The following is a 57671-nucleotide window of genomic DNA, read 5'->3' as shown; positions in this document are numbered from 1 at the left end:
AAGTACATGTTCATCTTCGTATACTTTTGAGCAAGGGATTTGCCCGTCAATAATTTTACAAAAAATACAATTATCTGCTGTATGATTCATCGATCTCATCCTTTCAAATAGCCTTAGCCGTATTTTACCATAATTACATACGAGAACAAACACGAAAAACAGGAAGCTGACTCAGCTTCCTGTTTTCTGAAGAGGGATTGAAAAAGCATTTTCGTAATTTACGTTTCGCAGACACCTCATTTATTTAAGAAATGCATGGTAAATCGGCTAAAGTTTCTGCCGTAGACACCCCATTTTCAAGTGAAATGAATTGCAATCTTTTTTTAAGGAAATTGTTTATTTTTTAAAACAGTATATGCTCTTTCGGAGACACCCCGTTTCGAAAATGAAACAAATAATCTGGTTATGTGTAAATTTCTTTGTCCAACATGGACACCCCATTTCATGATGGCTTCACTATGTTGTTGTACTCATCAATTGGTGGTTGCTTTTTCAATGTGTTCCTTCCTCACTAATTATGATGTCCGCTTTCGTAAAAATATATGCCAAGAAATTAAAATTTTTTTTGGAGACATCGATACTATGTAGTGCACCATGATTTTTGGTAAGATGAATATAGAATGAATATAAATGAAGAAAGTGGTGTCGTATGAGCGAGTTATTACGTGTAGAAAATGTTACAGGAGGATATACGAAACGACCTGTATTAAAAGATGTTTCGTTCTCTGTTAATAAAGGCGAACTTGTCGGCTTAATCGGTTTAAATGGAGCTGGTAAAAGTACGACGATTAAACATATTATCGGTTTAATGGAACCGAAAAAAGGAACTGTCACAATTAATGGAAAAACAATTCGTGATGATATGACAGCGTACCGTTCTAGCTTCTCATTCATTCCAGAAACACCGGTATTATATGATGAGTTAACGCTAGAAGAGCATTTGAAGTTAACAGCGATGGCGTACGGTGTCGATGAAAAACAATATGAAGAACGTGTGGGACAACTATTACAAGAGTTTCGCATGAAAAATCGTTTGAAATGGTTCCCGTCTCATTTCTCAAAAGGGATGAAACAAAAAGTAATGATTATGAGCGCATTTTTAGTTGAGCCATCTCTTTACATAGTAGACGAACCGTTCGTTGGACTGGATCCGTTAGCGATTCAATCCCTTCTTCAAATGATGGACCAAATGAAAAAGAGCGGTGCAGGCATTTTAATGAGTACACACATTTTAGCGACAGCAGAGCGTTATTGTGATTCGTTCATTATTTTACATCAAGGTGAAGTAAGAGCGAAAGGAACGTTATCTGAACTGCAGTCCGAGTTTAATATGCCTGGTGCGACGCTAGATGACATTTACATTGCGTTAACGAAGGAAGAAGATTATGAATAGCACAGCATTATGGAAAGAACGATTTCGTCACTTTCTAAAAGAAGTTCGTACATATAGTAAATACGTATTTAATGATCATTTGAAATTTATTTTCGTGTTCATCATCGGTGCAGGAGCGTATTATTACCAGCAATGGTTACAAACGTTAACACCTTCGTTTCCAACTGCGCTTGTGATGGCAGTATTAATAGGAATCGTTTTAACAGCCGGATCCATTCAAACGTTATTAAAAGAAGCAGACCTTGTTTACTTGCTGCCAGTTGAAGAAAAGCTAAAGCCTTACTTCACAAAGGCATTTTTCTTCACGTTTATGATTCAGTTATACATAATCGCAATGGTAGCAGCTGCACTTGCTCCGTTATATTTCCAGCAAATGAAGCAAACAGGAGCGGCTTACATATGGATTGTAATCGCGCTTGTCATTGTAAAAGCATGGAATTTATTTGTAACGTGGGAAAAGTCATTTTTAACAGATCGAAATATACAAAGGGCTGATGGGTTTATTCGTTTTATTTTAAACGGTCTATTTGTATATTTCCTTGTAGAACGTACTTCCGTTCTTTTTACCTGTGTAATCGTTCTGCTTATGGTGTTATACCTTGCGATCATGTATCAAATGGTGAAGGGAAAGCCGCTGAACTGGGAGTATTTAATTTCTGAAGAAGGTAAAAAAATGATGCTGCTATATCGCATTGCGAATATGTTTGTTGACGTGCCAGCATTAAAAGAGAAAGTATCCCGTAGAAAATGGCTTGATTTCATCCTTTCGATGATTGGTGAAAAACGTACATATTTATACTTATATACGAGAACGTTCTTAAGATCTGGCAACTATTTCGGCTTATATGTGCGTTTACTCGTTCTTGGGGGAGTCATTCTTTATTTTATCCCATTTGTATATGGACGTTTTATCGTAAGTCTTATTTTCTTATACTTAATCGGTTATCAGCTATTACCCCTATGGAAACATTACCGCATGAAAATTTGGCTTGATTTGTATCCAGTAGAGGAAGACGAGAAGAAGGAAGATTTTCTTGCTTTATTAAATGCGATTCTTATTATCGGTAGCATTGTATTTACAATTTTATTTGCACTTGCGACGAAAGATTTCATAATGACCGGTATTTTATTTGTCGTAAGCATATTATTTAGTATCGGCTTCGTTTATCAATACAGTGCAAAGCGCATTGAGCGTTTAAACTGAAGGGAATGGACCTATGATTACGTATGAAGAAAAGGTTATAAAAGAATTGGAGCAGTGGAAAGCTACATTCATGAAAGATTCTTCTATGATGACACGGTTCTCAAAAAAAATGCAGACGAAAGTACAACAGCTTATTCCGGCGAAAGTACAAAAAGTATTAACAGAAACGATTCGGATGATGGTGCAAACGATTAGCGCCGGATCAAACTTTATAAAGCCGAAATTAAAAGAAACGACTTGGTCACTGCAAAGACGTGACGATGAAGTTCGTAAAAAAATGGACGAATATAAAAAAGTAGCAGCGGCAGAAGGAGCAGGGACAGGAGCTGGTGGGATTCTCCTCGGTCTTGCTGACTTTCCGCTTCTACTCAGCATTAAAATTAAATTTTTATTCGATGCAGCAACATTGTACGGATTTGATACGAGTAACAAAGAAGAACGCCTCTTTATTCTTCACGTTTTCCAGCTCGCTTTTTCCAGTGATGATCACCGAAAAGAAGTATGGAAAGCAATTGAAACGTGGGATACAGAAGAAGAAAATCATATGGACTGGGAAAAGTTCCAAACAGAGTACCGAGACTATATCGATTTAGCGAAGATGCTTCAGCTCGTCCCGATCATCGGTGCCCCGGTCGGAGCATACGCGAACTATCAATTATTGCAACGACTTGGCGAAGTGACGATGAATTGTTATCGTATGAGATTACTGAATAGAAACTGATTTGCGTTACAACAAAAGAAAGCATCCTAAATGTGTAATTTGGGATGCTTTTTTTATATTTATGGCGTACGGAAAGTATGCAAGTATTCATAACTTATGCAGCAACGGATATTTTCCCGTGGGGAATTTATCCGTTTTTTTTTGCTTTGTAACATGAGAAAATAATGATTTTCCCATAGGGTAACAAAATGGAACAAAAATTGCATAGATAAGTTGCAAAGGTGAAGGGGGTTGAAAAGTGAAAGATGACATTCAGTTGAAGCGTTCGTTGACTTTTTTTCCACTTGTATTGCTAGGTCTGGCTTATATGGCACCATTAACGGTATTTACTACGTTTGGCGTAGTGGAATCTTTATCAAAAGGAGTGATACCAACAGCCTATATACTTGCCCTATGTGCGATGTTATTTACAGCATATAGTTATGGACAAATGACAAAAGCGTATCCAATTTCGGGATCAGCTTATACGTATACGCAAAAGTCATTAAGTCCAGGATTAGGTTTCATGGTTGGTTGGGTAATTTTAATGGATTATTTGTTTATCCCCATGATTAACTTCCTCATTATTTCACTCTATTTATCGGAATATCTTCCTTCTATTCCTTCTAGTATATGGATTATTGCGATGATTATAATTGTGACAGTAATTAATGTTGTAGGAACAAAAGTAACGATTACAATGAATATGATTTTTTTAGGATTCCAATATATCGTATTGATGGTTTTTTGCGCTCTATGTATTCATTCACTTCTTAATGGAACAGGAGAGGGAACATTGTTTTCATTAAAACCGTTTATGAATCCAGATTCTTCAATAATTGCAGCATTTTCAGGGGCATCTGTACTTTGTTTATCCTATTTAGGGTTTGATGCTTTAACAACTTTTGCAGAGGAGACAATTCAACCAAAAAAGACCATTCCAAAAGCGATTTTCTTTGTCATTTGCTTTTCCGGTATTTGCTATATTATCGTTTCATATCTAGCACATTTAATACATCCAGATTATTTGGCATATAAAAGTTTAGATACGGCAGCTGCTGAAATCGCTAGAATGATTGGAGGGAATTTATTTAATGCTTTGTTTCTTGCAGGAATGATTGTAACTGCATTTACATCCGCGTTAGCCTCTCATGCTAGTGTTTCGCGTATTTTATATGCAATGGGGAGGGATTCTGTACTACCAAAATCATTTTTCGCCTATATACATCCGCGTTTTCAAACGCCTATCAAAAATATTATTTTAGTGAGTATGTTTGCTTTGATGGCACTATTTACTGATCTTGTTACAATTACATCTTTTATTAACTTCGGTGCATTGATCGCCTTTACATTTGTGAATATTTCCGTCATTGCACATTATTTTATTAAGGGGGGGCAAAGGTCATTAAAATCTGCGATTCTCTATTTATTAATACCGCTAATTGGTGCATGTATAACAATTAAATTGTGGAGTGATTTGGACAAGATGTCTCTCATACTGGGAGGAATATGGACCATTATAGGTATTGTATACCTTCTATATATAACAAAATTATTCCGTGTTCAGCCACCACAGATGAATTTTGATGAATCGCCAAAAGAAGATGGACAAGAAGTATCTATTTAGGGGGAGAATTATGAGAAAAAAAGCGGATATGATTTTAAGTAGTCAGGCTGTATTTACGGGTATAGGAGAAACACCTATCTCGGCATCAATTATTGTTAAGGATGATAAGATTATTGCTCTTGTTCCGAAAGAAGAGATTCATGGCTATGTAGATGCTGACACAATTGTACATGATTTTGGAAATCAGCTTATTATGCCTGGATTTCATGATTTCCATATTCATTTAATGTTAGGAAGTTTAGTAAATGAGGGAGTACAGTTAATTCATGCGCGTTCAGCTAGAGAAGTTGGAAAGCTTGTAAAGGAATTTGCTGAACGAAATACCGAGATAAATTGTGTGATTGGAAGCAGTTGGGAACAGAATTTGTGGGAAATTCATGAAGAGCCACATCGGATGATATTGGATGAGTATGTTGCAGATCGTCCGGTGTTTTTATACCATGCTGAGTTTCATAGTGTTTGGCTAAATAGTAAAGCACTCGAAATGGCAGGGATTAATAAAGAAACTAAGAGTCCACCATACGGAGAAATTGTCAGGGATCAAAATGGTGAGCTAACAGGAGTCTTAAAGGAAAATGCAGTGGGGTTAGCAACTAGTGTATTGCAGTTTAACTCTAAACGAAATAGGATATTGCTTCAGAATTTTTTAATAGAAGCTGCGAAATATGGAGTAACCTCTGTGCATGATTTATTGAGGATACCAGAAATGGGCGTGGAAGAAGCTGAGTTATATGATGAATTTGAAAAAATAGGAAAGTTAACAACGAGAATTCATTTTGTTGCTCCGCTAAATGGAGATTTAAACTTAGCAAGATCCTTAAAGGAAAAATACAAATCTAGTATGGTTCAATTTTGTGGGTTTAAACAATTTATTGATGGAGTAACAACTAGTTATACGGCATATTTACTTGAACCATATAATGAAGAAACGACAAGAGGGCATACTACATATCCACCAGAAATCATAAAAAAATGGACAGTAGCGGCTGATAAGGAGGGCTTTCGCGTAAGGTTTCATGCAATAGGAGATGGAGCTGTACGTTTAGCATTAGATGTTTTTGAAGAAGCTGAAATACAGAATGGAAAAAGAGATGCAAGGCACGCAATTGAGCATGTCGAAATGATTCATCCAAATGATATTGAGCGGTTTCAAAAACTAGGGGTGATGGCGTCTATTCAGCCTGAACATATTAATCTTACAAGTCGAGAAGTATATAGAAGGTTAATTGGATCAGAAAGAATGCAATACAATTACTTGATGAAAACATTAATGGATGCAGGAACAATGCTTGTATTTGGCAGCGATTATCCTGTTGTTACAATAAACCCGTTACCAGAAATTTACCGAGCTGTAACAAGGCTAGATGATGAAGGTGTGAAATGGAATTCGCAAGAGAAAATATCATTAGCGGAAGCGTTACGAGCATACACGTATACTCCTTCGTATGCCTCATTTCGCGAAAAGGAATTAGGCACAATAGAAGAAGGAAAGTTAGCTGACATAGTTGTGCTAGATCGGAATTTGTTTACTGCACCGGTGGAAGAAATTAAAGATGCTAAGGTTATTTTTACAATGGTAAATGGAAATATAGTTTTTCGGAATGAAAAAGAAAGCGTTAAGAATTAAAGAAGTTCTAAACAAATAAAAAGACTCTCAAATTTGAGAGTCTTTTTTTCTATTTCTATTCATATTTTTTTATTATATTACCAATAATATACAGATAAGGCAGATTTGGTTATAAAGCTATTTGAGCTTACTTTACTGTATTTAGGGGTGCAAATATGAAAGTATCAATATTTATCACTTGTGTGGCAGATGTTTTTTATCCAGAAGTAGGAAAAGATGTTGTGGAAATTCTTGAAGATTTAGGGTGTGAAGTTGATTTTCCAAAAACTCAAACTTGCTGCGGACAACCTGCTTATAATAGCGGGTACGTGAAAGAAACAAAAACAGCTGCAAAACATATGATTGAAGCCTTTGCTGGTTCAGAGTATGTTGTGGCACCATCGGGGTCTTGCGCTATGATGGTCCATGAGTTTTCCGGTTTATTTTCTGAAAGTGAAGCGGAGTGGAAGAAAAAAGCGACTGAACTTGCAAATAAAACATATGAATTCACACAATTTCTCGTTGAAGTATTAGGGAAAGAAGATTTAGGTGCGGAGCTTCATAAAAAAGCAACGGTTCATACATCTTGTCATATGAGCCGATTAATGGGGATTAAGGAACCGCCGCAAAAATTATTAAAATGTGTAAAGGGACTGGAAGTTGTTTCACTGCCGCATAATTATGATTGCTGTGGATTTGGAGGGACATTCTCAGTGAAAATGCCGGAAATTTCTGAGCAAATGGTTGAGGAAAAGGTAAAGCATATTATGGAAACCGGTGCGGAAGTGTTAATTGGGATGGATTGTAGCTGCTTAATGAATATAAAAGGACGTTTAACACGTAATGGTTATCCGATTGATGTAAAACATATTGCTCAAGTATTAAATGAAGATCGAAAATAGGAGGGGGATATAGAGATGGGAATGAAAATTGGGAACGATCCCTTTCATAAGCGTACTGAAACAGGCATTGGGGATCAATTTATGCGAAAGGCTGTCAGGAAAGCGCAAGATGGTCTGAGAGTCAAGAAATTAAAAGCTACTGAGAGTCTTGGGAATTGGGAAGAATGGCGAGCTTTAGGAGAAGAAATTCGAAAGCATACATTAGAAAACCTTGATTATTATTTATATGAGCTGAGTGAAAATATTGAGAAAAACGGTGGTTTTGTTTATTTTGCAAAGACTGCCGAAGATGCAAGGGAATATGTAAAAGGGATTGTAAAAAAGAAAAATGCGAAAAAAATTGTGAAATCCAAATCGATGGTAACGGAAGAGATTAGTTTAAATGAAGCGATTGAAGAAGCCGGAGCGGAAGTGTTAGAAACAGATCTTGCGGAATTTATTCTACAAGTGAACGACCATGATCCTCCGTCACATATTGTTGTTCCGTGTCTTCACAAAGATAAAGAACACATTTGTGAAATATTTAAAACAAAGTTAAATTACACTGGAACATCTGATCCTACGGAAATGGCGAGGTTTGTAAGAGCATATTTACGTGATGATTTTTTTGCAGCAGATATAGGGGTGACTGGATGTAACTTTGCTGTTGCAGAGTCTGGTTCCATTTCTATCGTAGCAAACGAAGGAAATGCAAGACTTACGACGACACTTCCGAAAACGTTAATTACAGTTATGGGGATGGAACGTATCGTTCCGACATGGGAAGAGCTTGATGTTTTAGTAACACTTTTATGCCGAAGTTCTGTAGGACAAAAGTTAACAAGTTATATTACAGGGTTAACTGAGCCAGGCGGGACGGATGGACCTGAGGAATTTCATTTAGTCATTGTTGATAATGGCCGTTCTGATATTGTAGGAACAGAATTCCAAAGTGTCCTTCAGTGCATTCGTTGCGCGGCATGCATTAACGTGTGCCCTGTATACAGGCATATTGGTGGACATGCATATGGCTCTATTTATCCAGGACCAATTGGAGCTGTGTTGACACCGCTTTTAGGGGGATATGATGAATATAAGGATTTACCTTATGCATCTAGCCTTTGTGGTGCTTGTACAGAAGCGTGTCCAGTGAAAATCCCGTTACATGACTTATTAATTAAGCATCGTAGCCGCATTGTACAAGAAAAATACTCACCCGTAGCTTGGAACGTAGCTATGAAAGGCTTTGAAAAAGTAGTGAATAGTTCTAAATTATTTTCTTTCGCAGCGAAGAGTGCTCCGTATGCATTAAAGCCTCTTGCAAAAGGAGATAAGATCGAGCGCGGCATTGGGCCGTTAAAAGATTGGACGGATGCGAGAGATTTTCCAGTTCCGAAAAAACAACCGTTTCGAGAGTGGTTTAAAAAACACGAAAAGGAGAATAATGATGGCCATCCAAAATCGTGAGGAATTTTTATTCCAATTATCAGAAAAGCTTGGCAGGAAACGTCCAGAAGCAGTGGAAAAACCGAAATGGTCTGTTTCCCCGCAGTGGAATGTGTTTGACGGACTTTCGCAAGACGAACTTGTATTACAGTTAATAGAGCACTGCGAAGTGATTCATACAGAAGTAAAGCGAACAACGAAGGAAAATCTTGTTGAAACATTGGGGTCTTTTATAACAGATTGGAATATCAAATCTGCGATGTATGCGAATGATGAGCGCTTTAATGAGTATGGTCTTACTCCGCTTTTCAAAAATGAAGGTACAACACATTTTCGGGCATGGGGATTAGATCATAAAGATGAGGACATAGCGTTTGCGAAAGCTGCTGACCTTGGCATTACATTCAGTGATATGACTTTGGCAGAATCGGGAACCGTTGTGCTATTTAATGATGGGTTAAAAGGAAGACATGTTAGCCTTCTTCCGGAGTCATATATTGCAATTGTTCCTAAAAGTACGATCGTACCAAGATTAACCCAAGCTACAAAACTTATTCATAATCAAAATGAAGCGGGAGAAAACCTGCCGGCTTGTGTGAATTTCGTTTCTGGTCCGTCAAATAGCGCGGATATTGAAATGAACCTTGTCGTAGGTGTACATGGGCCAATTAGAACAGCGTATATTATTGTGGATGATCAATAATGAAATACAGATGAAACACACATTATGTATAAGAATACTGAAAATAGAAAGCGCTGGTTGTTATATAACTAGAGCTTTCTATTTTGTGTGTCCGGCTAAGTTGGGAACTACTTGAATGTGTCTGTTCCTAGAAGCCAAGTCCGCTATAACTAGCTCCAACTATAATCAATACGATAAAGAGTACAATGATGAATGGAAATCCGCTCTTACCAGCTTGTCCATCTTCACCGCCACCAGTGCCGCCGCTACCACCTTTACCACTAAATCCCATATAAATGTCCCCCTTATTGTTATACGTTGTTTTTACTTTATACTTTTCTAAATTCATCAAGAATCTCCTGTTAAAAATTTGATTCACTTGCAAATCATTCCGTTTCATTTTACAATTTATTTACCGACCGGTAAGTAAAAAAGAGTGAGGTACAGTATGACAAAGAATTTACAAACATCGCACCACATTGTAGAAGCTTCATTTAAACTAATGGCAGAGCATGGCATTGAGAAGATGAGTCTTTCCATGATTGCGAAAGAAGTTGGAATATCAAAGCCAGCTATTTATTATCATTTTTCATCTAAAGAAGCTCTAGTAGATTTTTTATTTGAAGAGATTTTTTCTGGGTATCATTTCATGAGTTATTTTGATAAAGAACAATATACGAAAGAAAACTTTGCAGAAAAGTTAATCGCAGATGGTTTACATATGTTATCGGAGTATGAAGGGCAAGAAGGAATACTGCGCGTTATAAATGAATTTATCGTAACTGCGGCGCGAAATGAAAAGTATCAGAAACGTTTATTTGAAATACAAGAAAATTTCTTAAATGGTTTCCACGATTTATTGAAGAAAGGTGTGGAACTTGGCGTTGTGTCACAACATGCAACAGAAGAAAATGCCCACACGTTAGCGCTCGTTATTGATAATATGAGCAACTATATGCTGATGGGATTCCAGTTAAAGTATAAAGAAATTTGGATTCAAAATGTGAAAAACGTCATGAAGGAGGAGTAAACGTGAAAATGCAAAAAAACTGGTGGCTCGGGTTTCTTGGATTCGTTGGGATTTATAAAATTCCAGGAATGGTTGAAGCTTTTCAGGCGGATGGAAGTTGGCTGAAGTTAATCGGTCTTGTTTGGCTACTTTGGTTCGGATATTTTATTCCTGAGAAGAGGGATAAAGAAGAATGAATATGAATTTTCTGTAAAGTTATGTAAAATATAACTTGAGAGAATTCATATATTAGATTACTAGATTTGGAGTGGTTACATGGATCCATTGAAAAATGAAATTCACCCTGACATGGTCAAGGTATGGAAAGTTCGGGCTGTTATTGAAGAAGGGATCGGTATTCTCGTCATTTTAGCTTACCTTTTCTTCATGATAAAGTTTGATTGGTGGGCGTGGATTTTGTATGTGATGATTGGGCTAACAGTTGCGTTCGCACCATTTTCGTACTTCTTATTCCCGAAACTACGTCAGCGTTATTACAGCTACCAACTAAATGAAGAAGAGCTTGAAATTCAACACGGTCTTTTCGTCGTAAAACGTGTATTAGTACCGATGATTCGTGTACAGCACGTAACGATTGAACAAGGGCCAATTATGAGAAAGTATGGATTAGCAGAACTGCACATTTCAACAGCAGCAACTTCTCATAGTATTCCAGGGTTAACGATGTATGAAGCAGAAATGTTAAAAACGAGAATCGCAGAATTAGCGAAAGTGAGTGATGAGGATGTATAAGAGGCAGCATCCCATCACGATGTTATTAGAATTAAAAATAACAGATTTTGTGCCATTAATTATTTTCATGTTTAGCTTGAATGGGAAATTCCCGTTTTGGTATTTAATTCCCGCAGGATTTGGCTTACTCACTATCTTTTCAGCATTTGAAAAATGGTATTACACAACATACTGGGTTGAAAATAACGTATTACATGTGAAACAAGGGCTCTTTGTGAAAAAGGAGAGCTACTTAAATAAAGAACGTGTCCAAACGATTCATACAAGTTCTAACGTGTTATATCAAATGCTCGGTTTAAAGAAAATTCAAATCGAAACAGCTGGCGGAGGCGATGATGCAGAAGTTAGCCTAGCTGGTATTACGGAAAGTGAAGCGAAGGAGCTTATTTCCTTACTAAATGAGCCGACTCCAGAAGTGAAAGCAGAAGAAGCGTTAGACGAAGTAGCAGAACATGCAGTAGAAAAAGAAATTATTACAGAGGAAAAACAAGCGACAGAATACAAGTTAACTTGGAAAGAAATTTTATTAGCGTCTATTACATCTGGTCAATTTGGATTATTATTCTCTTTAATCTTTTTCGTTTATAACCAAGTGGACGAGTACATTCCGAAAGGGATCAAAAATAGAGTAGAGGCTTATGTAATGGACCATGATATATATGGCTGGATTTACATGGTAGCTATTTTACTAGTCGTTTCTTGGATTATATCGACAATTGGATATGCGTTAAAACATGGGGATTTTACAGTCAATCGAAAAAATGATGAAGTCCGCATTTCGCAAGGGTTACTTGAGAAAAAAGAACTCGTACTAAAGTTACACCGTATTCAAGGTATTACGATAAAAGAAAGTATTTTACGCCAACCGTTCGGTTATTGTGCTGTGCAAGTAGAAGTCATTCAAAGTAAGGGAATGGGCGAAGAGAAAGACAAAGTTACACTGCATCCGATTATTCGTAAAGATCGTGTGCAACAGTTACTCGCTCATTTACAATTACCATATGAACTAAATACAAACATTACCGCATTACCAAAAGCAGCCTTGCGCCGTTATTTAATTGATAGTTTCATCTTCTTCGCCATGCTAGCAATTCCGCTTACGGGAATAAGCATATACTTTGAAAAGTATTTCATCATGTGGGCATTACTACCGCTCGCGATCCTCATCTTTACACTTGGATACGCAACATTTAAAACAAATGGTTACAGTGTAAATGGAGAGCAAATTACACTTGTACATCGTAGCGTCGGAAAATATACAGGACTTGTCAGAAGAAGACACGTCCAATCAATTGAAAAAACACAATCATATTTCCAGCGCCGTGCAAATTTATGTACCTATAAGTTTTCTAGTGCGTCATCGGAGTATAAATTAGAGCATACGAGAGTAGAAGATGCGGAGAGAATGCAGGATTGGTATAAGAAGAGGATAAGTGAGAATTAGATAGAATGGCTCGTTTTTTGCGGAAGACGAGCTTTTTTTCATGTGCAAATAATGAATAATATAGGTAAAGAAAAAAGTGAGGTGAATGAGAGTGAGCAAATTTTTAATTCCGTATTCATTTTCTATATTAAGTTTCTTTATTTCAGCAACGGCACTTGATTTATATGATAGGATGGGAAAAAATGATGAGATGACTTCGCCGAACATACTGGGAAAGGTAATTCAATCTACTTCGCAAATGGGAGTCCTTACATTGTATTTCGGAGTACCTATTATTTTAGGTGGGTGTCTTCTGGGGGAGTTATTATTTAGATTTATCATTTTACGATTTAAATTGAGCTATATTATATCTTTGCTATTATATCTTTTTTTAGCTTTTAGTATTGTTTTTATCTTTTTGTCTGTAATGGTAGGAGTTCCAGCTGCATATGAAGAAATTCGTACTCTTGAAATGATATATTTCATAGGGATAACTATGATTTGCGCTGTTACATTCTTTGTGGGCCGGAATATATGGGAGGAAAAATAAGTTGGTAATGGAGTGACAAAATGAAACACACTTGTCCATGCTGCGGATATAAAGTGAAACTTTAGAAGAAGAACCACCAGGTACCTATGAGATTTGTAGCATATGTTTTTGGGAAGATGATCAGGTTCAGCTTAACGATCCTGATTTTGAAGGCGGGGCAAATGAAGTTTCTCTAAGACAAGCGCAGAAAAATTTCATTACGTTCGGTGCTTGCGAGGAATGTTGTGTTGGCTTAGTTAGAAAACCGACTAGCGAAGATATAAAAGATACTAGTTGGAAGCAAATTTGTTAAGTAGTTTATAAATAAAAATGTTATTACTCAATTCAACAGGAGTAATAACATTTTTTTATGTAGTGATGAAAGAATTAACGCCGTCTTATATAGAGCAAACAAAGCAATCGCTTTTTGGGGTGATTTGTAAGTAACCTCTAAAAGCCTGAATAAAGTATTACTTTAATAGCTAAAATTTTTTCAGATGTATTTTAAATATGGCCTTTACACTCTAAAAAACAATTTGAGGGAATAATGCTGATAAGTATCCAATATATTTAAGTGCTATACTGCATAAAAATATACAATTGAAGTTACTTACAAGAGAAATAGTTGTAAAAAGCAAGTACAAGGAGTATATGTGACTGTATAAGTAATTGAATAATAAATTCATAAAAAAATATATATGGATATAGAAAATGTGTAATGGAAATGGCATAATATAGTAGTTAATTAGACATGGGGAGGGGAATTGTTTATGAAAAAAGTAATTATAGGAAGTTTATTATTATTAGCCCTTACTGGTTGTGGGAAGGATCAAGTTCAAGAAGATTTATTAACGTATATGAATAAAGACATAAAACCTCTTGCTTCTTTGGAGGGAAAAGCGATAAAGGATTATGAAAGTGTAACTGGAAGTAATTACAAGGACGACGAAACTCTACATGAGGAACTTCAAGATGTAATTATTCCAGAGTATAAGGAATTTGTAGAGAAGCTAGAGGCTATAAAAGTGGATAATAGTGAGATTTCAAAGATTCATGAAGGATATATTAAGGCAGCTAACGAACAGCAATCAGGGTTTGTTACTATACTAGATGCTATAGAGAAACAAGATACAGGACTCATTGCTCAAGCTAATGATAAATTAGCAAAAGGAAGAGAAGGTATGCGGAAATATCAGCAGGATCTTAACAACTTGGCTAAGGAGCATAATGTAAAGATCGGTGAATAAAGTGAAACTTTAATCAGTGGAATTTTAACAGCAACAAAACAGAGATAATGAAAGTAAAAAGGTATCCTTCTTATTTGAGGATGCCTTTTTTAGTATAAAAAAAAGGCATCTAGCAAAAGTACTAGATGCAAATAAAAACACAAGGGAAGACAAAATTCTTCCCGTTTCCCGTAAGTAATTATATCAAAAAAATTATAAAAAACTAGCTTTATTTTTTATATAATTGATGTGTGAAGCTATGAAAGTATAAGATTACACTGTTTTCGTAGTGTTTTATTGGAAAAGGAGTTATATAAATGATTAATTTTAAACCAGAAAATTTCAACCAACTATTAAAAGTGACGCTCATAAGTGCGAATAAGTCATATGATGCAATTAAAGATTATGAGTTTACGGGAGAAGAGGTAGCATTCCGTGTAGACTTTGAGCATATTGATGTTGCTCTTATGATTGTAGATATGTTAGGAAGGTCGGCAGCAAGATTTACTATTTTACCATTTGCTGATCCGGATACGAATGAGATAGATTACATTCAGTTTCAAGTGTATTCCATTCATGAAGGGAATTTCAAAGAAGTTCTCGATACAATGTAGAAAACTATAAAGTGAAACTTTAATCAGCCCTCACCAATCGGGCGTTAACGGGCAGCCCGACTCCCACCTAACTTCTTTGCTCCAGCTGAATTTTGAGGTGGGAGTTTTACTGCCCGCAAATAGCGGGATAATTTTACAAAACTGTATAAACCAACTAATATGTAATTAATAAATTCATATAATTGGAGTGATGAGATGCAGCCGTTAGAAAGGGAGATTCATGCTAATATGCTGAAAGTGTGGAGGATTCATGCTTTAATTGGGGCGGCGGTTATAGTAGTAGTCGTAATTGCGTATTTCTTTTTTATGATTAACTTTAACTGGTGGGGCTGGTTGTTCGGATTGTTAGTAACAGGCGCTATTACATTTATCCCGCTTGATTATTTTGTGTTTCCGAATTTACGTCAACGCTATTATAGTTACAGATTAAATGAAGAAGAGATTGAGATTCAAAAGGGAATGTTCGTTGTAAAACGAGTGCTTATTCCAATGATTCGTGTACAGCACGTGACGATCGAACAAGGGCCGATTATGAGAAAGTATAATTTAGCAGAGTTACATATTTCAACAGCGGCAACTTCTCATAGTATTCCAGGTTTAACGAAAGAAGAAGCGGAACAGTTGAAAAGACAAATTGGAGAACTTGCGAAGGTGAGTGATGAGGATGTATAAGAGGCAACATCCGATCACAATATTATTAGGCATTCGAATTGCAGGTTTATTACCTTTTATTTTTCTTGTTCTATTTCGTTCAGACGAGAATGAACCGTGGTATTTATTTTATTTTGTTTTATTGTTCCTTTTAACTATTATGGCCATTTTCTCAGCTGTAAAATGGTATTTTAAAGTGTACTGGGTTGAGAATAATATTTTACATATAAAGCATGGTGTGTTCGTTAAGAAAGAAAGTTACTTAAATAAAGACCGTGTGCAAAACATTAGTACGTCTTCTAACGTCATTTATCAACTACTTGGGCTTACGAAATTGAATATAGAAGTAGCGGGCGGCGGTAGTGAGCCAGAAGTGATGTTGGCTGGTATTAAAGAAGACGAAGTGAAAGAATTAATGGTTTTATTACATAAAGAAAGAAGTATTGTGAGTGAAGAAGCGCCCGCGGAAGAAGAAAGTAAGACGATTTATCAGTTAACAACGAAAGAAATTTTATTCGCATCCATTACATCTGGTAGATTCGGATTAGTATTTTCTGGACTGCTTTTTATTTACGCAGAGTTTAATGAATTTCTTCCAAAATGGCTCATTAATAAAGTGGAAGCGTATGTGATGGATAACGGTGTATATGAATTAATTGTTATGGCCGTGATTTTAATGGCAATTTCGTGGGTCGTTTCTACGGCCGGCTATGCGTTAAAATACGCGAATTTTAAAATCGAGCGAAAAGGAAATGAAATTCGCATCGTGCAAGGGTTATTTGAAAAGAAAGAGTTTGTGTTAAAACTGCACCGTATTCAAGCAATTACTGTGAAAGAAGGAATTCTTCGCCAGCCTTTCGGTTATTGCTCTGTCGAAGTGGAAGTCATTCAAAGTATAGAATCAGCCGGCAATGAAGTGATGTTACACCCTTTTATGAAGAAAAAAGATGTACAGCAGTTACTTACCTATTTGCAGTTGCCATATGAAATGGAAGAGGAAATCGTTCATTTACCGAAAGCGGCACTACGCCGTTACGTCATCATGGGCTGGATTACAAGTGCGGTGCTCGCTGTGCCAATTGTCGGTGCGAGTATATATTTTAAACAACATACCGCGTTGTTCACTCTGATACCGCTATGTATCGTATTTACAATACTTGCATACGCTCGTTACACAAGCAGCGGTTACGTGATGAGAGAAAATCAATTAACGATGGTGTACCGAGGTCTTGCGAAATATACAGGAATGATGCGAAGAAGACACGTCCAAGCAGTAGGATATAATCAATCGTATTTTCAAAGAAAAGATGAACTATGTACAACTCCCGTAGCGGTAGCTGGGCATGGTTATGAAGTGAGGCATATGCGTAAACAAGACGCACTTCGTATATATAATTGGTACAAAGAAAAAGGAAACACCAGCGTGTAGTGGTGTTTCCTTTTTTGTCGTGCGGTCGATATCATTTCACGCACCAAATGTTGCGAATTTCTAAACTAACACATCAAAAGTAGTCACAAAAGATGGGCGAGAGAAAATACTCTTTTGCGCTTCTGCATGTGGATGCGCCGGAGCTTGTCCTTCTGCTTGTGCAGGACGTTTTTTATGAGCGTTTTCGAATGAACGTGATTCTGTCCAGTCTTTAAAGTTTTGCTCAGTCTCCCACATCGTTAAGATGACATATGTATCGTTACTTAATGGGCGAAGAACGCGGATCGCTTGGAAGCCAGGTTCATTTTCGATTAGGCCTGCTCGGTTTTTAAAGCGGTTTTCAAATACTGGGCGACCTTCGTCTGTTACAGAAATGTTGTTACAAACAATATAGCCAGGTTGTCCTTTAAATTCACCAACCGCGTCTAGTACGTCATACTGAAGTGAGCCTTCTACAGATTCTTCTGTATTTTCTTTATAAAACATATTTTTCTCATCATTTTTTGCAGTGAAATGTGCTTGTTCTAGAGGTGTTTCGTATGAAATAATAGCCTTCATTTTAATGCCCCCTTAATAGTTTGTTTCTATTATATCAACTCTTTAGAAAAACTTCGAAGATTATATACATAAAGATAATTCTTTTTCAAATAATAAATGTACCATCATTTGGAAAGAAGGCCGATGTATGAAGAAAGTAAAGTGGACTTTAGTAGGCGGCGTCGCAACGTTTGTAGTAGCGATTGTACTCTACAAACTTATTGTGTTAGCTGGTGGCTATATGATGGATGAAAAGCAGCTTGTTTTCCACTCTTCATCACGTATCGTTGACCAGAAAGGGAAAGAAATTACGAAATTATATGTAGAAAATAGAGAACTCGTACCAGTCGAGCAAATTCCGAAGTATGTGCAGCAAGCGTTTGTTGCGGTGGAAGATTCTCGTTTTTATGAGCATCAAGGAATTGATTACCCATCTATATTGCGGGCGCTCTATAAAGATACGTTAGCTGGTGAAAAGGTAGAGGGCGGTAGTACCATTACGCAGCAACTTGTTAAAAATGTCTTTTTGACTCGTGAAAAAACATTTACGCGCAAATTGAAGGAAGTCGCAATTTCCCTTCAATTAGAGCAAAAATATACGAAGCAGCAAATTCTTGAAATGTATATGAATCATATTTATTTTGGCCATGGGGCTTATGGTATTCAAGCGGCAGCAAAGTTGTATTTTAATAAAAATGTAGAGGATTTAACAGTAGAAGAAGGAGCAATGCTTGCAGGCCTTCCGAAATCACCAAATGGATATTCGCCGTACTTATCACCAAATAAGAGTAAGGAGCGCCGCGATCTCGTATTGTCACTTATGCATAAACAAGGCTATTTGAATGCAGAAGAAAGTGTACGATATCAAGGAAAGACAATTGCTCTATATAAAAACCTAGATGAGAATGAGCTCGCATATATGCCGTATATTGATATGGTCATAGATGAAGCAGCTCGTTTATACGGGTTGTCTCATCAAGAAGTACTGCGCGGAGGGTATACATTTGTCGTACCGATGGATGAAAAGATTCAAAAGGTAGCGTATAACCAGTTTCAAGATGCGAGAAATTTCCCTGGTAAAGAAGAAGGGGCACAAGGTGCATTTTTATTAATGGATAATCGTACAGGCGGGATTAAAGCGGCGATTGGCGGAAGAAAGTATGTGCCGAGGGGGTTTAATCGTGTCTTTGCAAAAAGGCAGCCCGGTTCTGTTTTAAAACCACTAATCGTCTATGCACCAGCATTAGAAACGAAAAAGTATAATCCGTATTCTTTATTAACGAATGAGAGAAGTTCTTTCGAAGGATATGAACCTCGAAATTACAATCATGAGTATACGAAAGAAATGACGATGTACGATGCAATTTTAGAATCAGCAAACGTACCGGCAGTTTCCTTATTAAATGAGTTAGGGGTAGAAGAAGGAAAGCAATATTTAGAGAAAGGAAATGTTCATATTGGAGACGCTGGTTTAAGTACAGCACTTGGCGGATTGAAAAACGGTGTTTCACCATTCGATCTTGTGAAAATGTATCGTGCATTTTTAGCAAATGGCGATATTATTGAGCCGCACGTTATTGATAAAGTGTTAAATAGACACGGCGCAGTCATTGGAGAATCGCCAAAAGTAGAAACAAAAATCTTCTCGAAACAAACGGCATGGTATATGACGAAAATGTTAGAAGGAGTCGTGAAAGAAGGGACGGCGAAAGCAGGTATATATAACGGGGCATTAGCTGGGAAAACAGGTACAACTTCCTTACCAAATGACGATAATGGATCGAGAGATATGTGGTTTGTGGGCTATACGCCAAATTTAGTAGGCGCAGTTTGGATTGGTTATGACCGCACAGATAAAGAACATCAGTTGCAAGGAGAAAGTGCGTCAGCAACGAAATTGTTTAAGAAAATTTTAACGAAGGCAAATGTAGAACAGAAAGAGAAGTTTTTGAAGCCAGAAGGTGTGGAAACAATCGGTGCTCCGATTCGATTGCGCAAGATTGAAGATGTAAAAATGAAACTATCGTTTAGTCCTTTCGGTTTATTTAAAGCAAAATTAAGCTGGACACCACTTCCAGATGAAAGAATTATGTATCGAATTTATAGAGTAGAAAATGGAATTCATACGCATGTAAGCACTGTAACGGGTGCTGGAGAATATGAGGAAAAGTTTGTTAATATATTTTCAAAACCGAGCTTTTACGTTGTACCATATAACACACAAACGAATCGCGAAGGAGAAAAGTCAAAAGTAGCTAAACCATAGTTTTTCTCTGTGCTATAATAAGAATGTTGTGAAAATAGTAAGCGGTTTTACATATGTTTGTGTCAATTTCATGAACAACGTACATAATATTATGCATTTTGTTTTTACAAGCTGTATAGTAAAAAAAGATAAATATCGAACGTATTCGAAGCATTGGTAAGGAAGGGAGCAAGGGTCTTGGTAAGAACTATAAATGAGACATTTTTAAAAGCATGTAGGGGGGAACGTACAGAGTATGTACCAGCATGGTATATGCGTCAAGCAGGTCGTTCGCAGCCGGAATATAGAAAGATAAAAGAAAAGTATTCTTTATTTGAAATTACACACAATCCAGAGTTATGTGCTTACGTTACAAAGTTACCAGTTGATCAATATAACGTAGACGCAGCAATTCTTTATAAAGATATTATGTCACCACTACCTGCAATTGGTGTGGATGTAGAAATTAAATCAGGTATTGGCCCAGTAATTGATAATCCAATCCGTTCTTTACAAGACGTAGAAAAACTAGGAGAAATCAATCCAGAAGATGATGTACCTTACATTCTAGATACGATTCGTTTATTAACGACAGAGATGTTAGATGTACCGTTAATCGGTTTTTCAGGAGCTCCATTTACGTTAGCGAGCTATATGATTGAAGGCGGTCCATCTCGTAACTACCATAATACGAAAGCGTTCATGTATGCAGAACCAAAAGCTTGGTTCGCTTTAATGGATAAGCTTGCAGATATGGTTATCACATATTTAAAAGCGCAAATTAATGCAGGGGCAAAAGCAGTTCAAATTTTCGATTCTTGGGTTGGAACAGTAAATGTAGCAGATTACCGCGTATTTATTAAACCAGCGATGGAGCGTATTTTCGCGGAAGTTCGCACGATGGGTGTTCCAATGATTATGCACGGCGTTGGTGCTGCACACTTAGTGAATGAATGGCACGACTTACCGCTTGATGTAGTCGGTTTAGATTGGCGTTTACCGATCGAAGAAGCACGCGCACGCGGCATTCATAAGGCGGTACAAGGAAATATGGACCCTTCATTCTTATTAGCACCATGGTCTGTAATTGAAGAACATGTAAAAGCTATTTTAGATCAAGGGATGAAAGAGCCAGGTTATATCTTTAACTTAGGTCACGGCGTATTCCCAGAAGTAAATCCAGATACATTAAAACAATTAACTACATTTATTCATGAGTACTCTAAAGAACAGTTAGCGAAGTAAAGGAGATTGGCTGTATGAAAAAGAAAATTGGTTTGCTTGTAATGGCATACGGAACGCCATATAAAGAAGAAGATATTGAACGTTACTATACACATATTCGCAGAGGAAGAAAGCCAAGTCCTGAAATGCTAGAAGATTTAACCGAGCGTTACCGTGCAATTGGTGGCATTTCTCCTTTAGCTACTATTACGTTAGAGCAAGCTAAGAAGTTAGAACAGCGTCTAAATGAAGTGCAAGATGAAGTAGAGTATCATATGTATCTTGGCTTAAAACATATTGAACCGTTTATTGAAGATGCGGTGAAAGATATGCATAACGACGGCATACAAGATGCCATTGCACTTGTTCTTGCGCCTCACTATTCTACATTTAGCGTGAAATCATACGTTGGACGAGCACAAGAAGAAGCTGAGAAACTTGGAAACTTAACAATTCATGGCATCGATAGCTGGTATAAAGAACCGAAATTCATCCAGTACTGGGTTGATGCAGTGAAAGGTATATATAACGGTATGTCAGAAGCAGAACGTGAAAAAGCAGTGCTAATCGTGTCTGCACATAGCTTACCAGAAAAAATTATCGCAATGGGCGATCCATATCCAGATCAATTAAATGAAACAGCTGATTATATTGCACGCGGCGCTGAAGTAGCAAACTATGCAGTTGGGTGGCAAAGTGCTGGAAACACACCAGATCCTTGGATTGGTCCGGATGTACAAGATTTAACGAGAGAATTAAATGAAAAATACGGATACAGTTCATTCGTATACGCACCAGTTGGATTTGTTGCGGAACATTTAGAAGTTTTATATGACAATGACTTTGAGTGTAAAGTTGTAACGGATGAAATTGGCGCGAAATATTACCGTCCAGAAATGCCAAATGCATCGGACGCATTTATTGATTGTTTAACAGATGTTGTATTAAAGAAAAAAGAATCTGTATTGTAAGAAGAAAGGGGGAACCTTCTTGAGGAAAAAAGTTGTGATCGTCGGCGGTGGCATCACTGGATTAACAGCAATGTATAAACTACAAAAAAATATTCGTGAAAAAAACTTGCCGATCGATACATTACTTATAGAAGCATCGGGTAAACTTGGCGGGAAAATTCAAACCGTTCGAAAAGATGAATTTACAATTGAACGCGGACCGGATTCTTTCTTAGCAAGAAAAGAAAGTGCAGCTGAATTAGTGAGAGAATTAGGCCTTGGTGATGAAATTGTAGAGAATACGACCGGTAAATCATTCGTCCTCGTCAACAATCGGTTACATAAAATGCCGAGCGGATCAATGATGGGAATTCCAACGCAAATTACGCCGTTTCTATTTTCCGGATTGTTCTCCCCAATTGGTAAATTAAGAGCTGGCTTTGATCTGTTAATGCCTAGATCAAAACCAGTATCTGACCAATCACTCGGGCAGTTTTTCAGACACCGCCTCGGAAACGAAGTAGTTGAAAACTTAATAGAACCATTACTATCGGGTGTGTATGCTGGGGATATTGATGAAATGAGTCTTATGTCTACATTCCCGCAGTTATATCAAATGGAGCAAAAACATCGTAGTATTTCACTTGGTATGCGTACGCTCGCTCCGAAAGAAGAGAAGGCTGCACCGAAAAAGGGAATCTTCCAAACGGTGAAAACCGGTTTAGAATCTATAGTAGAATCTCTTGAAGTGAAGATTCATGAAGGTACGGTAATGAAGGGAACACGTATTGAAAAAATCGCGAAGCTTGGTGATGGTTATACGATTACACTTAGTAACGGAAAAGAAATCGAAGCAGACGCGATTGTAGTTGCGACGCCGCATAAAGTATTGCCATCTATGTTTGCGCAGTACAAGCAGTTCCGTTTCTTCCGTAACATTCCTTCTACATCAGTTGCAAACGTGGCACTTGCTTTTCCGAAATCAGCCATTCAGCGTGATATTGATGGAACGGGATTTGTCGTATCAAGAAATAGCGATTATACGATTACAGCATGTACGTGGACACATAAAAAATGGCCGCATACAACGCCAGAAGGAAAGACGCTTCTTCGCTGTTACGTTGGACGCCCTGGTGATGAAGCGATTGTAGAACAAACCGATGAGGAAATTGTACAGCTCGTCTTAGAGGACTTACAAAAGACGATGGACATTACAATGGATCCAGATTTCACAATTGTGAGTCGCTGGAAAGAAGCGATGCCTCAATATACAGTAGGCCATAACGAACGAATGAAGAAACTCACAACATTTATGGAGAAAGAGTTGCCAGGTGTATACTTGGCAGGTAGTTCTTACGCTGGTTCTGGTCTTCCGGACTGTATTGATCAAGGTGAGAAAGCCGCAAAGCGTATACTATCTCATTTGGAGAAAGTAATAGAGACTGAATTAATCGCACAATAAAGCGAAACTTTAATAAGTGGGATTTTGTTCATCCCCACTGGTCGTTCATGCGGGATAAAATATAATAAACGAAACGCCTNNAGGCGTTTCGTTTATTATATGAAATACTTGTTAACCAATAAACATATATAAGTTATTTGGCTTTATCACCGCATCTCCCGCATAAATAACCCACTCTGTTAAGTTGTCAAAATCTAAATGATAAGAATTCCCTTCATGCATCTCTTCTATAAAATACGGTTCATTAATGAGTATTCCTTGAATGAGATCTTCTGTAATGTCTTGCATTTCAAACCACATATGTTCACTTTTTCCTTCTTCGTAACAGACTCCAAACTTAGCGAGGAAACGGAAATCTTCATTTGATTGTTCAATTTGAAAAATGTTGCTGAAATACCCGAAAGTATTCTTCGCATTGTAAGCCATACGATCGGTTTCGCTATTTGTTTTATAGAACATGAGCCCTGTAGCTTCCTCGTGTTCTTTGAAAAAGCTTTCGATATACTCTCCGGAAGTATTATATTGGAACAGAAGAACAGATGGAGATTGATGGTATTCATCTCGGGCATCCATCCCGCCTAAGAATACGTTTTGTGCATCTATAGGCTGTAGCTTCACTTCTTCATCCTCAATTGAAGATAATTGCTCCATACTCGTTTTATGTCCAATATAAGATAATCCTTTTTCCCATGGAACAGCTACTGTATGTATGGAACCTTGCTGACTATGCGCGATAACGATAGGCTCATTCATTGGGACTTGACCATTCTCAACGGCATTATTAGCAAATGTTTGAAAAAGATCGCCAATGCCGTAGTAGGAAGAAATACGATTTGGAATAATTAATTCGATTTCTGTTACGCCTGCTCTTAAAAGGCCATGTGTATGAAACCAATATTGTATAGGTTCGCCTTCTTTATCGTCTTCATAAACAGAATGAATAACGTATAAGTCAGGAATGTCAGGTAACAATTCATTTTCAACGTGATATTCAATATAGTTTCTAGATATCACTTTCATTGCTGCACTCGAATCGATTACAAATAACAAGTCTGGGGCGAGGTTCCATAAAAATTGTAACTGCTGGAAAAAGCAGCTCAGTACATCGCCTACAAATAGCGTACGAGTGAAAATTTCAGTGCCGAAAGCCGCATCTTCAAAATTACGGTCTACTATTGTGGAATCTTGTCTATTGTACATTTTATATGATTCTGGATCATCCGTTTCATCAATATGCAGTTCATACGGTATGACTTTTTCATCCATATGTAACTCAACAATAAGGCTTGTCTCATCACTATAAACAATTTTCAACTCATCAACTTTAGTAGAGATAGTTTCTAGCCGCTGTTTTAGCTGATCAATTGTAATTCTAGTTGGTATAACAGCAATCATATCTGAAAAATGACGTTCTAATGTTCCATTCATAGCTGCACGGTATGTTTCTGTTTGTACTTCCATCCAATCAACTCCCATTTAAATGAATACATTTTACATGTCGATTAAATTTCTATATTTTCTGTTTTCTCTCTCTAATATTATAGAGCGCATTCGTAGAAGCTGTAAAATTATTATTTTGTATTATAGTTTGAAAACGAGTAAATTAGATTAATTTTTTGTAAAATTTGTCGGAATAACGTTCTATATAACGAATCGTTTGATATGATAGACATGTTGAGAAAATATGAAATAGGGAGAGGAAATGGCTGTGAAGAAATTATTAAGTGTCTTTTTATCACTATCACTATTGCTATTGCTTTCATTTACTGGAACTTTAGCGCAGGCGGAAGAAACTACTTCTATGTCAGTAGAAAAAGCAATTCAAGTATTTAAGCAGCAAGGGAAAACGAAGGGGATAGTGGAAGGATATATTGTTGGATATACGCAAGGCCCTTCTAAATACACGAAGGATCCGGCTAAGTTTGACGACACAAATGTGGCAATTGCTGATTCGCCAAACGAAACGAATCCAGATAAAATTATGCCTGTTCAGTTGCCAAAAGGCGATGTGAGATCAGCAGTAAACGTGAAAGATCACCCTGAAAATATCGGAAAGAAAGTACAGCTAACAGGGACGCTTGAATTATATTTTAGTAGTCCAGGTTTAAAATCCGTAACAGCTCATAAGTTCCAAGGAGAAGAACAAAACCGTGTTAGCGATGTAGTGGCGTCACCAGGCGGCGGGGAAGTTGCGAAAGGAACAGCGGTAACATTAACAACGAACACAGAAGGAGCAACAATCTACTATACGTTAGATGGGTCTAATCCTACAAATAAAAGCGTTCGTTATAATGAACAAATTATAGTGAATGAAAATAGTGTAGTGAAAGCAATTGCTGAAAAAGAAGGGCTTACTTCTTCAGCGGTAGCGACATTTTCATTTATTATCGTAAACAATGAACCAGTTCGTATTCATGATATTCAAGGGAAATCACACATTTCTCCTTATAAAGGGAAGAAAGTAAACAATGTAGAAGGCGTTGTAACAGCGCTCGATAAAAATGGTTTTTATATAGAAGATAATAAACCGGATAATGACCTAGCTACGTCAGAAGGGATTTACGTATACAAAAAAGATGCGAATGTAGCGGTAGGAGATCTTATTCAAGTTGACGGAGAAGTAGAAGAATATGTTGGACCTGGATACGCAGAACGGTTTGAAACAGACTTAACAACGACTGAAATTAAGGCGAGCCGTGTTGCTGTAATCGTAATAGATCAACCTTTACCAGCACCGATTGTACTTGGGGAAAACGGTGTGAAAATCCCTGATCAAATTATCGATAATGATGCATTCGGTTTATTTGATCCAAATGAAGATGCAATCGACTTTTATGAAAGTGTAGAAGGTATGCGCATTACGATGCCGACGCCAAAAATTATTGCACCTCAGAAAAACGGGAATTTATATGTAACAGTAAAAAATGGTGGGGATAAAGTCGTAACGAAATATGGCACACCTCTTTTAGATGAAAATCAATTAAACCCAGAGCGTCTTTCTGTAAAAGTACCTCGTGATTATGTAGCAAAAGTAGGAGATACTTTCACTGGAGATATAACAGGGGTAGTAGGATATGATTACGGTTCATACCGCATTTCGCCAGTAACGGAATTACCAACTGTAGCAGACGGTGGATTTAAGCAAGTAGGGGCAAATATTCAGCCGCGTCTTGATAAGTTAACGGTTGCTACATATAATATTGAAAACTTCTCAGCGAACAAAAAAGAAACAACAGATGAAAAAGTAAAAGCGTTAGCGTATTCTATTAAATACAATTTAAAAATGCCAGATATTATCGGTGTAGAGGAAATGCAAGATAATAACGGATCGATTAATGACGGCACAACAGATGCTTCTTTAAGCGCAAAACGTATCATTGATGCAGTGGTAGAAATTCGCGGACCGAAGTATGAGTATGTAGAAATTGCTCCAAACAACAATCAAGACGGAGGAGCACCAGGAGCTAATATTCGCGTTGGTTTCTTCTATAACCCATCACGCGTGAAATTAGCGACAGTACCGAAGTTACTTGATAAAAACGTTGTCCGCATTGGAGACGAAAATCCATTATTTGAAAGTACACGTAAACCGCTTGCGGCAGAATTTACGTTCCAAGGACAAAACGTTGTTGTCGTTGCAAATCACTTAAACTCAAAAATAGGAGATGCAACGCCATTTGGAAAAGTACAACCACTCGTATTAAAAAGTGAAGAGAAACGAGTTCAATTAGCACAAGAAGTGAATCATTTCGTACAAGGTATTCAGAAAAAGAATACAAATGCACCAGTTGTTGTGTTAGGGGATATGAACGATTTCGAGTTCGCTAAACCACTGGAAGAACTAGAAGGAACAATCTTGAAAAATATGTTAAACACAGTGCCGAAAGAGAATCGTTACACGTACATTCATGAAGGAAATGCACAAGTGTTAGATCATATTTTAGTAACAAACAATATCGCACCGCACACAATTGTAGATCCAGTACACTTAAACTCAAACATTATGAAAGAGCACGGACGTGTAAGTGACCACGACCCAGTACTTGCTCAAATTGATTTGAAGAAGGCTTCTTAAAGTAGGGGAACGCTTAGGTAACTAAGCGTTCTTTTTTGTTTTTGCATCGTCATATAATTATAAAGAGGAAATTCCTTTTTTTATAATATGACGATAAAATTAATTGAATATTCTAACTCAATGAAAGGGAGGTGTAGACATATGGTAGCCCAACTAAATGGGAAATTAATGAATCAATTAGCAATTTTTTTGAGCATTTGTATAATAATTAAGTTTGTAGCGGATGTAACAGGTCTTACGCAACCGCTAGGTATTTATTATTTAGGCACGTTAAGCACAAACATCGCTTATACAGCATTCGGTCTAGCCATAATTTTTACTATATTGGGCATTAAAAAGGAATTAAGTAAATATGCCATTATTTCAGTATGTTCGGCGATAGGGATTCAAATCTTATATGCAGTAGTTTTTGTGGTTTTATGGATGTTGGCAGGGACACCGTAAAAAGGGGTTGCTACATAATCTGTGTAATACCACATTTCATTTTTTGAGAACTAATAAAAAAACTAATTCCTTATCTAATAAAGGAATTAGTTTTTTCTCGTGAAACCACTCAATTTGAAATTTCATGAAACGCTTTTCTACACCGATCTCTTCTTTGCAATCTTCTTCTATATATTTTTTTATCGCGCTTTACTCCTTGTATATACATGAATAAGCTAACGAGGAAGAAGAATGTACATTGCACTGTTAAAATATACGGTGACATGCCATGTAACGGTTGCTTTGGGTCATATAAATGAAAAGGTGCTCCGCCTATTGTAGGGAATATTGTATTTAGCAGGACATAAGGAATAGAGGTAACTGCAAATGGAAATAGAATCGCCATATAGTCCTTTTGGGACCATGCAGATGCAGCAAGTCCTAAAAGAGCCATTAAACCTGCAAATAAAAAATTAATTCCGATATATACAACAATGTAAGTGAGGGGAGAGTCGTAATATACGTTTGCGAACATCCCATTGTCATTTACAATGCCTGAACCCGTTGTTGGTGCTCCGTTTGGAATGGTTAATTTGCAAAATAATAACGATAAAATGAATGGAAACGTATAAAGAAGTCCTCCGCAAAAAAATGTAACGATATATTTCGTTACTGAATAAGGAAATAAGGAAATTTCTTTACTGACAAACGGTTTAAAACCATCGGACTTATCCGAGTTGTAACTTGTACTAAAGGGGAGACTCGCAATAACTGGCATCAATAATAAATAAACATCCATTTCATTATTTCGAAATCCAATCCATTGAAAAGCTGTTGTTACAAACGCATCCGTGCCGTCTCCAACATAACGAATTACATAATAATAATGATAAATAGAAATAAGAGCCAATCCACTAAAGAGAATAATTAAAGAAACACGATTACAAAAAGCTTGCTTTATATTTAAACGAAGCGCACGCATCATGACTGAAAAAGCCTCCACTATTTTGATAAACTTGTCTATTTTCTATATTACTATTAATTGTAAAGATTTTCTTGTTTTTTTATTTGATTATTTGAAAAAGCGGAATTTTGTTGTTGGTAAGTAAGGTTTATCTGTAAGAGGGTAAAATCTATTTTCTAAAATATGGTTGATAATTAAGTGTTACATTCGTAACAGAAGGATTCCATTACAAAGTATATTGGGTGAAATAAAGAAATTATTATGAGTATATTCTAGCTTCCCATAGTAGTATTCTTTTTGGTACACTATGGACAGTATGATATACATTGACTGGAATTTTTTTAAACTGGGAATAACTAAAAAAGAGAACTTGTATAGAATGTAAGCGTGTGGTAATATCAAAGGTGTACTAATTGACCGTATCATCCAATTGGTCATTTTTGGAGGTGACGATGTGGCGATAGATCGAAAGCGTTCTATTATTGAAGCTGCAACAAAGTCTTTTTCAGCGTTCGGTTATAAAGCAACAACGATGGATCAAGTAGCGAAGTTAGCGAATGTAGGAAAAGGAACGATTTATACTTTTTTCAAAAATAAAGAAGAACTGTTTGGCGAAATTATTTCTAATTTAATTACAGAAATGAAGCAAGTTGCAAAAGATGCAATTCGTTCAGATATTTCATTTTTTGAAAATGTACATAGAGCATTATATAGCATCTTAGAATTTAGAAAAGAGCATCAGCTCATGATTAAATTAATTCAAGAAGAGCGCGATATGGGAACGAAAGAAGTACAAGAAGTGATGCAACAAGTTGATGTGGAAATCGTTTCTGTTATTCAATCGTATTTAGAAACTGCGATTGAAAAAGGTGAAATTAGCAAATGTGATCCAGAAATTACAGCATTTATTATGCTTCGCTTATACGTATCGCTTATTTTTGATTGGGAAAAAAATCATGAACCGCTAGAAAAAGAGAAAATTGCAGAATTATTCGAATTTTACTTATTAAAAGGATTGTCAAATTAAGATAATCCTTTTAATTTTAATTTAGGAGGGATAATAGAAGTATTAACTTCATATTGAAGAACAATTGCATAGTATAAATTCGGGGATAAGGCATATGTATGAACAAGTATAGCCTTTTTATTTGGGTAAAAATGACCAAAGTGTGATTTTGGTCATTTTATAAAAGGGGAAACATTATGAGAGGGTATAAGTTATTTCTTAAAGAGTTTGCTGAGATTATAAAAAGTAAAAAATATTAATTCCAATTGAAGTATAAATAAAAAGCACCTAAATGGTGCTTTTTTATTTATTTAGTTTTACTAGGAGTTTATCCGCCATACTTTAGCTGTAGTTCTTTATTGTTCTTCAGTACATTTTCGAACTGTTCTTCATATCCCTTTGGAAATAAGACGCCTAATCCATACGAATGTGTAAATTCTAGATGAGGGTATTGTGCTTTTAAAGTATTCCATAATACATGAACACCAAACCCATTTTCGAAAACGGATATATCATGAAATAAAATAATACCGTTCTTTTTAAGTTTTGGTAACCATGTAGCATAATCGTGTGAGACAGCCTCAAATGTATGAAACCCATCGATATGTAATAAATCGATGCTTTCATCTTCAAATTGATCTAAAGCATCATCAAATTTAGAACGAATCGTTTTTCCGATTCCTGGATAACACGTGTTCAGCACATGTGTTACGGTTTCAAAGACATGTTCTCCATAGTAACCACCGTGTGGGTCCCCTTGCCAAGTATCGATTGCAGTACATTGTGTTGAAAGCTGTTCGTCTTTTACGGCCTGACAAAAGCTATAGAAAGATGAACCAAAATATGTTCCGAGTTCTACTATTTTTTTAGGTTTGAAAAATGTGACGAGATCATATGCAAATTTATTGTGCCCAGCCCATGGCGAAGAAGTCCTAACAGATGGAGCAACTTGGTCCACTTCAAATATAGGATCATAATAAATCCAGCGCATTCATATTCCTCCTTGAATTTTAATTCATTCCTTTCAATATATGTGAAAGATAATCGGATAGAACATGTCGATTTTATGTGAAAATCCCTTTCGATTCACCTTAGAAGAGAAGGGAATCGTAAAAAAGGATTACAAATATTTGAATAGAATCATATATAAAGAGGAGGGGCTATGAGAAGAAATTTTAACTATTATTTCATACTGTATCCATGCATCTATTTCCTAGTTTTCACAATATCACCTATTCTGTTTCGTAAAGAAGAATATACAAGTGTAAACGATACTTTAGCATTTCTTGCATTCTACTATTTTCTTATAAGCATAGGTTATGCTCTGGATCTTTTCAGTGAAAAAGACAAGGAAAAGGATAAATAATAAGGAGGAGAAAAATGACCGCTTAAAAACGATTCCAGGTCAAAAGAAGAAAAAACTAGTATTGTTAGAGCATTTAGTTAGCAAATTAAATGCAGAGAATCAATATACGGAAAAAGAAATGAATACATTCATCAAACAATATCATGAGGATTTTTGTACGATTAGACGTGAATTTATTGTATATGGGTTTATGGACAGAGAGGATAATATGTACTACATAAACGAGAGAGAAGTTTGGACGAAATGGGAGGAGTTAAAATAATGGATCAGCGGGGGATGCCCACTGATTATGAATCCGTGCTAGTTGCACAGTTTCTTTGTAGTAAGTCTATGAACTCTTCAACATTTGAACTTGTAATGTATCCAAGCGTTATATATTCATCTTCATAGTAAAATATTATTTTTTTGTCAAAGATTCTTCGCTTCGTTTCTATAGATAAAATTTTTTTATACTCAAATTCGGCAATGAATGTGTTTTTATATTGGCTAAAAAAGAGAAGTCTTCTATTAGTAGCAAGTAGAGTGCCTGGATATGGCACTTTATGTGTATTTATATAGTCAGTAAGTGAACATTTTAAAGTAGATAAAATCTTTTCATCTTTATGTAATAGTTGTTTGGCAGCTGTTAAAATTGGATTCATTGTATACACTCCTTTTATTTAGATGTACAAATATTTTATCAAAAGTGAAAAGATTCTCAATATGTAATGTTGCATATTGAGAGTTTTGGTTTAATGACTCCAGTATTATTTTTGAAGAAAAGGTACGAGGTGATTCAGTGATACGAGTAGCAAAAGAGGTTGATGCGGAATCCATTATGGAGATTAGAAAAGAAATTATATTATCGGAAAGTACTACAAAGTTCTTCATAGTATCTCCAAATAAAGTACCAAATGATATTGATGCAGAAAGAGAAAAGATACGGAAAAGCAATGAAAAAGGTAATCTTTACATCGTTTATGAAGTAGATGGTGAGGTAGTTGGCTTTTTACTTTTCACTCGATATGAATTAGAACGCTTACGACATGCAGGTACAATGGGAATGGGGATTAGAGAGGTGTACTGTAATCAAGGCATTGGTACGAAGCTAATTAAATTTCTTATTAGTTGGGCTAAAGGACAGAAAGGTTTAGAGAAAATTTGCTTAGGCGTAGTTTCTATTAATGACCGGGCGATTAAGGTGTATAAGCGTATGGGATTTGTGGAAGAAGGGAGGCAAAGAAAGCAAATTAAATATGAAGATGGATCATATGGAGATGACGTATTGATGGGGTTTTATATTGAATAAAAAAAGAGGAGTCTGCCATTAGTAGCAAGATAACATGCTTGAATACGGGATTTTATGAGTAATCGTATAGTCAGTGAACATTTTAATGAAAAGACTGCCAATATTGACAGTCTCTTTTTAGTGGAAATGTTAACACTTAGCAAATCTTAAGTTCCAGTCGATCTTTCTGACGAAGATGATGAGCAAAATGCATAGAAATAAGCTGGAACCATTCGGCTGCATTTAAGTAACCAAGCCCAGGATGTTCGACTTTACAATCACTTGGAATAGAAGTAAGTGTTGCTTCAGTATTTTTTACAATTGTAATTAATTCTAGAAATTGTTTCTGCACGTCTTCTTTGTTAGAAGGGTTTTCAGGTGTATACCCCGGATGACCTGGCACTTTGATTTGTATGTCTGGGAAAGCCCCCAGTACATATACTTTTTCACCCATATCCGTTTTCTTGTTAGTTACTGATGGTGTTTCAGTTTTACATTTCGCGATTGCATCTAACTGCATATATGTAGAGGCAATTAAATGATTATACATTTGACCGAGGGACCATTCCTCACTAGAAGGCTTCATTCTAAATTGTTCTATAGAGTACTTTTCTAATTCCTCTATGTAATACGTTGCTAACTCCTCAAATTTCTTCATATTGCTAACTCCTTTTTATGAAAATGTATTTGTTAATACCTATAATAAAAGAGGGCTACTGACAACATTATGTCAGTAATAAAATGAAAAAATTAAAGTTTTAACATTTTTTTTGCTTCATCGCGGATTTTTTCAGAAAGAACTTTTGGCTCAAGTACTTGCACTTGGCTCCCCCAGCTCAATACCCATTGAAATACTTCGTCTATGTTTCTTGATTTCAAAAAGACGTGAAAACCACTATCTCTATACTCATATGAATCTATAAAAAAATATCGTGATTCAATAATTTTATGTGCAATATGAGATGGAAACAATAAATGGATTGTAACAGTACGATTGCTTTCAGGCTTATAGTTTTGTAAAGAAAAGTCTTTCGGTTTTGTAAAGAATTCTTGTTCTTGCTGTAACGTATCCATACGATCTAAACGAAAATTACGTATTTGTTTTCGAAGTAAACAATGGGCAACGATGTACCAAATTCCTGAAATATTGACTAAACCGTAAGGATGGACGGTCCGCTTTATTTTTGTAGTTTCTCTTGGTTTACGATAAGAAAAAGAGATAGCCTGTTCTTTTTGAATAGATTCTTGCAACAGGAGAAGTTGATTTTCTAGTTTTTCTTGTTCAGGTTGCTGATGTGAAAATATAGGAGAAAGGAAACGGAAAGTTCCACGTAATTCCCGGGCTTTCTTTTTTTGATCGGCAGGAAGGACAATTTCAAGTTTTTCTTTTGCCGATTGCGCATGTACAGAAAAAGAAGAAGTGAAAGTTTTCTCGATATAATCACCGCCTAGTAAAAGAGTAACAGCCTCTTCAGGCGTAAGTTGAATGGGGGGCAAGAAATAACCATCCATTAATGAATAACCGTGGCCAGGCATTGAAAAAATAGGAACACCCGATTCATTAAGTGCATCCATATCTCGATAAATAGTTCTTATACTTGTTTCGAATTTTTCAGCTAAGCTTTGTGCTGTAACAGTTTGTCTTCTTTGTAATTCAATTAATATAGCTAACAAACGATCTGTCCGATTCATGAAATGTCACCCTCTATTTTTATAAATATGCCTACTGTAAACTTCTAAAAGTAATATAATTTCCCCTCCTATTAACAGACTTTCCCCTATGTATAATATTAATATAGTAAAATCATAACAACCTATATTGCAGTTTCCAATAATATACTATATAATCAGGATAAGAAAACGTTTTCATGCAAAGGGGGAGAATTTCGTGTCGACTATCGAGGACGTGGCGAAATTAGCGGGGTTATCAAGGACAACGGTTTCTAGGGTGATTAATAATCATCCATATGTTTCAGATGAGAAGAAAAAAAGGGTTCAATTAGCAATGAAGCATTTAGGCTTCGTTCCTAATTCTGCGGCGAGAAGGCTTCGTAAACAAAAAACGGAAACAATTGCGGTGCTAGTTCCAAGGATTACAAATCCTTTCTTCAGTCGATTTATTGAAGCAATCGAGATTGCTGCTTCTGAACATAAATATAAACTGATTATTTGTCAAACAAGATATTTACCGGAAAAAGAGATGGAGTATTTACAATTATTATCTACGAAACAAGTAGACGGGATTATTCTATGTTCATTAGAAAATCCATGGGAAGAGGTAGAGCCATACTTACAACACGGTCCAATCGTGTTATGTAATGAATATATTGAGGAAGCAAATGTTCCAACGGTGAAGTTTGATCATGCGCAAGGGGCATACATAGCTGCCAAGCATGTGTTAGAACAAGGATATCGTAATCTTATTTTTTGCCGTGGTAACGAAACCAAAGTTGTTAGCCAACAGCGCAAGATGGGCTTTTTACGTGCTATTACTGAAAAGAGTAGAGAAGTGGAAGCAATCGATTTTCTTGAAAACGCTTTCTCTTGGGATGATGGCAAGAGAATATTCCATGAAGTATTAAAGGACAAAAAAAATCCTACCGCGATTTTGGCAGGAGGCGACGAGGTAGCAGCTGGAATTATTTCAGAGGCGAAACGCCATGACTGGAGTATCCCAGATGATCTCGCTGTTATCGGTTTTGATAATCAAATTTTATCACAAATTACAGAGCCGGGTATTACGACAATTGAACAGCCAATCGATGAGATGGCCCGAAAAGTTGTCGACTTAATGATGGATAAAATCCATACGAAAAATTATCGAAAAAAAGAATTGTATGAGTTTGAACTGGAGCTCTTGGTGAAAGGTTCAACGATGAAGGATACGATGTTATTAGCCTAGTAGACTATGTCTGTTAGGTTTTTTTATGTTCACAAACTACTATTCTTCGTGAACGCAATCATCACATTTGTTATGGTATGCTTCGTGCTGCTCATCAATTTCTTTCCCGCAATTCGCACAAGTTTTCGTCGGTAAATTTCTGAAAAACTCCATTGGTTGATCGATCATGTCAATCCCTCCATTTCCATTTCTTACTATCATTGTATTAGTACAAAAAATAAAAGTCAACAACTGTTTTATAACAAATTGAAAATTAATGAAAAAGTTTAGGAAATGGATTATAGTTAACAATGTAGGATGTACGTAAAAACTGCATTTCTACTCGGCTTTAGAAAGGAAGGATACATATGAAAATGACTGTTGTCGGCTTTTGGGGCGGCTTTCCAGAAGCGGGAGAAGCAACGTCGGGGTATTTGTTTGAACACGATGGTTTTCGTTTACTTGTCGACTGTGGTAGTGGTGTACTAGCACAGCTTCAAAAATATATAACACCAGCTGATATAGATGCAGTTGTACTGTCACACTATCATCACGATCATGTTGCAGACATTGGGGTATTGCAATATGCGAGATTAATTACAAGTGCGACAAAGGGACAACTACCGGAGTTACCGATATACGGTCATACGTTTGATGAGAATGGATTCCATTCTTTAACGCATGAACCGCATACGAAAGGAATCGCGTACAATCCAGAAGAAACACTTCAAGTTGGACCGTTTTCCATTTCATTCTTAAAAACTGTTCATCCTGTTACATGCTTTGCGATGCGTATTACAGCTGGCGATGATGTTGTAGTATACAGTGCGGATTCCAGTTATATTCCTGAATTTATTCCGTTCACAAAAGATGCTGATCTTTTCATTTGTGAGTGTAATATGTATGCACATCAAGAGGCTGCAAAAGCAGGGCATATGAATAGTACAGAAGTAGCAAGTATTGCGAAAACTGCGAATGTAAAAGAACTTTTATTAACGCACTTGCCGCATACAGGCAACACATCTGATTTAGTAACAGAAGCAAAACAAATTTTCAGTGGCCATATTACGCTAGCACATAGTGGCTACGTATGGAACTCATGAGGTGATATGATGTTATTTATTGATAATAAAGGGATTACCGATCCTAGAATAAATTTAGCAATTGAAGAATATTGTGTGAAGAATTTAGATATTAACGAAACATATTTACTGTTCTACATTAATGAGCCTTCGATTATCATTGGTAAAAACCAAAACACAGTAGAAGAAATTAATGCAGATTACGTAAAAGAAAAAGGTATTCATGTCGTTCGTCGTCTATCAGGCGGAGGCGCAGTATATCACGATTTAGGAAACTTAAACTTCAGCTTTATTACGAAAGATGATGGAGACAGTTTCAGCAACTTCAAAAAATTCACAGAGCCTGTAACGAAAGCGCTTGGTAAATTAGGCGTAAATGCAGAACTAAGTGGTCGTAACGACATTTTAGCTGAAGGTAGAAAAATTTCAGGTAACGCGCAGTTCTCAACGAAAGGTCGTATGTTCAGTCACGGTACGTTACTGTTTGACTCTGAAATCGATCACGTTGTATCAGCACTGAAAGTAAAAATGGATAAGATTCAATCAAAAGGAATTAAATCAATCCGTAGCCGCGTTGCGAATATTACAGAGTTCCTAAACGAAAAAATGACGACAGAAGAGTTTAGACAACTTCTTCTAGAAACAATTTTCGAAGGGGAAACAGAAATTCCAACGTACGAATTAACAGAAGAGGATTGGAAAGAAATCCATAAACTTTCTGAAGAGCGCTACCGCAATTGGGACTGGAACTACGGAAAATCACCGAAGTTCAACTTACAACATTCACACCGCTTCCCAGTTGGACAAGTTGACGTTCGTCTAGAAGTGAAAAAAGGAACAGTAACAGAATGCAAAATTTACGGTGACTTCTTCGGCTCATTAGATGTTCATGACATTGAAGAGCGTTTAACTGGCGTACAGTTTGATAAAGATGCATTCACTGTAGCTTTAGAAGGTGTAGATATCGCACGTTACTTCGGTAATATTACAACAGAAGATTTCTTACATTTATTCTTCTAAAAGTGAGGGGGCTGTCATAACTGGCAGCCTCTTTCTTTTTGCGTAGATTGTCTTGTCGGTAAGTCAATATAATTTCACTTACCCTAAAATCACAGGACATTTGCCCCTTGTAAAGGAATATATATATTCAAAAGGAGGCGGATCGAGATGAAAAGAGTAATGTACGTTGTATTATTGCTCGGCCTAATCATCGGAATGACAGCTTGTAACGATGAAACGTCCTCAAGTCGCACACTGTTATCTATTGGAAAGCCAGCGACAGATAATGTTATATATTTTACGCATACAGATAACAGACGAAAGATACAGGAAATACAAGACATGTTTCAAAATAAGAAGTGGAAAAGAAATGAAACATTCAGCACTGTTAATAAGACACCAGATGTCGTCTTTTCAATAGATGAAGACAATACAGGGTTACCGACATTATATGTTACAGTTTATTTTCATGAAAATGGAGCGGATGCAATCAATCTGTATGGGGAGCATACGAGCTTGAATAAAGAGGAACTAGCAAAACTTATAGAAAAGATGAATGCATATTATCCTAAAATGATTTTAGGGCTAGTTTCATAATTTGCTGGTAAGTGGAATCCCCTTATTTTTCCAAAGCAAACCAAGAGGAGGTGATCTGTGTATATGCAGTTAATAGAATATCACTTGCCACTTTAATTTTCTTTTAATATAATTAATTTAGAATTTTTAAATATTCTAAATTTTATAAAGGTGGGGTTTGTGTGAATCTCGTTCAATCTTTGGCTGAAACGGCAAAAAAGAAGGGGGATAAACCGGCTTATGTATTTATGGATCAGTCGGTCTCGTATGACCAATTAAACAAAATGGTCACGAGGTTTTCTAGCAATTTAGCAAAAATGGGCATTGGAAAAGGGGACAATGTCGCATTAGTTGTTGGGAATTCACCACATTTTTTGGTCGGTTTATACGGAACAATGAAAGCTGGAGCTACTGTCATTCCAGTTAATCCAATTTATACAGCAGACGAAATACATTACATTTTACAAAATGGAGATGTAAAAACAATCATCGTACTCGACGTCCTTCTACCTGTTATACAATCTCTTACAACAAGACTTCCTTCACTTGAAAATATCATCATATGCGAAACCTCATCAGATTTTAATCATATAGAAACTGAAAAAATGAAAACGTTTACTAGTTTTATAGGAACTGGAGATACAACTTACGAAGGTCCTGAACTAGATGAAGAAGATGTAGCGGTTATCTTGTACACTTCAGGTACAACGGGAAAACCGAAAGGCGCTATGCTGACACATAAAAATTTATATAGTAATGCGAGCGACGTAGCGTCGTATTTACGATATACGGCTGATGACCGCGTCGTTGCGGCCTTGCCGATGTTCCACGTATTCTGTTTAACAGTTGCGGTAAATGCACCGATTGTGAACGGGGCGACAATTTTAATGTTACCGAAGTTTAGTCCAAAAGAAGTATTCCGTATTTGTCGTACGTATGAACCAACGATTTTTGCTGGTGTACCGACGATGTACAATTACTTATATTTATTTGAAGAAGCGAGCGCAGAAGATGTGAAGACACTTCGCCTTTGTATTTCAGGTGGTGCATCAATGCCTGTTGCGCTTCTGAAAAACTTTGAAAAACGTTTTGACGTAATTGTTTCAGAAGGATACGGTTTATCAGAAGCATCACCAGTTACTTGTTTCAATCCGTTAGATCGTCCGCGTAAACCAGGATCAATTGGCACAAATATTTGGCATGTAGAAAATAAAATTGTGAATGAACTTGGGGAAGAATTACCTGTTGGTGCAGTTGGGGAACTAATTGTGCGCGGGCCTAACGTTATGAAGGGTTACTATAATGCGCCAGAAGATACAGCTGCGACATTAAAAGATGGCTGGCTGTATACAGGTGACTTAGCGAAAATGGATGAAGAAGGTTACTTCTATATCGTTGATCGCAAAAAAGATATCGTTCTAGTTGGTGGTTATAACGTATATCCTCGTGAAGTAGAAGAAGTATTATACACGCACGAATCAGTAGCGGAAGTTGTCGTAATCGGCGTACCAGACGAAAACTTAGGAGAAGCAGTACGAGCTTACGTCGTTCTAAAGCAAACGAACGTAACAGAAGAAGAACTCATGCATTACTGCACGTTACATTTAGCGAAATATAAAGTACCAATGAGTATTGAATTTTTAGCAGAATTGCCGAAGAATACAACGGGTAAGTTACTGCGAAGAGCATTGAAAGAAAAAGCGATGCAAGTGTAAAAATAGAGGCAACCACCGTTATGAAGGTGGTTGCCTTCGTATTTTTTAGCATTGGTTAAGCTATGATGCCATATATTTAAACCGTAATATGACCAGTAGGGAGGAGATATACGTGGAGCAAAAGGAATTACGTTTGCGGCGAGTGCAATATCTGATTTGTGACATTATGGATGAAATGAATGCTGAAAATGAGAAGAAGAACTTAGAAACATTGCAGCAAGTAATCGACCAGCTCTCAGGAGCAATTGGGGATTTAGTAGATCCATCAGGTACGTATTCTATTGATTATTTAGAGAGGAAAGTTCATACGGCGCACTATTTATTATTTCAAAATGATCGTAAAGCATATTTGTGTAACAAATAAACATTCAGCGTATAACGGGATGTTTATTATTTTTAACACTTATTGATAATAGTTATCAATCAAGAAGTGAGTGGAACGTATTTCAGTCAATCAATGGATTTGCTAATAATAAAGCCCGAAATAAAAGCCTTGCTACATGCTTGTAGTAAGGCTCTTTACAGTTGTTTTATTCGGAAAAGTTATTCATTAGAAGTGTTATCAATCGCTTGAATAGCAAGTTCCAACGATGTAATCCTTCTTTCTAAAAGAGTTCTTTGAGGACTACCAGCCTTTGACTTAACATAAGCCTTTTCAATTGATGGAAGCAAACCAGTAAGAACAGTGCGAGCCTCTGCTAAATCGTCCTGGTTGTAAGGATGAGGCTTTTGATTCCAAACACTTTCTAGCATTGCTAAGCCGATGCAAACTGCCTTGAGGCGTTTTTTTACTAACGTAGTATTTGAGCCTTTCTGAGTCATTTGTGACAAGGCACTCTCGAGTTTACGGATTGTTGACTGTAAGGATTTTATGGATTCCTCTTTATGTACATCTGATATGTTTTCCATATTAGTACTATCCTTTCTTCACTTTTAAATGGTGTTGTTTACTACTTGATCAAATCGTTAAGTACAGCATGTTACTTGCAATATTTTAACATAAATAGATTACTTTCTTTGAAGAGGCATCTTAAAGAGCTAGCAGCCTTTTCCATTGAATATTTAGATATAGTACCAGGTGAGAGAAATGATTTATTTATGGCTGTTATAGATAAGGTAGAATGAAAAAGGAAGAGCTAACATAAGCTTTTTTTATATGTTATAAAGTATTAGGATATTCTTTAGAAGTACTCTATATGGCTCAGTTCACGATGATATTCATTAGAAATAAGGTCTTTATAAAACAGTATGCATCTAATTTTCAAGTGGTAGTATTTTTTGCGTAACAGTAATCAGCCATACGAGCCAGAAGGAGAAGCCATGGACATGTACATTGAAATGCACAAACCTGCAACGGAAAAGAACGAATATTTTCTAGTGCTGGATGAACATGATAATTTTGAAAATGATAAAATCTTGAATTTGTTATCAACAATTAATAGATATATAGTTGATGTGGATACAAGCATGGAACGATTTATGGAAACGATGATGTCGAAATTTCATTTATATCTTTTCGTGAATTGTGAAGGGGTTCAAGAAGAATTAACAAAGTTGCAAAATTATATTTGGGAAAAAGAATTAAAAGAGTTAAACTGGAAAAAGTCGACCGTAAAGAGCACAATTTTAATAAATCAGTATGATCCTGCAACTGATATTTTTGATGTGATTTCTCCTGTATGTATGAATGGGAGTCTTATGTTCCTTTTTTCTGAAAAGGAAGTAAGCGAAGAAGAGTTAGAACAAATAATAAAATATATAAAATTTAATCGTACAAGAGTATATTTTAATAAAGAAACAATTGAACTAGCAGGGAAAATGGGGTATATAGTAGGGCATTTTGAAGATGAATATTATGTAGTATCTATACGTTCGGAAAAGCAAGTATTTGTTTGTTATGCGGAAGAACGTGTTATGGAGTAGAATAAAAATGATCAAACATGAAATATAAAATGCACCCGTTAATTTGGGTGCATTTCAGACTGTAGACAAACTATTTTTGGAGAGTTCAGTTGCTAAAAAATAGTTTGTCTCTTGCTTTATAGCAAATTTATCCAACAACATTTATAGGTAGTGCTTTCTATGCTACAATTTACTATAAGAGGGGAAGGAAGGTGTCTTATGAAAATATCCGTTTATGTTGCAAGTGCATTTAGCAAGGATCATAAAGGCGGAAATAAAGCAGGAGTGGTATTTATGGAGAATACATTGACCACTACTCAAAAAATGGCAATAGCCAAACAACTGGGCTATGCAGAAACCGCATTTATATCAGAATCTGAAATTGCTGATTATAAATTTGAGTATTTTACACCAAAAGAAGAAGTTGATCTATGTGGTCATGCCACAATTGGCTCTTTCGCGATACTGATGCATTTAAATAAACTTTTCAGGAATCGCTATACGATTGAAACGAACAGCGGTGTTCTTACTATTACCATAAAAGATGACATCATATTCATGGAACAAAACAAACCGATATTCTATGATGTTGTATCTCCAAACGAGTTCATCGACTGTTTTGACATTAAAGCTATAGACAATAAATACCCAATTCAAATTGTCTCCACGGGCTTAAAAGATATTTTAATTCCTATAAAAAGCGAAACAGGATTACATACACTGCAACCTAATTTTGAAAAAATTAAAGAAATCAGCAAGTATTATAATGTTGTCGGGATGCATCTATATACTTTTAATGACGATCGAATTATATGCAGAAATTTTGCTCCACTATACGACATCAATGAAGAAGCAGCGACTGGAACTTCAAACGGTGCATTAGCTTGCTATCTTTATGAACAGCACTACTTGCAAAAAGAAGTCTATGTATTTGAACAAGGTTATTCTTTACACTCGCCTTCCGAAATATTAGTTAAATTAGCAACCAATAGCAAGAATAAAATAGAAAAAGTTTATGTTGGCGGCAAAGGCTATTACTGTGAAACTAAGTGTTTAAATGTAGAAAATATTGAGTGAAAATAAAAAAACACCGAATAAAAAGGTTGAGAAAAATNNATTTTTCTCAACCTTTTTATATATTCCTCCTCATCAACTCCCCCACTTGCGTCGCAACATACTCAACATCACTATCAATTTCATCCAACACATACGATTCCAAAATGCTGCGATGACGGAGCGCCGCATTAAAGCAGTTGGTTCAGTCGTTGGTGCAAATATTGGCCGTTTAAATCGTGAAGCTAATCCAATTGGCAAACAACGTACTGCTGAAGCACGTGGAGCAGAGGCGATGATTACAAATTGGATTCCTAAAAATCAGGAGGAATTAGAGGCAGCAGGTATGACGGATATAGATATTGTAGAAGCGGTTGAGTATTATACAACGCCGCGAGGTCAAAGTGTGAACTCGCCAAATAAGTTAAACTTTACGAGTATGGGATTGGGATCGGTAATCGGTTTTGATGCGTTCCATTTAGCAGATACATTATTAACGCAGCCGTTGCAAATTATTGTCGGCAGTAAGCAAGGTGTATTCGGTTCTTATAAAGATGGTCATGAACTTTATAAGAAAGCCGCTTCAGAGAAAAAAGACTTACTTGTTGTGGAAGGTGCGAGTCACTACGATTTATATGACCAACCAGAACCAGTAAAAATTGCAGTTGAAAAATTAACAAGTTTCTATAACGAAAATCTGTAAAAGTAATTTTGTTTTGAATTGCACTTCTAATTGTTAGGTTTGCATCTAGCAGTTAGAGGTTTTTATTGTGAAGATTGAGGTGCTTAATATTTACGTTAAACGTGCATAACAAGTTATAATAGAAGAAATTATTAAGGAGGCTGGCAGTGAAGAATCTTCGTTATCTCAATATATTTACCATACTAATTATATACACACTACTCATGTTTTACATTGGCTGGAACGGCTGGGTTTGGCTTAGTACCGTATTTGGCTGGGAGTCTTGGGGATATTACGCTTTTGTAGTTGGTTTTATTTCATATGCGTACATTCTCGTGCAAGTATTTAAGTTCCTTCCATTTCTACGAACGATTGGTTCCGTTTGGTTTGCGGTAATACAATATGCGCTTATGCTGTTGCCGCTTGCAGATATTACGGTCTTCCTTTTACAGTTTTCAGTGGAGAAAGAAACCGCAATTATTTGGACAGGGGCGGCCGTATTACTTGCATTTATCTTTATTTTTGCGTATGGCGTATTTAATGCGTATAGCCCGGTAGTAAGAACATACGAAGTGCACATACCGAAAAAAGTAGAAGGGCGTAAAAGTTTACGCATCGCGATGGCTTCAGATATGCATTTCGGTAAACTGTCTGGTGTTTCGCATTTGAAAAGACTTGTTCGTCATGTGAATGAAATGGAGCCTGATATTATTTTGTTACCAGGTGATATTATTGATGACCACCCAGGAGTGTTCATTCAAAAAAACATGGGGCCAATTATGAAACAAATGAAAGCTCCATTAGGCGTATATGGTGTGTTAGGAAACCACGAATATTATGGCAGAGCTGTTCCAGAATTTTTACAAGAGATGGATAAGATTGATATTCGTATTCTTTTAGATGAAGTAATCACAATTGAAGATCATTTTTATCTCGTTGGAAGAAGAGATAAAACAGAGCGAGATCGCCAAAGCTTTGAGAAACTTATGAGTACAGTAGATAAATCGATGCCAGTTATCGCAATGGATCACCAGCCGTTTGAATTGAAACAAGCAGCGGATACTGGTGTAGATTTATTATTATCCGGTCACACGCACCGTGGCCAAATGGCGCCGAATCATATTGTGACGAGAAGAATGTATGAATTAGACTGGGGATATGTACAAAAAGGTGCATTCCACGCCATTGTTTCTTCTGGTTTCGGATTTTGGGGACCGCCGCTTAGACTTGGGAGTAGGTCAGAGATCTTGCAGGTGGAGGTTACGTTTGAATAGGGTTATGGAATAGAGAGCTGATGGCTCTCTATTTTTTCGATAACAATACATATTTCGGTTGGTGTTAACTGTATAAAAGAGGTACGATTAGAAGACTCTGCTTTAAATAAAGGGGGAATTGAAGTGGTTATATCAGATGTACTATACGGGGAATTTGAAGTGGACCAAGTGTTAGAAGAATTAATGTTAAGTAAGCCAGTGCAAAGATTGAAAGGCATTCATCAAAACGGAGCGAGTTACTTAATGAACGAGAACTGGAATGTAACGCGCTTTGATCATTCAGTTGGTGTTATGTTGTTAATTAAAAAACTTGGTGGTTCAGTGGAAGAACAAATTGCAGGTTTACTGCATGACGTATCGCATACTGCTTTTTCTCATGTAATTGATTATGTTTTTGATAACGAAAATGAAAGTTATCATGAAGAAATATTTAGCTCTGTTGTGAAAAGCTCAGAAATTCCAGCGATTCTTGCGAAGTATGGTTATAACTATGAAGATATTTTGTTAGATGATTCGCAGTGGACGTTACTGGAAAGGTCCGCACCAGAATTATGTGCAGACCGAGTGGATTATACGTTACGAGATATGTATACATACGGATATATTTCTTTCGAAGAGGTGCAAAGCTTTTTAGCGGATGTCATCGAAGCAGATGGGAAAATGGTTCTGCAAACGATCGAAGTGGCAGAATGGTTTACAGAAACGTATTACAAAGAGGTAATCGATTTCTTTATGAAGCCAATGAATATTTACGGAAATGATATGTTAGCCAAAACGTTAAAGTTGGCTCTTCATAAAAAGGTTATTCATGCAGATGATTTTCTTCTTGAAGACGAGGAATTAATTTCGAAATTACAGTTATGTAACGATCCAGAAGTGGAAGCTTTATTAGGAAAAGTTCATCCAAATGTAGAAGTAAAAGAAGATAGAAACGATTATGATTTGTATCAGAAAAATAAAGTACGCCTTATTGATCCGCCGTTACTTCGCGCCGGGGCAGTTGTTCCATCATCTGTTGTGTCAGAAAGAATAAAGCAGATGAGTGAAATTGCTTATGAAAAAGCGGTGAGAGGGACGTATGTGAAAGTGATTTCGGATTAAAAAAGAAGTAGCGCATCGTTTCTAATGCGCTACTTCTTTTTATTAATAATCAAACCAATTCCAAACCTCAATATCCCCAAGAGTCGCATAACGTACGTGCGGGGAGTTTTGTAGTTTTAATAATTCTTTTGACGGCCCAGTAATGACAATGCCGTATACTTTTACGCCATTATCTTTTACATAATCATAACGCTTATCTAAGTTTAGCTCTTTTTCATGAGTCCGAGTAGTTTTACTTACAGTTTCTTTATGTTCAGAAAGAATGCGCATCATTTCGATTACTTCATCTTCTTTTGTCTTTGGTCGTTTTACTTCATTATCAGGGAGATTTATATGCTCTCGAAATCCGATAACCTCTCCGCCATGTAGGAGGAAATCTTCTTCATTTATTCTTTCTTGTCCTGTGTCTAAAGCGTACCATACAGGGGTTGGCGGCATTTCTTGTGCTTCAAATACGCTATATAGAATTGATTCTATTTCTTGTAAAGTGTAAGCTTTATCGAAAGATATCGCTACTTCTGCAACAGTTCCATCGTCTACCTTCCCAAGAGTACCCCATACCTTTTTTGATACTTCCTTTAAATGGTCCTCTTGCTTTATTTTCGGATGAACAAAGGAAAGTTTTTTTGAATAGGGTTTATTTTCCCAGGATGGATTTGAGACAGTTACAGATGATAAGAAACTACGCGTTGTTACTGTACCGATTGGAATTTCTTTTTTGCCGACCGTTTTATATAAATCTATTTCATTTTCTGTACGGAAAAAAGGTTTAATCTTTGTGCTGCCTCCAGTGGAACGACTATTTGGCATTGTTGCTTCTAGTGCGAGTGATGGAATCTCATCTACTTCGACTAACTTTTTCATATTATAGAAGTAAAAAGAAGATGAAAAATGACCGACAAAATAGATTGCGATACAAACAGCAAGAACAAAACTAACGGTTTGCCAACGCTGTTTCCATTTTATTTTCCAAAACGGGACATTAAGATTTTGTGGTGGTAGTTTTTTCTTGATCGGCTCACTCTTCGTAAGCAATTCATCCAAATACACTTCACATTCCTCACAAGTTTCTATATGACTTTCTAATTCTTCTTGTTCATCACGTGTGAGTGTTCCTTTTTCGTATTTTTCCCATAGTTTATTAAATGCTGCACAACCCATCTATATCACTCCTCTACGTTTCTCGCTTCTTTCCGTCCGCGGTGTAATTCAATTTTCACTTTTGCTAATGAGAGACCGGTCATTTCTGCTATTTCCTTATAGGAGAATCCGTAGTAATCTCGTAGTAGTAATACATTTCGTCTTTGGAGCGGAAGAGAAGATAAACTCTCTAACCAACTAGCAATCTCATGTTTTACGAAATATTCATGTTCTGTACTGGGCACGTTTGGTAAATGGAATTCTTCCACTGTAGTTGTTTTATATTTCTTTTCTTTACGATACCAATCAATAAAGGCGTTGTAGGCAATCGTAAATAACCACGGCCTAATTTCTTCGCCTTTGTAATAATCAATATGGACGAGCATGCGATAAAAGGTTTCCTGCATGAGATCTTCCGCACAGTGAGAATCTCCGGTTAGGGAGAGAAGATAGCGAAATAAATCATGGATATGATCTGAATAAATGTCTTCTAATGATTGTTTGCGTTTCACTAATTTCCCTCCCTTCATACATAACAACGAAATACATATAAAAAAGTTACAATTTTTTATGAAATTATAGTAAAAAACGTCAAGAATTGGTTTGCGTTCTCTTTTATCATAATATATATAAGGCGGGTGAACAGAGATGGAAAGCTATGAAACACAAATTCAAAGGTCAATTGATTATATTGAGGAAGATGTAATGGAAAAACAAACGCTGCGTAATTTAGCGCGAATTGCAGGTTTTTCTGAGTCGCATTTTCATCGTGTATTTCAGGCGTTAGTAGGTGATACAGTAATGGAGTATGTTCGAAAGAGGAGGTTAGCCCGGGCAGCTTATCAACTTTCTCATACGGATGAAAAAGTTATTGATATCGCGTTTGAGCATGGCTTTCAATCTCACGAAACGTTCACGAGAGCCTTTAAAAAATTATTTCAAATGACACCAAGTGAATATCGAAAACAAGAAATAGAAACACCGATGTATTACAGCGTGAATGTAAAGCAAAGAAAATTAAATCCGTATTTAGGAGGCATACAAATGGAATATCGTATTGTAAATAAACCAGAATTTTTAGTGGCGGGTTATGAACTGAAGACGACAAGTAAAGAAGGGAAAAACCATCAAGACATTCCAGTATTTTGGCAAGAATATTTACAAAAAGATCTTGGAACAACGATTCCGAATCGTAAAGATACGAGTCAATGGGTAGAGCTTGGATTATGTACAGATTTTAATTTAGAAACAGGGGACTTCACTTATATTATTGGAATGGAAGTTACAGACTTTGAAAATGTACCGAATGAGGTTGCAAAGCGTACTTTCCCGGCAGCGACATACGCTGTATTTACAACGCCGAAAGTTCCTCATGAAGAAATGGTATCGTCTATTCATCAAACGTGGAATGCAGTATTCTCAGAATGGTTCCCGCATTCAGGGTATGAACATTGCGGCGTTACAGAGTTCGAATTATACGATGAGCGTTGTCACGAAGATAAGAGTGAGTTTGCTCAAGTAGAGCTTTGGATACCGGTGAAGAAGAAATAATAGAAAAAGAGACCGTCCTACAAGATTTTAGGGCGGTCTTTCTTATTAATAGTGTGCCAGCGTCGTATTTTATAGTTAGGTCGATATACTGCGAGTTGCGGTTAATATAATTTCATGTACCATCGCAATTTCCCCACATAAAAAAATCACTCCAAAATGAATTGCATTCGTACATTTTGGAGTGATTTGACGTTTACAACGGAAACACAAGAATAATCGTCGTTCCTTTTCCAAGTTCACTATCAACAGAGATTTTCCCGTTATGAGCATGAACGAGCTGCTTTGTAATGGCGAGACCGAGTCCAGTACCGATGTTGCTTTCTTCTGTATTTGTTCCTCGGTAATATCGTTCAAATAAAAGGCCTTTCGTTTTTTCATCCATTCCTTTGCCATCATCTGAAATAGAGAGTGTAAAGGAATTAGCGTTTTGTGAAAGTTTTACGATTACATTTGTCGTTTCATTATTATGTTTTACAGCGTTTGCGAGTAAGTTTTCGATAATGCGCTGGAACCATTTTTCTTCAATAAAATATTGGATTTTGTTTGAACTTGGTACAAATTCAATGTTTTGATTTTGTAGCGTCGGGTTATTAATAAATTGTAATAATACTTTTTGGACGAACTGATTAATTTCAACATTTACGTGTTGCGCAGGAAGAGTATCATTTTTTAATTGATACGTTAAGCTTAAGTCATCAATTAATGTAGTCATATATATAGATTTTTCTTTCATCACATAGCCAAATTGTTGAATATCTTGATCAGTCCAATTATATTGTTTCGATTCTAGTAGTAATGCATAGCCGTATATAGAGCTAAGCGGTGTTTTTAAATCATGGGTCAGGCCGGTAATCCACTCTTCACGTGTTTGTTGCAGTACTTTTCTCATTGCATCGTTCTTTTTCAAAGTAATAGAAAGGTGCTCTAGTGAGTTTGTAACATCTTTAAATATGCGGAACGACCATTTTTCTTTACCGGATTGCCGGAACCGAACAGGTTTGCCTTTTTTACTAACAGGTTCTTCATATGTTCCTCCAGCTATGTTTTTAAGCCAGCGCATCGTGTGTAATAAAGGCTTTCCAAACTTATTTCCATACCAAATTGAAAGAATCACTAAATAAACAAACACAATAAGGAGGATTAAACTGCATCCGATTAGAAGTTTCTGAGTAAATATATCATCTAATTCATCATCTGGATAATAATGAGCGTTTGGAGCGGATACAACGACGAGATGACCGCTATTTGAATCGTAAAAACTAGATATATTTTCTTTGTAATTCCACGGTTCTTTTTCATTAAGAGCCGTTTGTATAGCCGAAAATGTTTTTTTCTTCTCAGTTGGATAGGAAAAAACTTCTTCGCCACTGTTATTAAACATTTGCAGTGTTGCTTTTTCTTTAGAAAGTAATTGTTTTTCTTGTTCAGTTAAAGCAAATTCATTTAATGATAAAGAAGGATGTTCTTGTTGTATCGTTTTTAGTAATGCATTACTTTTTAGTTTGGCACCGTAAATAACGAGAGCCGGTTTCTTTTCTAATTCAATTTCCCAATAGTTAAATTTATAAAGATTGTTGCTACCATTTTGTAAATATGTAAGCAAGGATGTCTTTGTGTAAGAGGTCGGAACATCGCTAGGTGTATTAAAGCTGTAAAGAACCTTTCCATCTTCATCTACAATTTGAAGCCAATCACTCTTTTTTGTTATTAAATCTTTTACCTCAGATTTTAAAGTAATGTTATTGTCTTCAGAAGAAATATATTGGGAGATTGTAAAGGTATCATAATCAGAAATATTAGGTTCATATAGAGTACTATTAAGAAGAAAAATTAAATAAGAAAAAGAAGCAACTACTGCGATAAGTAACGTAACTAAGACAAAAACGTGTTGTAGGATAAACTGGATTATAAGTCTCTTATTAAAATTCATATTTTCAACCTACTTTGTAACGAACTTATAGCCAAGTCCACGAACTGTTTTTATGTATTCTGGCTTACTTGGGTCTTGTTCGATTTTTTCACGTAGTTTTCGAATGTGAACCATAACGGTATTGTCATCTCCATTATAGGCAGGCGCTCCCCAAACTTTTTCATATATTTCTTCTTTCGAAAATACGTAATTCGGATTCTCGCAAAAGAAGAGTAGTAGTTGAAAGAGTTGGGCGGAACATTCGACAACGTGTCCATTTACTGTAAGTTCTGCGGAATGTTGATCAATTTCAAATCTTTCAAATGAAATGGAGTGTGCTTTAGATTCGTGTGATACTCCTTGCTTTATATGTCTTCGAAGTTGCGCTTTCATACGAGCTACTACTTCTAGTGGATTGAATGGCTTCGTAATATAATCATCTGCGCCGTATGAAAAACCAGATATTTTATCTAAATCAGATGTTTTTGCTGTTAGGAAGAAGATAGGGCAATCTGTTTTTTGGCGAATAATCGGACAAATATCGAAACCAGATTGTCCAGGAAGCATTACATCTAAAATAATTAAATCGTAATCATTTTGATCGATGAGAGATAAAGCTAATTCAGCTGATGTTGCAGTTGTAATATGAGAAAACCCTTCTTTCTCAAGAATGGTAGTGAGTAGTTGTAAAATTGCTGTTTCATCATCAACGAGTAATATATTTGCTTGATACATAGAATCCCTCCTAATTTCCTCGAATATCATATCATTTTTTTTGTAACATATGGAATTTTTAAGGGAAATTTAAGGTTTTCTTTCACAAAAAATTAAGAATCAAATGATATGATAAAAGTAACATAGGGGAGGGGAAGAGTGTGAATCCGTTTCAAATGATGCGAGCTAGATATTTTTTAATTGTATTTGCACTATTAATTGTAGTAGCGAGAAGTAGTGAAAAGTTGCTAGAAAGTACATTTCATATACAAAATTCTTCTTTTATAAATATACTTATATTTTACATCCTTCCAGTCGCATGGATTTTTTATGAGTATAGAAAGCACCGTGTTTCATTTTCAGTATTTGTGAATAAAAGTGAAACCTTTAGCCTGGTGCAAGTTTTATACATTACGATTATATTGTGCATGTTCAGTTACGGGTATCTTATTTTGTACATGTACAGCTTTGCATGGATTACACCAGATTTTATTATGAATGCACTACGTGAACCGATTGTAGATAGTACCGGGGGATATGTATATCAGTTTATTATGGTTGTATTTATCGCACCAATTATTGGTGAATTTGTTTTTCGCGGATTTTTACTGCAGCGCTTTGCTGCAAAATGGGGAACGAGTATAGCGATGATTATAGTATCACTTTTATTTGCAATGTTACACGTCGATTTTCTCGGTGCCGCCTTATTTAGCATCGTATTATCAATTGTATATATTCGTACGAAAAGCCTACTCATGCCAATTGCAATCCATATGTTAAACAATGCATTTGTAATCAGTGCGTCTTTTCTAGTCAGTAGAGAAAACATCATGAGTTTTGCAGATTTCTCAAACTATACGACGTTTTTTCCAGGACTTATGATTTTTATAATAGGATTAAACTTAGTACTCATCTTTTTATTTGTTAATCGCAAATATTGGAGTAAAGAAGTGCCAGTTATATATGCAGAGCAGACAAAGAGCTTTTCAGATGTAGTGGGGGATAAATGAATGAAGAAGACGTTTGAAAGGAATGAATAAAATTATATGAATGAAACAATATCATCACATAAATTTTTTTATTTGATTTTATTTAGCATAGTGTTAATCACAACAGTAAATGTTATTCTTCGCTGGGAGGAAGCTTACTTTTTTATGTATTTAGCGCTCCATTTATTAGGGGTTTTATGTATAAGTGGTGGAATAGTTGCGGAAAAAAAGAGTAAAGAAAGTGTTAACTATATGTGTGTGACCGGTCTTATTTTATTATTAGCTGTACAAGGTATTATGAAATATAGTTCTTTTTCTTTACAAGATTTTAATTTGTTAGTGGATGTACTACCTTAAGGAGGCTCTTTGTTTTATCTAAAAGAGTACTTGTTTTAGTAGGTTTGCAGGTATGTTTCTAACCGAATAGAGTGTATAAAGGTAGGTGAAACTCTTCTTGTGTAGAAGAGTTTTTTTATGTAATTAGCTTGTTCTAATTTAGCATGTACGAACTTACAATAATAATAGACAGGCAGCATAGAGGAGGGAATAGCGTGAGGAAAGTTATTGGATGGTCGCTTTTTTTGTACGTTGGATTTGCGTTACTTATATATTGGTATTTATTTGGATGGAATCATGAACTCATTCCGGACATGTATAAAGGAACGAGTGCAGATCCAGCGACTTTTATGAATGCGAGGGAGCTTGTGCTAAGCCAAGATTATTCGCGCGTGAAAAATTTACTGTACTTTTTGGCGACGCCTCTTGAATGGATTATTTTATTATTTGTACTCGTGCTTGGTGTTTCAAGAAAGTTTGAGAAATGGTCGAAGGAAACGACGAAAATAAGTGTTTTACAAGTTGCGATTTATTTCTTTTATTTATCATTACTTACAACAGTTCTTGCCTTACCGATGCAATGGATCGGTCGTAAAGTGTCCGTTGATTACGGTATTTCAACGCAAAGTACACAGAGCTGGATAAAAGATCATGTCATTGATTTTTGGGTGAATTATGCGACTATGTTGCTTATTGTTACGGTTTTGTTATGGCTCATCCGTAAATTCCCGAAGAGATGGTGGCTAGCAGGATGGGCACTCTCTGTTCCGTTTACGATTTTCTTAACGTTTGTGCAACCTGTTATTATTGATCCGCTTTACAACGACTTCTCAACGCTGAAAAATAAAGAGTTAGAAACGAAAATTTTAGCGATGGCAGACAAAGCTGATATTCCTGCTAAACACGTATATGAAGTAAATATGTCGGAAAAAACGAATTCGTTAAATGCATATGTAACAGGAGTTGGCCTTAACTCGCGTATTGTAATGTGGGATACAACGCTTAAGCAATTAAAAGATAAAGAGATTTTATTTATAATGGCCCATGAAATGGGACATTACGTTATGAAACATATATATTGGGGCGTTGCGAGTTATATCTTGTTATCGTTTATAGGTATGTATGTAATCAGTCGGATTTTAAATATGTGTATTCGAAAATGGGGAGATACACTGCAAATTTCAAAAATGGCATGTTTCTCAATTTTACCTTTATTTTTCTTAATTTCCTCTGTACTATCTTTTGCATCACAACCAGCAACAAATTACGTTTCACGTATAGAAGAACGAGCGGCAGATCAATATGCTTTAGATATGACGAAGGACGGGAAATCAGGCGTGAAAACTTTTCAATATTTATCAAAAACAAGCTTAAGCCAAGTGAATCCACCTGCGTTAGTGAAATTTTTCTTATACACTCACCCACCAATTTTTGAAAGAATTCATACGTTTGAACAATATGAAAAAGAGAAGAAGCAGTAGTGTACTGCTTCTTTTTATTGTGCGTATTCGAGTTTTGGAAAATTATAGTGTATAATATATAGAATATTCAGTGAAATGTTCAGGAGGTTAATATTTTGTTTCATTCAAAATCAATGCCGGCTATCAAAATGATTCTTTCGATGTCTATTTTCGGATCGATTGGATTCTTTTCTGTCCAAACAGGTTTACCGTCTTTTGAATTAGTATTTGTTCGTTGTATTTGTGCCACAATATTTTTAACCTTATGTTGGTTCGTAACAGGACAATATAAAAGTGAAAAATGGAATAAAAAAGAGATTGTGCAAATATTAGCGTGCGGTGTATTTCTTGTTTTTAACTGGGTATTTCTATTTAAAGCATTTGAAGTTATGTCAATTACAATTGCGATTTCTGTCTATCATCTCGCTCCAATTATCGTATTAATGATTGGGAGTATTGTATTTAAAGAGAGGTTAACAGTATTTGCAGTTATGTCGATCGTCATTTGTTTCATCGGCACAGTTTTAGTAGCTGGAGTAGATGGAAGTGTGTCGCTTGAGAAACTCATGTCATCTGGAATGGTATGGGCACTTCTTGCGGCTGTATTTTATGCTTTTACCACGTTACTAGGAAAAGGAATCAAGCATACGAGTGCATATGCGATGACATTTGTCCAAACGTTTTTAGGCATATTTTTATTGTTACCATTTGTAGATTTCGGCCAGTTTCAAGGTTTAACACAGACGAACTGGATGATGATAACAGCAACAGGACTTATACATACTGGGTTTGTCTATTACTTATTTTTTGACAGTTTAAGAGATTTACCGACGAGACTCATTTCTGTATTAGTATTTTTGGATCCGGGTGTTGCGATACTATTAGATACAGTCTTTACTGGATTTAGACCGACTAGTATGCAAGTCGCAGGGATTGTCCTTATTTTTGTAGGAATGGCACTGACTTTTCGTAAGGGAAGAGAAAAGGAGTTATCGGTGAAGAGGAGTGTTACCTCTGAAATGTAAAGTTGTGTTCGATATAATTTCATTTTTAATTTTGGAAGATACTACAAAAAGGTCATTGTTATACAACAGTGGCCTTTTTTTCGTTTGAAATAAAGCGTGAAATAAGGGCATTTTCAAAAAAACGAAATGAATTTTCAAAAAAAACTTCCTTTTCTGAAGATTTGTTATATAATATAAAACATAAAATTAAATCTGTTATAAAACAGTTTAAAAGGGGATGCTAATATGTCGACGCAAACTTCACGGGTTACACTCGTCGGAGAAATATCACCAGCGTACAACGAAATATTGACACCTGAGGCGCTTAGTTTTCTAAAGGAATTGCATGAGAATTTTAATGAGCGCCGCATAGAACTTTTACAAAAACGTGTAGAGAAGCAAAAGAAAATTGATGCAGGCGATTTTCCGAAGTTTTTGGATGAAACAAAACACATACGTGAAGGTGATTGGACAATCGCCAAGCTTCCGAAAGATTTAGAGGATCGTCGTGTAGAGATTACTGGACCCGTAGATAGAAAGATGGTCATTAATGCTTTAAATTCAGGAGCGCATCTTTTTATGGCGGATTTTGAAGATTCTAATTCACCAACTTGGGAAAATGCGATTGAAGGCCAACTGAACTTACGAGATGCAGTGAAGGGAACGATTTCATATAAAAATGATAACGGAAAAGAATATAGATTAAATGATAAAACAGCAGTACTCATTGTGCGTCCAAGAGGATGGCATTTAGAAGAAAAACATATGCAAGTTGACGGAAAGAATATGTCCGGCAGCTTAGTGGATTTTGGTTTGTATTTTTTCCATAATGCGAAGGCGCTTTTAGAAAAAGGAAGTGGTCCATACTTTTACTTACCGAAAATGGAAAGTCATTTAGAAGCGAGATTATGGAATGATGTATTCGTATTTGCTCAAACATACATCGGTATTCCAAACGGAACAATTAAAGCAACTGTGCTACTGGAAACGATTCATGCTTCGTTTGAAATGGATGAAATTTTGTATGAGCTAAAAGATCATTCTGCTGGTTTAAACTGCGGAAGATGGGATTATATTTTTAGCTTCTTAAAGAGTTTTCGTAGCCATAATGAATTTCTACTTCCAGATAGAGCGCAAGTCACGATGACGGCGCCGTTTATGCGCGCGTATTCTTTGAAAGTCATTCAAACGTGTCATCGTCGTAATGCACCAGCAATTGGGGGGATGGCAGCACAAATTCCGATTAAAAATAATCCAGAAGCAAATGAAGCTGCTTTTGAAAAAGTGCGTGCTGATAAGGAGCGCGAGGCTTTAGACGGTCATGATGGGACTTGGGTTGCCCACCCGGGCCTTGTACCGGTCGCGATGGAAGTATTTAATCACATTATGAAAACACCGAATCAAATTTTTAGAAAACGTGAAGAAGTACGTGTAAAAGAAAAAGATTTATTAGAAGTGCCAGTGGGAACGATTACAGAAGAGGGACTTCGCCTGAATATTAGCGTAGGTATTCAATATATTGCATCTTGGCTAAGCGGACGGGGAGCAGCGCCAATTTATAACTTAATGGAAGATGCGGCAACAGCGGAAATCTCAAGAGCACAAGTATGGCAATGGATTCGTCATGAAGGTGGAAAGTTAAAGGATGGCCGCAATATTACATTTGAATTAATGGAAGAATGGAAAGAAGAAGAATTAGCGAAAATAGAAAGCGAGATTGGTAAGGAAGCCTTTAAGAAAGGGAGATTCCAAGAGGCGACAACATTGTTTACAAATCTCGTTCGGAACGATGAGTTCGTACCGTTTTTAACATTACCGGGTTATGAAATTTTATAAAGTGAAAAGGGGATGGAACATATGAAAAACGAAAGAATTGATACATTACAAGAGAGCTGGGAATTAGATACGCGATGGAAAGGAATAACGCGTCCGTATTCGGCAGAAGATGTAATTCGCCTACGCGGATCAATTGATATTGAACATACATTAGCGCGCCGAGGAGCTGAGAAGCTTTGGAAGTCGCTTCATACGGAAGATTATATTAACGCACTTGGCGCATTAACAGGAAACCAAGCGATGCAACAAGTGAAAGCTGGGTTAAAAGCAATTTATTTAAGCGGTTGGCAAGTAGCGGCAGATGCAAATCTTTCTGGGCATATGTATCCAGACCAAAGCTTATATCCAGCAAACAGCGTACCGGCTGTAGTAAAACGAATTAACCAAACGCTTCAACGTGCTGACCAAATTCAGCATATGGAAGGAAGCAGTGATACAGATTACTTCGTACCGATTGTAGCAGATGCAGAAGCTGGATTTGGCGGACAATTAAACGTATTCGAACTTATGAAAGGTATGATTGAAGCAGGTGCATCAGGTGTGCACTTTGAAGATCAATTATCTTCAGAGAAAAAATGCGGCCATTTAGGCGGAAAAGTATTACTACCGACGCAAACAGCGGTACGTAATTTAATTTCTGCACGCCTTGCTGCGGATGTAATGGGGGTACCGACAATTATCGTCGCAAGAACAGATGCGGATGCAGCAGATTTAATTACGAGCGATATTGATCCTGTTGATAAAGCGTTTATTACAGGAGAAAGAACACCAGAAG

At 36.4% G+C, this 57671-nt stretch carries 59 protein-coding genes and 3 pseudogenes (2 of these 62 running past the window's edge); 46 read left to right on the top strand and 16 right to left on the bottom strand.

What is annotated here, in order from left to right:
• On the bottom strand, positions 1-90 hold the start of the coding sequence (locus tag COI75_RS08560; protein ID WP_001016831.1) for an HIT family protein. 345 nt of this gene lie to the left of the window's left edge; only the first 90 of its 435 coding nucleotides appear in the window; it begins with the start codon at positions 88-90; the stop codon falls past the left edge of the window.
• A gap of 559 nt (positions 91-649) precedes the next feature.
• Here COI75_RS08560 and ecsA point away from each other — a divergent pair.
• The 8 genes from ecsA (at position 650) to COI75_RS08515 (ending at position 9560) form a co-directional block, all read left to right on the top strand.
• Entirely contained in the window at positions 650-1393 is a 744-nt protein-coding gene (gene ecsA / locus COI75_RS08550) for an ABC transporter ATP-binding protein EcsA (protein WP_001292600.1), read from the top strand.
• Positions 1386-2597, top strand: coding sequence for an ABC transporter permease (locus tag COI75_RS08545; RefSeq protein WP_098448311.1), 1212 nt, complete (start codon positions 1386-1388; stop codon positions 2595-2597). Before ecsA ends, COI75_RS08545 begins: the two co-directional genes overlap by 8 nt.
• 13 nt (positions 2598-2610) lie before the next feature.
• Positions 2611-3318, top strand: coding sequence for an ecs operon protein EcsC (ecsC, locus tag COI75_RS08540; RefSeq protein WP_000634118.1), 708 nt, complete (start codon positions 2611-2613; stop codon positions 3316-3318).
• Positions 3319-3556: 238 nt separating this feature from the next.
• The gene (locus tag COI75_RS08535) at positions 3557-4924 is read left to right on the top strand and encodes an APC family permease (RefSeq protein ID WP_098448310.1); all 1368 of its coding nucleotides are present in this window, start codon (positions 3557-3559) and stop codon (positions 4922-4924) included.
• Positions 4925-4934: 10 nt separating this feature from the next.
• On the top strand, positions 4935-6551 hold the full coding sequence (locus tag COI75_RS08530; protein WP_098448309.1) for an amidohydrolase: 1617 nt from the start codon (positions 4935-4937) through the stop codon (positions 6549-6551).
• Between the two features lie 155 nt (positions 6552-6706).
• Positions 6707-7432: a (Fe-S)-binding protein gene (locus COI75_RS08525; protein WP_000868613.1), complete on the top strand. Its 726-nt coding sequence runs from the start codon at positions 6707-6709 to the stop codon at positions 7430-7432.
• Between the two features lie 15 nt (positions 7433-7447).
• Complete coding sequence (locus COI75_RS08520) at positions 7448-8878, top strand: LutB/LldF family L-lactate oxidation iron-sulfur protein (RefSeq protein ID WP_000525458.1); 1431 nt, start codon at positions 7448-7450, stop codon at positions 8876-8878.
• A complete protein-coding gene (locus tag COI75_RS08515; RefSeq protein WP_001007537.1) occupies positions 8859-9560 on the top strand; it encodes a LutC/YkgG family protein in 702 nt (233 codons plus the stop codon). Before COI75_RS08520 ends, COI75_RS08515 begins: the two co-directional genes overlap by 20 nt.
• A 127-nt stretch (positions 9561-9687) precedes the next feature.
• Here the strand turns inward: COI75_RS08515 and COI75_RS08510 are convergent, their stop codons facing one another.
• Positions 9688-9831 (bottom strand): YjcZ family sporulation protein, encoded by a 144-nt coding sequence (locus COI75_RS08510; protein WP_080013376.1) that lies wholly within the window; start codon positions 9829-9831, stop codon positions 9688-9690.
• A gap of 156 nt (positions 9832-9987) precedes the next feature.
• Between COI75_RS08510 and COI75_RS08505 the strand changes: the two genes are divergently transcribed.
• The 10 genes and pseudogenes from COI75_RS08505 (at position 9988) to COI75_RS08460 (ending at position 17173) form a co-directional block, all read left to right on the top strand.
• Positions 9988-10569: a TetR/AcrR family transcriptional regulator gene (locus COI75_RS08505; RefSeq protein WP_098448308.1), complete on the top strand. Its 582-nt coding sequence runs from the start codon at positions 9988-9990 to the stop codon at positions 10567-10569.
• A 2-nt stretch (positions 10570-10571) separates the two neighbouring features.
• Positions 10572-10745 carry a hypothetical protein gene (locus tag COI75_RS26830; RefSeq protein ID WP_000783818.1) on the top strand — a complete coding sequence of 58 codons (174 nt, stop codon included), beginning with the start codon at positions 10572-10574 and terminating at the stop codon, positions 10743-10745.
• Positions 10746-10824: 79 nt separating this feature from the next.
• Complete coding sequence (locus COI75_RS08495; protein ID WP_000371353.1) at positions 10825-11301, top strand: PH domain-containing protein; 477 nt, start codon at positions 10825-10827, stop codon at positions 11299-11301.
• Positions 11294-12745, top strand: coding sequence for a PH domain-containing protein (locus COI75_RS08490; protein WP_098448307.1), 1452 nt, complete (start codon positions 11294-11296; stop codon positions 12743-12745). Before COI75_RS08495 ends, COI75_RS08490 begins: the two co-directional genes overlap by 8 nt.
• Positions 12746-12830: 85 nt before the next feature.
• A complete protein-coding gene (locus tag COI75_RS27255) occupies positions 12831-13274 on the top strand; it encodes a hypothetical protein (protein ID WP_098448306.1) in 444 nt (147 codons plus the stop codon).
• A 20-nt stretch (positions 13275-13294) separates the two neighbouring features.
• Positions 13295-13566: pseudogene (locus tag COI75_RS08480) on the top strand (CPCC family cysteine-rich protein).
• A 457-nt stretch (positions 13567-14023) separates the two neighbouring features.
• Positions 14024-14500 (top strand): hypothetical protein, encoded by a 477-nt coding sequence (locus COI75_RS08475; RefSeq protein ID WP_000755742.1) that lies wholly within the window; start codon positions 14024-14026, stop codon positions 14498-14500.
• Between the two features lie 296 nt (positions 14501-14796).
• Positions 14797-15093 carry a protoporphyrinogen oxidase gene (locus COI75_RS08470; RefSeq protein WP_098448305.1) on the top strand — a complete coding sequence of 99 codons (297 nt, stop codon included), beginning with the start codon at positions 14797-14799 and terminating at the stop codon, positions 15091-15093.
• Between the two features lie 195 nt (positions 15094-15288).
• Entirely contained in the window at positions 15289-15765 is a 477-nt protein-coding gene (locus COI75_RS08465; RefSeq protein WP_098448304.1) for a PH domain-containing protein, read from the top strand.
• Positions 15758-17173 (top strand): PH domain-containing protein, encoded by a 1416-nt coding sequence (locus tag COI75_RS08460; RefSeq protein WP_098448303.1) that lies wholly within the window; start codon positions 15758-15760, stop codon positions 17171-17173. The genes COI75_RS08465 and COI75_RS08460 overlap by 8 nt, the downstream gene beginning before the upstream one ends.
• A gap of 60 nt (positions 17174-17233) precedes the next feature.
• Here COI75_RS08460 and hmoB read toward each other — a convergent pair whose 3' ends face one another.
• Positions 17234-17731: a heme-degrading monooxygenase HmoB gene (gene hmoB, locus COI75_RS08455; RefSeq protein WP_098448302.1), complete on the bottom strand. Its 498-nt coding sequence runs from the start codon at positions 17729-17731 to the stop codon at positions 17234-17236.
• A gap of 127 nt (positions 17732-17858) precedes the next feature.
• On the opposite strand from hmoB, the gene COI75_RS08450 reads away from it, so the two are divergent.
• The 4 genes from COI75_RS08450 (at position 17859) to hemY (ending at position 23591) form a co-directional block, all read left to right on the top strand.
• Positions 17859-19976 (top strand): transglycosylase domain-containing protein, encoded by a 2118-nt coding sequence (locus tag COI75_RS08450; RefSeq protein ID WP_000756305.1) that lies wholly within the window; start codon positions 17859-17861, stop codon positions 19974-19976.
• Between the two features lie 177 nt (positions 19977-20153).
• A complete protein-coding gene (gene hemE, locus COI75_RS08445) occupies positions 20154-21200 on the top strand; it encodes a uroporphyrinogen decarboxylase (protein ID WP_000252622.1) in 1047 nt (348 codons plus the stop codon).
• Between the two features lie 14 nt (positions 21201-21214).
• Positions 21215-22150 (top strand): ferrochelatase, encoded by a 936-nt coding sequence (hemH, locus tag COI75_RS08440; protein ID WP_000726804.1) that lies wholly within the window; start codon positions 21215-21217, stop codon positions 22148-22150.
• Between the two features lie 19 nt (positions 22151-22169).
• Positions 22170-23591, top strand: coding sequence for a protoporphyrinogen oxidase (gene hemY, locus COI75_RS08435; protein ID WP_001228094.1), 1422 nt, complete (start codon positions 22170-22172; stop codon positions 23589-23591).
• 111 nt (positions 23592-23702) lie between these two features.
• Here the strand turns inward: hemY and COI75_RS08430 are convergent, their stop codons facing one another.
• Complete coding sequence (locus tag COI75_RS08430; RefSeq protein ID WP_000453691.1) at positions 23703-25052, bottom strand: DUF4026 domain-containing protein; 1350 nt, start codon at positions 25050-25052, stop codon at positions 23703-23705.
• Positions 25053-25293: 241 nt separating this feature from the next.
• Between COI75_RS08430 and COI75_RS08425 the strand changes: the two genes are divergently transcribed.
• Positions 25294-27666 carry a DUF6359 domain-containing protein gene (locus COI75_RS08425; RefSeq protein ID WP_098448301.1) on the top strand — a complete coding sequence of 791 codons (2373 nt, stop codon included), beginning with the start codon at positions 25294-25296 and terminating at the stop codon, positions 27664-27666.
• Between the two features lie 141 nt (positions 27667-27807).
• Positions 27808-28110, top strand: a complete 303-nt coding sequence (locus COI75_RS08420; RefSeq protein WP_098448300.1) for a hypothetical protein — start codon at positions 27808-27810, stop codon at positions 28108-28110.
• A gap of 109 nt (positions 28111-28219) precedes the next feature.
• On the opposite strand, the gene COI75_RS08415 is transcribed toward COI75_RS08420, so the two are convergent.
• Positions 28220-29074: a hypothetical protein gene (locus COI75_RS08415; RefSeq protein ID WP_098448299.1), complete on the bottom strand. Its 855-nt coding sequence runs from the start codon at positions 29072-29074 to the stop codon at positions 28220-28222.
• Between the two features lie 433 nt (positions 29075-29507).
• Here COI75_RS08415 and COI75_RS08410 point away from each other — a divergent pair, with 433 nt between their 5' ends.
• Positions 29508-30080, top strand: a complete 573-nt coding sequence (locus COI75_RS08410; protein ID WP_000963383.1) for a TetR/AcrR family transcriptional regulator — start codon at positions 29508-29510, stop codon at positions 30078-30080.
• Positions 30081-30387: 307 nt separating this feature from the next.
• On the opposite strand, the gene COI75_RS08405 is transcribed toward COI75_RS08410, so the two are convergent.
• A complete protein-coding gene (locus COI75_RS08405) occupies positions 30388-31050 on the bottom strand; it encodes a class I SAM-dependent methyltransferase (RefSeq protein ID WP_098448298.1) in 663 nt (220 codons plus the stop codon).
• Between the two features lie 171 nt (positions 31051-31221).
• Between COI75_RS08405 and COI75_RS27250 the strand changes: the two genes are divergently transcribed.
• Entirely contained in the window at positions 31222-31425 is a 204-nt protein-coding gene (locus COI75_RS27250; protein WP_098385074.1) for a hypothetical protein, read from the top strand.
• On the top strand, positions 31397-31687 hold the full coding sequence (locus COI75_RS08395) for a DUF2087 domain-containing protein (protein WP_000753631.1): 291 nt from the start codon (positions 31397-31399) through the stop codon (positions 31685-31687). The genes COI75_RS27250 and COI75_RS08395 overlap by 29 nt, the downstream gene beginning before the upstream one ends.
• Positions 31688-31712: 25 nt before the next feature.
• On the opposite strand, the gene COI75_RS08390 is transcribed toward COI75_RS08395, so the two are convergent.
• Positions 31713-32066: a PH domain-containing protein gene (locus COI75_RS08390; protein ID WP_001068213.1), complete on the bottom strand. Its 354-nt coding sequence runs from the start codon at positions 32064-32066 to the stop codon at positions 31713-31715.
• 137 nt (positions 32067-32203) lie between these two features.
• On the opposite strand from COI75_RS08390, the gene COI75_RS08385 reads away from it, so the two are divergent.
• Positions 32204-32713: a GNAT family N-acetyltransferase gene (locus COI75_RS08385; protein WP_098448296.1), complete on the top strand. Its 510-nt coding sequence runs from the start codon at positions 32204-32206 to the stop codon at positions 32711-32713.
• A gap of 136 nt (positions 32714-32849) precedes the next feature.
• Here COI75_RS08385 and COI75_RS08380 read toward each other — a convergent pair whose 3' ends face one another.
• Both COI75_RS08380 and COI75_RS08375 read right to left on the bottom strand, forming a co-directional pair.
• Positions 32850-33350, bottom strand: coding sequence for a DinB family protein (locus COI75_RS08380; protein ID WP_098381242.1), 501 nt, complete (start codon positions 33348-33350; stop codon positions 32850-32852).
• 92 nt (positions 33351-33442) lie between these two features.
• Positions 33443-34384, bottom strand: coding sequence for a helix-turn-helix transcriptional regulator (locus COI75_RS08375; protein ID WP_098381243.1), 942 nt, complete (start codon positions 34382-34384; stop codon positions 33443-33445).
• A gap of 196 nt (positions 34385-34580) precedes the next feature.
• Between COI75_RS08375 and COI75_RS08370 the strand changes: the two genes are divergently transcribed.
• Positions 34581-35594 carry a LacI family DNA-binding transcriptional regulator gene (locus COI75_RS08370; RefSeq protein WP_000103729.1) on the top strand — a complete coding sequence of 338 codons (1014 nt, stop codon included), beginning with the start codon at positions 34581-34583 and terminating at the stop codon, positions 35592-35594.
• A 39-nt stretch (positions 35595-35633) separates the two neighbouring features.
• Here COI75_RS08370 and yhfH read toward each other — a convergent pair whose 3' ends face one another.
• Positions 35634-35762 (bottom strand): protein YhfH, encoded by a 129-nt coding sequence (gene yhfH / locus COI75_RS08365; RefSeq protein WP_000567011.1) that lies wholly within the window; start codon positions 35760-35762, stop codon positions 35634-35636.
• Positions 35763-35941: 179 nt separating this feature from the next.
• On the opposite strand from yhfH, the gene COI75_RS08360 reads away from it, so the two are divergent.
• The 5 genes from COI75_RS08360 to COI75_RS08340 all read left to right on the top strand — a co-directional run bounded on the left by COI75_RS08360 (position 35942) and on the right by COI75_RS08340 (position 40309).
• The gene (locus COI75_RS08360; RefSeq protein WP_000784648.1) at positions 35942-36676 is read left to right on the top strand and encodes an MBL fold metallo-hydrolase; all 735 of its coding nucleotides are present in this window, start codon (positions 35942-35944) and stop codon (positions 36674-36676) included.
• A gap of 9 nt (positions 36677-36685) precedes the next feature.
• Positions 36686-37675, top strand: a complete 990-nt coding sequence (locus tag COI75_RS08355) for a lipoate--protein ligase (protein WP_098381244.1) — start codon at positions 36686-36688, stop codon at positions 37673-37675.
• A gap of 147 nt (positions 37676-37822) precedes the next feature.
• Positions 37823-38251: a hypothetical protein gene (locus COI75_RS08350; RefSeq protein WP_098381245.1), complete on the top strand. Its 429-nt coding sequence runs from the start codon at positions 37823-37825 to the stop codon at positions 38249-38251.
• A 161-nt stretch (positions 38252-38412) separates the two neighbouring features.
• Complete coding sequence (locus tag COI75_RS08345; protein ID WP_098381246.1) at positions 38413-39945, top strand: fatty acid--CoA ligase family protein; 1533 nt, start codon at positions 38413-38415, stop codon at positions 39943-39945.
• 112 nt (positions 39946-40057) lie between these two features.
• The gene (locus COI75_RS08340) at positions 40058-40309 is read left to right on the top strand and encodes a hypothetical protein (RefSeq protein WP_000435467.1); all 252 of its coding nucleotides are present in this window, start codon (positions 40058-40060) and stop codon (positions 40307-40309) included.
• A gap of 179 nt (positions 40310-40488) precedes the next feature.
• Here the strand turns inward: COI75_RS08340 and COI75_RS08335 are convergent, their stop codons facing one another.
• Positions 40489-40854 (bottom strand): hypothetical protein, encoded by a 366-nt coding sequence (locus COI75_RS08335; RefSeq protein ID WP_098381247.1) that lies wholly within the window; start codon positions 40852-40854, stop codon positions 40489-40491.
• A 411-nt stretch (positions 40855-41265) separates the two neighbouring features.
• Between COI75_RS08335 and COI75_RS08330 the strand changes: the two genes are divergently transcribed.
• Complete coding sequence (locus COI75_RS08330; RefSeq protein WP_098381248.1) at positions 41266-41868, top strand: hypothetical protein; 603 nt, start codon at positions 41266-41268, stop codon at positions 41866-41868.
• Positions 41869-42066: 198 nt separating this feature from the next.
• Entirely contained in the window at positions 42067-42924 is an 858-nt protein-coding gene (locus COI75_RS08325; RefSeq protein ID WP_098381285.1) for a PhzF family phenazine biosynthesis protein, read from the top strand.
• A 55-nt stretch (positions 42925-42979) separates the two neighbouring features.
• Here the strand turns inward: COI75_RS08325 and COI75_RS27105 are convergent.
• Positions 42980-43069 (bottom strand): annotated as a pseudogene (locus COI75_RS27105) (TetR/AcrR family transcriptional regulator); the annotation flags it as partial.
• Between COI75_RS27105 and COI75_RS26460 the strand changes: the two are divergent.
• From COI75_RS26460 to COI75_RS08310, 3 genes and pseudogenes are all read left to right on the top strand, one after another.
• Positions 43067-43603, top strand: a pseudogene (locus COI75_RS26460) (alpha/beta hydrolase); the annotation flags it as partial. The pseudogenes COI75_RS27105 and COI75_RS26460 sit on opposite strands and share 3 nt — an antisense overlap.
• Before the next feature lie 146 nt (positions 43604-43749).
• Positions 43750-44856, top strand: a complete 1107-nt coding sequence (locus tag COI75_RS08315; RefSeq protein ID WP_098448295.1) for a metallophosphoesterase — start codon at positions 43750-43752, stop codon at positions 44854-44856.
• A gap of 123 nt (positions 44857-44979) precedes the next feature.
• Positions 44980-45957 (top strand): HD domain-containing protein, encoded by a 978-nt coding sequence (locus COI75_RS08310; protein WP_098448294.1) that lies wholly within the window; start codon positions 44980-44982, stop codon positions 45955-45957.
• Between the two features lie 42 nt (positions 45958-45999).
• Here the strand turns inward: COI75_RS08310 and COI75_RS08305 are convergent, their stop codons facing one another.
• Both COI75_RS08305 and COI75_RS08300 read right to left on the bottom strand, forming a co-directional pair.
• Positions 46000-47118 carry an anti-sigma factor gene (locus COI75_RS08305; protein WP_098448293.1) on the bottom strand — a complete coding sequence of 373 codons (1119 nt, stop codon included), beginning with the start codon at positions 47116-47118 and terminating at the stop codon, positions 46000-46002.
• 5 nt (positions 47119-47123) lie between these two features.
• Entirely contained in the window at positions 47124-47627 is a 504-nt protein-coding gene (locus COI75_RS08300) for an RNA polymerase sigma factor (RefSeq protein ID WP_141535088.1), read from the bottom strand.
• 118 nt (positions 47628-47745) lie between these two features.
• On the opposite strand from COI75_RS08300, the gene COI75_RS08295 reads away from it, so the two are divergent.
• Complete coding sequence (locus COI75_RS08295; RefSeq protein WP_000446848.1) at positions 47746-48648, top strand: AraC family transcriptional regulator; 903 nt, start codon at positions 47746-47748, stop codon at positions 48646-48648.
• Positions 48649-48841: 193 nt separating this feature from the next.
• Here COI75_RS08295 and COI75_RS08290 read toward each other — a convergent pair whose 3' ends face one another.
• Together COI75_RS08290 and COI75_RS08285 are read right to left on the bottom strand one after the other, a co-directional pair.
• Complete coding sequence (locus COI75_RS08290) at positions 48842-50578, bottom strand: ATP-binding response regulator (RefSeq protein ID WP_098448291.1); 1737 nt, start codon at positions 50576-50578, stop codon at positions 48842-48844.
• 9 nt (positions 50579-50587) lie between these two features.
• Positions 50588-51292, bottom strand: a complete 705-nt coding sequence (locus COI75_RS08285; protein WP_098448290.1) for a response regulator transcription factor — start codon at positions 51290-51292, stop codon at positions 50588-50590.
• A 140-nt stretch (positions 51293-51432) separates the two neighbouring features.
• Here COI75_RS08285 and COI75_RS08280 point away from each other — a divergent pair, with 140 nt between their 5' ends.
• The 6 genes from COI75_RS08280 to aceA all read left to right on the top strand — a co-directional run.
• Complete coding sequence (locus COI75_RS08280; RefSeq protein WP_001067946.1) at positions 51433-52281, top strand: CPBP family intramembrane glutamic endopeptidase; 849 nt, start codon at positions 51433-51435, stop codon at positions 52279-52281.
• 36 nt (positions 52282-52317) lie between these two features.
• The gene (locus COI75_RS08275; protein ID WP_001006043.1) at positions 52318-52617 is read left to right on the top strand and encodes a hypothetical protein; all 300 of its coding nucleotides are present in this window, start codon (positions 52318-52320) and stop codon (positions 52615-52617) included.
• Positions 52618-52811: 194 nt separating this feature from the next.
• Positions 52812-54077, top strand: a complete 1266-nt coding sequence (locus COI75_RS08270; protein WP_141535087.1) for a M48 family metallopeptidase — start codon at positions 52812-52814, stop codon at positions 54075-54077.
• A gap of 95 nt (positions 54078-54172) precedes the next feature.
• Entirely contained in the window at positions 54173-55081 is a 909-nt protein-coding gene (locus COI75_RS08265) for a DMT family transporter (RefSeq protein ID WP_000469100.1), read from the top strand.
• Positions 55082-55306: 225 nt separating this feature from the next.
• The gene (gene aceB, locus COI75_RS08260) at positions 55307-56896 is read left to right on the top strand and encodes a malate synthase A (RefSeq protein ID WP_000107318.1); all 1590 of its coding nucleotides are present in this window, start codon (positions 55307-55309) and stop codon (positions 56894-56896) included.
• A gap of 21 nt (positions 56897-56917) precedes the next feature.
• A protein-coding gene (gene aceA, locus COI75_RS08255; RefSeq protein ID WP_000787338.1) for an isocitrate lyase crosses the window boundary here: on the top strand, positions 56918-57671 show its 5' portion. Its footprint extends 524 nt past the window's final position; only the first 754 of its 1278 coding nucleotides appear in the window; its start codon is at positions 56918-56920; the stop codon falls past the right edge of the window.

The organism is Bacillus cereus (assembly GCF_002564555.1).
GTDB lineage: Bacteria > Bacillota > Bacilli > Bacillales > Bacillaceae_G > Bacillus_A > Bacillus_A cereus_K.
The sequence above is the reverse complement of the archived record's forward strand: the minus strand, read 5'-3'. Positions and strand labels throughout refer to the sequence as shown.

Bases quoted from the DNA above. Each gene is read 5' to 3' on its own strand.
- ecsA (WP_001292600.1), top strand. From the start codon at position 650: ATGAGCGAGTTATTACGTGTAGAAAATGTTACAGGAGGATATACGAAA.
- COI75_RS08545 (WP_098448311.1), top strand. From the start codon at position 1,386: ATGAATAGCACAGCATTATGGAAAGAACGATTTCGTCACTTTCTAAAA.
- ecsC (WP_000634118.1), top strand. From the start codon at position 2,611: ATGATTACGTATGAAGAAAAGGTTATAAAAGAATTGGAGCAGTGGAAA.
- COI75_RS08530 (WP_098448309.1), top strand. From the start codon at position 4,935: ATGAGAAAAAAAGCGGATATGATTTTAAGTAGTCAGGCTGTATTTACG.
- COI75_RS08525 (WP_000868613.1), top strand. From the start codon at position 6,707: ATGAAAGTATCAATATTTATCACTTGTGTGGCAGATGTTTTTTATCCA.
- COI75_RS08520 (WP_000525458.1), top strand. From the start codon at position 7,448: ATGGGAATGAAAATTGGGAACGATCCCTTTCATAAGCGTACTGAAACA.
- COI75_RS08515 (WP_001007537.1), top strand. From the start codon at position 8,859: ATGGCCATCCAAAATCGTGAGGAATTTTTATTCCAATTATCAGAAAAG.
- COI75_RS08510 (WP_080013376.1), bottom strand. From the start codon at position 9,831: ATGGGATTTAGTGGTAAAGGTGGTAGCGGCGGCACTGGTGGCGGTGAA.
- COI75_RS08505 (WP_098448308.1), top strand. From the start codon at position 9,988: ATGACAAAGAATTTACAAACATCGCACCACATTGTAGAAGCTTCATTT.
- COI75_RS08495 (WP_000371353.1), top strand. From the start codon at position 10,825: ATGGATCCATTGAAAAATGAAATTCACCCTGACATGGTCAAGGTATGG.
- COI75_RS08490 (WP_098448307.1), top strand. From the start codon at position 11,294: ATGTATAAGAGGCAGCATCCCATCACGATGTTATTAGAATTAAAAATA.
- COI75_RS27255 (WP_098448306.1), top strand. From the start codon at position 12,831: ATGAGAGTGAGCAAATTTTTAATTCCGTATTCATTTTCTATATTAAGT.
- COI75_RS08475 (WP_000755742.1), top strand. From the start codon at position 14,024: ATGAAAAAAGTAATTATAGGAAGTTTATTATTATTAGCCCTTACTGGT.
- COI75_RS08470 (WP_098448305.1), top strand. From the start codon at position 14,797: ATGATTAATTTTAAACCAGAAAATTTCAACCAACTATTAAAAGTGACG.
- COI75_RS08465 (WP_098448304.1), top strand. From the start codon at position 15,289: ATGCAGCCGTTAGAAAGGGAGATTCATGCTAATATGCTGAAAGTGTGG.
- COI75_RS08460 (WP_098448303.1), top strand. From the start codon at position 15,758: ATGTATAAGAGGCAACATCCGATCACAATATTATTAGGCATTCGAATT.
- hmoB (WP_098448302.1), bottom strand. From the start codon at position 17,731: ATGAAGGCTATTATTTCATACGAAACACCTCTAGAACAAGCACATTTC.
- COI75_RS08450 (WP_000756305.1), top strand. From the start codon at position 17,859: ATGAAGAAAGTAAAGTGGACTTTAGTAGGCGGCGTCGCAACGTTTGTA.
- hemH (WP_000726804.1), top strand. From the start codon at position 21,215: ATGAAAAAGAAAATTGGTTTGCTTGTAATGGCATACGGAACGCCATAT.
- COI75_RS08430 (WP_000453691.1), bottom strand. From the start codon at position 25,052: ATGGAAGTACAAACAGAAACATACCGTGCAGCTATGAATGGAACATTA.
- COI75_RS08425 (WP_098448301.1), top strand. From the start codon at position 25,294: ATGGCTGTGAAGAAATTATTAAGTGTCTTTTTATCACTATCACTATTG.
- COI75_RS08420 (WP_098448300.1), top strand. From the start codon at position 27,808: ATGGTAGCCCAACTAAATGGGAAATTAATGAATCAATTAGCAATTTTT.
- COI75_RS08415 (WP_098448299.1), bottom strand. From the start codon at position 29,074: ATGATGCGTGCGCTTCGTTTAAATATAAAGCAAGCTTTTTGTAATCGT.
- COI75_RS08405 (WP_098448298.1), bottom strand. From the start codon at position 31,050: ATGCGCTGGATTTATTATGATCCTATATTTGAAGTGGACCAAGTTGCT.
- COI75_RS27250 (WP_098385074.1), top strand. From the start codon at position 31,222: ATGAGAAGAAATTTTAACTATTATTTCATACTGTATCCATGCATCTAT.
- COI75_RS08390 (WP_001068213.1), bottom strand. From the start codon at position 32,066: ATGAATCCAATTTTAACAGCTGCCAAACAACTATTACATAAAGATGAA.
- COI75_RS08380 (WP_098381242.1), bottom strand. From the start codon at position 33,350: ATGAAGAAATTTGAGGAGTTAGCAACGTATTACATAGAGGAATTAGAA.
- COI75_RS08375 (WP_098381243.1), bottom strand. From the start codon at position 34,384: ATGAATCGGACAGATCGTTTGTTAGCTATATTAATTGAATTACAAAGA.
- yhfH (WP_000567011.1), bottom strand. From the start codon at position 35,762: ATGATCGATCAACCAATGGAGTTTTTCAGAAATTTACCGACGAAAACT.
- COI75_RS08360 (WP_000784648.1), top strand. From the start codon at position 35,942: ATGAAAATGACTGTTGTCGGCTTTTGGGGCGGCTTTCCAGAAGCGGGA.
- COI75_RS08355 (WP_098381244.1), top strand. From the start codon at position 36,686: ATGTTATTTATTGATAATAAAGGGATTACCGATCCTAGAATAAATTTA.
- COI75_RS08350 (WP_098381245.1), top strand. From the start codon at position 37,823: ATGAAAAGAGTAATGTACGTTGTATTATTGCTCGGCCTAATCATCGGA.
- COI75_RS08335 (WP_098381247.1), bottom strand. From the start codon at position 40,854: ATGGAAAACATATCAGATGTACATAAAGAGGAATCCATAAAATCCTTA.
- COI75_RS08330 (WP_098381248.1), top strand. From the start codon at position 41,266: ATGGACATGTACATTGAAATGCACAAACCTGCAACGGAAAAGAACGAA.
- COI75_RS08325 (WP_098381285.1), top strand. From the start codon at position 42,067: ATGAAAATATCCGTTTATGTTGCAAGTGCATTTAGCAAGGATCATAAA.
- COI75_RS08305 (WP_098448293.1), bottom strand. From the start codon at position 47,118: ATGGGTTGTGCAGCATTTAATAAACTATGGGAAAAATACGAAAAAGGA.
- COI75_RS08300 (WP_141535088.1), bottom strand. From the start codon at position 47,627: ATGAAGGGAGGGAAATTAGTGAAACGCAAACAATCATTAGAAGACATT.
- COI75_RS08295 (WP_000446848.1), top strand. From the start codon at position 47,746: ATGGAAAGCTATGAAACACAAATTCAAAGGTCAATTGATTATATTGAG.
- COI75_RS08290 (WP_098448291.1), bottom strand. From the start codon at position 50,578: ATGAATTTTAATAAGAGACTTATAATCCAGTTTATCCTACAACACGTT.
- COI75_RS08285 (WP_098448290.1), bottom strand. From the start codon at position 51,292: ATGTATCAAGCAAATATATTACTCGTTGATGATGAAACAGCAATTTTA.
- COI75_RS08275 (WP_001006043.1), top strand. From the start codon at position 52,318: ATGAATGAAACAATATCATCACATAAATTTTTTTATTTGATTTTATTT.
- aceB (WP_000107318.1), top strand. From the start codon at position 55,307: ATGTCGACGCAAACTTCACGGGTTACACTCGTCGGAGAAATATCACCA.